36 protein-coding genes are annotated in these 43,674 nt (G+C 52.7%); 14 read left to right on the forward strand and 22 right to left on the reverse strand.

Translation table 11 applies throughout. The features are described from left to right. Nucleotides 1-244 precede the first annotated feature (244 nt). Nucleotides 245-775, reverse strand: a complete 531-nt coding sequence (locus GX147_04115; protein NLN59883.1) for an NYN domain-containing protein — start codon at nucleotides 773-775, stop codon at nucleotides 245-247. A 426-nt stretch (nucleotides 776-1,201) separates the two neighbouring features. Then, entirely contained in the window at nucleotides 1,202-1,807 is a 606-nt protein-coding gene (locus tag GX147_04120) for an outer membrane beta-barrel protein (GenBank protein NLN59884.1), read from the reverse strand. Between the two features lie 532 nt (nucleotides 1,808-2,339). On the opposite strand from GX147_04120, the gene GX147_04125 reads away from it, so the two are divergent. Both GX147_04125 and GX147_04130 read left to right on the forward strand, forming a co-directional pair. Further along, a complete protein-coding gene (locus tag GX147_04125) occupies nucleotides 2,340-3,173 on the forward strand; it encodes a 4Fe-4S binding protein (protein NLN59885.1) in 834 nt (277 codons plus the stop codon). Between the two features lie 121 nt (nucleotides 3,174-3,294). Beyond that, nucleotides 3,295-3,708 carry a PEGA domain-containing protein gene (locus tag GX147_04130; GenBank protein NLN59886.1) on the forward strand — a complete coding sequence of 138 codons (414 nt, stop codon included), beginning with the start codon at nucleotides 3,295-3,297 and terminating at the stop codon, nucleotides 3,706-3,708. On the opposite strand, the gene GX147_04135 is transcribed toward GX147_04130, so the two are convergent. Continuing rightward, nucleotides 3,653-3,880 carry a hypothetical protein gene (locus GX147_04135; protein NLN59887.1) on the reverse strand — a complete coding sequence of 76 codons (228 nt, stop codon included), beginning with the start codon at nucleotides 3,878-3,880 and terminating at the stop codon, nucleotides 3,653-3,655. The two genes, GX147_04130 and GX147_04135, sit on opposite strands and share 56 nt — an antisense overlap. A gap of 27 nt (nucleotides 3,881-3,907) precedes the next feature. Between GX147_04135 and ydiK the strand changes: the two genes are divergently transcribed. From ydiK to GX147_04170, 7 genes are all read left to right on the forward strand, one after another. Next, a complete protein-coding gene (gene ydiK, locus GX147_04140; GenBank protein NLN59888.1) occupies nucleotides 3,908-5,035 on the forward strand; it encodes an AI-2E family transporter YdiK in 1,128 nt (375 codons plus the stop codon). A 110-nt stretch (nucleotides 5,036-5,145) separates the two neighbouring features. Further along, nucleotides 5,146-6,384 (forward strand): beta-ketoacyl-[acyl-carrier-protein] synthase family protein, encoded by a 1,239-nt coding sequence (locus GX147_04145; protein NLN59889.1) that lies wholly within the window; start codon nucleotides 5,146-5,148, stop codon nucleotides 6,382-6,384. Between the two features lies 1 nt (nucleotide 6,385). Then, a complete protein-coding gene (locus tag GX147_04150; protein NLN59890.1) occupies nucleotides 6,386-7,624 on the forward strand; it encodes a beta-ketoacyl-[acyl-carrier-protein] synthase family protein in 1,239 nt (412 codons plus the stop codon). Nucleotides 7,625-7,949: 325 nt separating this feature from the next. Next, on the forward strand, nucleotides 7,950-8,639 hold the full coding sequence (locus tag GX147_04155) for a paraquat-inducible protein A (protein ID NLN59891.1): 690 nt from the start codon (nucleotides 7,950-7,952) through the stop codon (nucleotides 8,637-8,639). After that, nucleotides 8,636-9,280: a paraquat-inducible membrane protein A gene (locus tag GX147_04160; GenBank protein NLN59892.1), complete on the forward strand. Its 645-nt coding sequence runs from the start codon at nucleotides 8,636-8,638 to the stop codon at nucleotides 9,278-9,280. Before GX147_04155 ends, GX147_04160 begins: the two co-directional genes overlap by 4 nt. After that, nucleotides 9,270-10,913 (forward strand): MCE family protein, encoded by a 1,644-nt coding sequence (locus GX147_04165; GenBank protein NLN59893.1) that lies wholly within the window; start codon nucleotides 9,270-9,272, stop codon nucleotides 10,911-10,913. Before GX147_04160 ends, GX147_04165 begins: the two co-directional genes overlap by 11 nt. Next, entirely contained in the window at nucleotides 10,910-11,503 is a 594-nt protein-coding gene (locus tag GX147_04170) for a membrane integrity-associated transporter subunit PqiC (protein ID NLN59894.1), read from the forward strand. Before GX147_04165 ends, GX147_04170 begins: the two co-directional genes overlap by 4 nt. A 64-nt stretch (nucleotides 11,504-11,567) precedes the next feature. On the opposite strand, the gene GX147_04175 is transcribed toward GX147_04170, so the two are convergent. The 9 genes from GX147_04175 to GX147_04215 all read right to left on the reverse strand — a co-directional run bounded on the left by GX147_04175 (nucleotide 11,568) and on the right by GX147_04215 (nucleotide 21,783). Continuing rightward, nucleotides 11,568-13,676 (reverse strand): hypothetical protein, encoded by a 2,109-nt coding sequence (locus GX147_04175; GenBank protein ID NLN59895.1) that lies wholly within the window; start codon nucleotides 13,674-13,676, stop codon nucleotides 11,568-11,570. A gap of 693 nt (nucleotides 13,677-14,369) precedes the next feature. After that, nucleotides 14,370-14,903, reverse strand: coding sequence for an OmpH family outer membrane protein (locus GX147_04180; GenBank protein NLN59896.1), 534 nt, complete (start codon nucleotides 14,901-14,903; stop codon nucleotides 14,370-14,372). A 21-nt stretch (nucleotides 14,904-14,924) separates the two neighbouring features. Next, nucleotides 14,925-15,968 (reverse strand): hypothetical protein, encoded by a 1,044-nt coding sequence (locus tag GX147_04185; protein ID NLN59897.1) that lies wholly within the window; start codon nucleotides 15,966-15,968, stop codon nucleotides 14,925-14,927. Between the two features lie 329 nt (nucleotides 15,969-16,297). Next, nucleotides 16,298-16,849 (reverse strand): hypothetical protein, encoded by a 552-nt coding sequence (locus GX147_04190; GenBank protein ID NLN59898.1) that lies wholly within the window; start codon nucleotides 16,847-16,849, stop codon nucleotides 16,298-16,300. Between the two features lie 168 nt (nucleotides 16,850-17,017). Next, entirely contained in the window at nucleotides 17,018-17,725 is a 708-nt protein-coding gene (locus GX147_04195) for a C39 family peptidase (GenBank protein NLN59899.1), read from the reverse strand. 86 nt (nucleotides 17,726-17,811) lie between these two features. Then, entirely contained in the window at nucleotides 17,812-19,023 is a 1,212-nt protein-coding gene (locus GX147_04200) for a hypothetical protein (GenBank protein ID NLN59900.1), read from the reverse strand. A gap of 28 nt (nucleotides 19,024-19,051) precedes the next feature. Beyond that, entirely contained in the window at nucleotides 19,052-19,654 is a 603-nt protein-coding gene (locus GX147_04205; protein NLN59901.1) for a hypothetical protein, read from the reverse strand. Nucleotides 19,655-19,694: 40 nt separating this feature from the next. Continuing rightward, complete coding sequence (locus GX147_04210) at nucleotides 19,695-20,060, reverse strand: hypothetical protein (GenBank protein NLN59902.1); 366 nt, start codon at nucleotides 20,058-20,060, stop codon at nucleotides 19,695-19,697. A 250-nt stretch (nucleotides 20,061-20,310) separates the two neighbouring features. Continuing rightward, nucleotides 20,311-21,783, reverse strand: coding sequence for a sigma-54-dependent Fis family transcriptional regulator (locus GX147_04215; GenBank protein NLN59903.1), 1,473 nt, complete (start codon nucleotides 21,781-21,783; stop codon nucleotides 20,311-20,313). 1,413 nt (nucleotides 21,784-23,196) lie between these two features. On the opposite strand from GX147_04215, the gene GX147_04220 reads away from it, so the two are divergent. Both GX147_04220 and GX147_04225 read left to right on the forward strand, forming a co-directional pair. Then, nucleotides 23,197-23,529: a multidrug efflux SMR transporter gene (locus GX147_04220; GenBank protein ID NLN59904.1), complete on the forward strand. Its 333-nt coding sequence runs from the start codon at nucleotides 23,197-23,199 to the stop codon at nucleotides 23,527-23,529. Nucleotides 23,530-23,783: 254 nt separating this feature from the next. Continuing rightward, nucleotides 23,784-25,001, forward strand: a complete 1,218-nt coding sequence (locus GX147_04225) for a murein transglycosylase (protein ID NLN59905.1) — start codon at nucleotides 23,784-23,786, stop codon at nucleotides 24,999-25,001. Between the two features lie 156 nt (nucleotides 25,002-25,157). Here GX147_04225 and GX147_04230 read toward each other — a convergent pair whose 3' ends face one another. The 3 genes from GX147_04230 to GX147_04240 are packed head-to-tail and all read right to left on the reverse strand — an operon-like array spanning nucleotide 25,158 to nucleotide 27,245. Then, complete coding sequence (locus GX147_04230; GenBank protein ID NLN59906.1) at nucleotides 25,158-25,733, reverse strand: LemA family protein; 576 nt, start codon at nucleotides 25,731-25,733, stop codon at nucleotides 25,158-25,160. 16 nt (nucleotides 25,734-25,749) lie between these two features. Then, on the reverse strand, nucleotides 25,750-26,490 hold the full coding sequence (locus tag GX147_04235) for a hypothetical protein (protein ID NLN59907.1): 741 nt from the start codon (nucleotides 26,488-26,490) through the stop codon (nucleotides 25,750-25,752). An 11-nt stretch (nucleotides 26,491-26,501) separates the two neighbouring features. Further along, nucleotides 26,502-27,245 (reverse strand): TPM domain-containing protein, encoded by a 744-nt coding sequence (locus GX147_04240; GenBank protein ID NLN59908.1) that lies wholly within the window; start codon nucleotides 27,243-27,245, stop codon nucleotides 26,502-26,504. A gap of 497 nt (nucleotides 27,246-27,742) precedes the next feature. Between GX147_04240 and mfd the strand changes: the two genes are divergently transcribed. The 3 genes from mfd (at nucleotide 27,743) to uvrA (ending at nucleotide 35,234) form a co-directional block, all read left to right on the forward strand. Further along, nucleotides 27,743-31,342 carry a transcription-repair coupling factor gene (mfd, locus tag GX147_04245; protein NLN59909.1) on the forward strand — a complete coding sequence of 1,200 codons (3,600 nt, stop codon included), beginning with the start codon at nucleotides 27,743-27,745 and terminating at the stop codon, nucleotides 31,340-31,342. Then, nucleotides 31,339-32,313 (forward strand): hypothetical protein, encoded by a 975-nt coding sequence (locus GX147_04250; protein ID NLN59910.1) that lies wholly within the window; start codon nucleotides 31,339-31,341, stop codon nucleotides 32,311-32,313. Before mfd ends, GX147_04250 begins: the two co-directional genes overlap by 4 nt. A gap of 107 nt (nucleotides 32,314-32,420) precedes the next feature. After that, nucleotides 32,421-35,234, forward strand: a complete 2,814-nt coding sequence (gene uvrA, locus GX147_04255; protein NLN59911.1) for an excinuclease ABC subunit UvrA — start codon at nucleotides 32,421-32,423, stop codon at nucleotides 35,232-35,234. A gap of 4 nt (nucleotides 35,235-35,238) precedes the next feature. Here the strand turns inward: uvrA and GX147_04260 are convergent, their stop codons facing one another. From GX147_04260 to GX147_04290, 7 genes are all read right to left on the reverse strand, one after another. Beyond that, nucleotides 35,239-36,060 (reverse strand): DUF364 domain-containing protein, encoded by an 822-nt coding sequence (locus GX147_04260; protein NLN59912.1) that lies wholly within the window; start codon nucleotides 36,058-36,060, stop codon nucleotides 35,239-35,241. Between the two features lie 243 nt (nucleotides 36,061-36,303). Beyond that, a complete protein-coding gene (locus GX147_04265) occupies nucleotides 36,304-36,657 on the reverse strand; it encodes a PilZ domain-containing protein (GenBank protein NLN59913.1) in 354 nt (117 codons plus the stop codon). Nucleotides 36,658-36,716: 59 nt separating this feature from the next. Continuing rightward, complete coding sequence (locus GX147_04270; protein ID NLN59914.1) at nucleotides 36,717-37,403, reverse strand: Crp/Fnr family transcriptional regulator; 687 nt, start codon at nucleotides 37,401-37,403, stop codon at nucleotides 36,717-36,719. A gap of 248 nt (nucleotides 37,404-37,651) precedes the next feature. Then, a complete protein-coding gene (locus GX147_04275) occupies nucleotides 37,652-38,020 on the reverse strand; it encodes a hypothetical protein (protein ID NLN59915.1) in 369 nt (122 codons plus the stop codon). Nucleotides 38,021-38,303: 283 nt separating this feature from the next. Next, on the reverse strand, nucleotides 38,304-39,707 hold the full coding sequence (locus GX147_04280) for a response regulator (GenBank protein ID NLN59916.1): 1,404 nt from the start codon (nucleotides 39,705-39,707) through the stop codon (nucleotides 38,304-38,306). Nucleotides 39,708-39,917: 210 nt separating this feature from the next. Beyond that, the gene (locus GX147_04285) at nucleotides 39,918-41,297 is read right to left on the reverse strand and encodes a sigma-54-dependent Fis family transcriptional regulator (GenBank protein ID NLN59917.1); all 1,380 of its coding nucleotides are present in this window, start codon (nucleotides 41,295-41,297) and stop codon (nucleotides 39,918-39,920) included. Between the two features lies 1 nt (nucleotide 41,298). After that, a complete protein-coding gene (locus GX147_04290; protein NLN59918.1) occupies nucleotides 41,299-42,810 on the reverse strand; it encodes a PAS domain-containing sensor histidine kinase in 1,512 nt (503 codons plus the stop codon). Nucleotides 42,811-43,674: the final 864 nt, after the last annotated feature.

Raw genomic sequence — 43,674 nt, forward strand, 5'->3', positions numbered from 1 at the left:
CTCGGATACAAACTGGATGAATACCTGGGAACAGCACCGAATTTCATGTTCGGCCTCTTCTTCCTTGCCCTGTTCACCTCCATCGCAAGACTCTTCAGAGAAGCCTGGATCAAAAAAAAGGACGTCTGAGCACCTTCGAAGGATCAAGCCCCTCTGTTGAAATTCAGGGGGGCTTTTCTGTTCTTTCCCGGTAACGGCCGATCGATCTTTCGGTTCCCGGGGAAAAGGACCCGCAGAAGCGGGCCTAAAGCTTCCTGATTCTTTTTTGGTAATCCCTTGCTCCGCGGGAACTCCTTCGCGCGGGACCTATCTTTTTCGTGCCCTTCCCCGCACGTTCCCGGGTCCCTTCATATGCTTCCGGCTCCGCGGGGAAAGCGGTCCCTTCATAAAATCTCCTCACGGCCCTTTCAAACTCGGGCGAAGAAATCGACGAGGTCCCCTGGCGCACGACATGACGCGAGATATCCCGGTCGGATGTCACCACGACCGTCTCCGTTCCCCTCCGTTTTTCCACCATTTCCTTGATCACGTCATCCGCTTTTCTCCCCCGCCGTGAATACACGATGTCGATGTCCCCCTGACGATCCCGTTCTTCCCGGGGGCTGTCGCCGTCCCAAGCATCAAAGACGATGGTTATGGCATGGCCCCGTCCCCGTTTGTACGGCATCAGAAACTGAATCAGGGCATTTCGTCCGGCCTCCAGGCTCCGACGGTCCGCGGACCTCAGGTGATCGGACTGACGGATCAGGTTGTAGCCGTCGATGATGATATGCATGATCCCTCCGGCCCATGAATTGGCTCTTTCGTTCTCCCGATTATCCTTACCCCTACGGGATTGTCCGACGCAAGAGGGAAAACCACATCCTCCAGACCATGTACAAACCAACGGGCCCCCCGCCAGGGAAACGGCATGAGGTTTACGGCCCCCCGGACTCACAGGACAACCCGCTCACGGATTTCCGACCTGAGCCGGTAGAGGGATCAGCGAATACATGGATCCGCAAATTTTTACCTCACCGGGGGCTTAGGCAAGGCGACCCTTTCGTTACCCCCAACGATCCCTGGATCGAGCTACCCGGAAAACGCACATAAAAAACCCCCCCTTAGGATCACTGATTCAAAAGGGGGGGTGATGAACTTACCGGCGTGCGGCCTGACACGTACCAACCACACGTTTTCTAACTTTTCAAATCATCAGGAATTAGAAGTAGTATTTGATTCCCCAAGTGGCGAAAATACCGTCCATGTCGAGGTCAATATCTGCTACCTTGCCAAGGCCACTCACCCTGATGTCTGAATCTGTATCTACATAATTATAACCCACGTCGAAGTTGAAGGCCACCTCCGGCATGAAGGGCAGGCTGAATTCCGATCCGACCAACGCCCCGATCTCCCAGAAATCGGGATCAAGCTTTACCTTGGTATCACCGACTCGAACCTTGAGGTCTGCTTCACCGTATCCGAATTTCATGCCGACGTAGAAGCGGCTGTTGGGTTTCACGACCAGCGCGTACATGGGCTTGAGTTCAATAAACCACACATCCGCATCGATATTGCCCATACGCCCCATGCTACTCACTCGAACATCGGCGTCAACTTCACCAAAAAAGAAATTCCCTTCCAAACCGAAATTGTCACCGAACCAGCCGCGCACCGATATCCCATTCACATAATCCCCGGAAAGCAGCCCCTGGTAGCCGACGCCAACCCGGTTGGACAGATAGTTCTGGCCTTCCGCCAGTACCGGCCCTGCGGCCAGCATCATCAGCAACACCGTTACCAAACAAACAAAAAAACTCTTCCTCATTTTTTTCCTCCTGTTCTATATTTCCGGATATACTGGATATCCAATAAACAACTGAAATGGTACATCCCCTCGCTGACTGCCGAGGCAATCGAACCTATCGCCTTTTTATCGCTCTTTGTCAAGCATTTATTCTGGCTCGCGATGAACCGTTCACACCCTTTCACATCCCCTTCAGGAGAGTCGGCAGGAGGCGAAAATAGAGAAAATCAGGGTCAGCATACCTCAGACCTCCGAAGAGGGCAGAATTTGCTTTCCTTTTTCATGGGGGGAGTATAGAAACGAAAAGGCCTGCCTCCTTCCCCCGGGACACACCGACGGCGAAGGGGAGCCTCTCCGGCCGATGGACGGCATCAAGGCTCATCTTAACCGATGGGAATGATGGTTCGTGACCCTTCATTCATCATATTCGGGCCATGTCATGACTGAACCATTTCCAGGCCCAAACAATGAGTGGGTATTCCATGTTACCAAAATGTATCGACCTGGCCATGTTTTTGAACCGGGGTGTTACAAGAGAGAAAGGGAAATCACGATGGAGATCAAATCAATCGACTTAATTTACTTTTCTTCAACGCATGCCACAGAAAGGATCGTCAAGACGATCGCCGAAGGAATTCACGCTCAAATCAGGGGAACGTATGATCTGACACCCCCCCGCGCCTCCGAAAAACCCCCACGGGCATCCCATTGCAATCTGGCCATTATCGGCTCTCCTGTTTATGCGGGGCGCCTTCCGGAAACGATGGTTTCCAGATTCCGGATCAGGGGTTCCTCAACGCCTGCGGTTCTCGTCGCGGTTTATGGGAACCGGGCTTATGAAGATGCCCTGCGTGAACTGAACGATTTGGCCATCCTTGCGGGCTTCATCCCCGTTGCCCTCTCCGCCTTTCCCGCCGAGCACTCCTTTTCGACACGGGAATTGCCCATCGCTGCGGGACGGCCGGACTTGCAGGATCTCGTGAAGGCTAAAATGTTTGGAGAAAGGGTGCTTGAGATCATTTCGTCGCTTGACGCCCCTCATGACATGCTTTTGCCGACTCCCCCCGGAAATTTCCCCTATAAAGATGCCCGGATATTTTCGGGTATCACGCCATCCGTCGATGAAAAAAGCTGCACAACATGCCTGACGTGCGTATCGGTATGCCCGACCGCCGCCATTCCTCAGGACAATCCCCTGACAACCGACCCGAACCTGTGCATCCGCTGTTCCGCCTGCATCAAGGCGTGCCCGGAGGGTGCCAGAAGAATGGATCATCCAAAGATGAGGCAAATTGCAGAGTTTTTGCACAAAAACTGTAATGACCGAAAAGAACCCGAATTTTATGTGGGGAGCATCGCCGATCCGAAAATCGAAAAGACACGATAAATCGCCATGACCACGATAAAAGAAAACGAAAAGGTTATTTAAGTTGACGGAAATCAAAAAAACCCTATAAAAAGAGGTGGGAAGCACCAGAACCATCTACCAAATAAAAATAGGAGGGGTTATGAATTCAAGGCTTTCTTTGTTCTGCATTTTGAGTCTTCTTGTTCTTCTTCTTTCTGGTTGTGCGACCATGATCAGAGGGGCATCACAGGAAATCTCAATCGCGAGCAATCCGAGCGGTGCAAGCGTAAAAATTAACGGCATGCCAAAAGGCAGCACCCCAGTCATGATTATGCTTCCGCGTGGTGATAATCAGTTTGTCCGGATCGAATCTCCCGGTTATGAGCCATATGAAATAGTCCTTGAAAACTACTTCAGGCCATACGCCCTGTCCAATCTACTTCTTTTCCCTTTTATGCCGGTCGGGGTGATAATCGACAAGGTGAATCGGGTTGACTATACCTATACGCCCAGCTCAATCAACGCCGTGCTGATGCCGCTCTCGAGGAGAGACGATGTCCCTCCGGTACAATGAAAAGCGTGGCTGTTACGAGATGGATATCCGTAACGGACGAACGGGACCGCGCCTCCAGCGATGACTGGGCCGCGAAGTCACGAAAGAGGAGGCCCAGCAGCTCCACGACAATGCAGAGAGGACCTACAAACGGAACCGAGAACCAAAGCTCGACGATTGATTGATTCAGCATCCTATCCCAGAATAAAGAGAAAACAACATGTCCGCAGGAAAACACAGCTCGCCCGACCTGACCCGTATAACCCTCCAGGTGTTTCTCATTACGGCGCTGATCATCGCAACTTTCTGGATCTTGAGGCCTTTTCTGCCATCGATGATCTGGGCGGCCATGATTGTGGCGTCGACCTGGCCTCTCATGCTGAAGATGGAGGCCCGGCTTTGGCATAAACGGGCTCTGGCCGTGTCGGTCATGACCCTGATGATCCTGCTTTTTTTCATCATACCCTTCTCTCTCGCCATTGCGGTCATCGTTGAAAACGTCGATTATATCACCTCATGGAAGCATGCGTTCAGGCTGGAAACGATGCCCGCCGTGCAAGACTGGCTGACCGGCATTCCCGTTGTCGGGCCAAAGCTGGCGACTGGGTGGCGCGATTTTGTGGGTGGGCCTGAGGGTTTGTCGGCTCGTCTCGCCCCTTATGCCGGGAAAATGCTGACCTGGTTTCTATCCAAAGCGGGAAGTGCCGGCATGATCGCGTTGCAGTTTCTTTTTACCATCATCATGGCCGTCATCTTTTACGCAAAAGGCGAGGTTTTTGCCACAGGATTCATCCGCTTTGCCAGGAAACTCGGGGGGGCTCACGGAGAAGAAGTCGTTCTGCTCGCCATACAAACAATCAGAGGGGTTGCCCTTGGGGTGGTCGGCACGGCCCTGATCCAGTCATTCCTGGCGGGCCTCGGCGTGGCTGTCTGCGGCGTCCCCGCCGCCGCCGTCCTGACAGCCATCATGTTCATGCTGTGCATTGCCCAGCTCGGTCCAAGCCTGGTACTCATACCCGCAATAATTTGGCTCTACTACAGTGGGGAAACGACCTGGGGAACCGTCCTTGTGGCATGGGCCGTATTTGTCAGTACTTTCGATAATTTTGTCCGGCCGTTTCTGATCCGAATGGGCGCCGACTTACCTTTCCTTCTGATATTCCTCGGGGTAATAGGCGGGCTGGTCGGCTTTGGTGTAATCGGTCTCTTTGTCGGGCCCGTCTTGCTTGCCGTCACCTATCGCCTGCTCGCGGCGTGGGTGGACCGCTCAGACGAGAATCCAGGCTCCATGGATACGGAGGAGGACCCCGGAATGCCCCGTAGAGAACCGGAACATCAGAAATTTTAAGGTTCCTTTGCATTTGACATGCCTTATCGACTTGCCTATAGTCCCGTTGGCCCCCAATATGGCGTTACTGCGTATCTGGGTTCGTAGCGAAAAGGGAAACGAGGTAACCGATGCAACGGAAACGGGTCGTCATAACCGGAATGGGAACGGTGAATGCCCTGGGGAAAAACACCGACGAATTTGCCTGTTCTCTAAAAAACGGTAAGTGTGGTATCGCCCCCCTCACCCTCTTCGACACCTCACCGTACCGAACTCAAACGGGAGCGGAAATCAGAGATTTGTCCCCCCTGGGCCTGGTTCCGCCGTCTTTTTCCCGTAAGCGGCTATCGCGGGCCGATACCATGGCCATTGCGGCCACGGTGGAGGCTCTTCAGGATACCGGCCTGTTCCCCTTCCCGGAATCTCTCACGGAGCATACGGGAATCATCCTCGGCGCCGGTTCCGGGGGTAAACTTGAGGCGGAATCTGTTTATGAAACCTACCTCCAGAGCGGCAGCCGCCGAGCTCATTTTTCCAGGTTAGCCGGCTTCTGTCCCGCATCGTCGGCAGACCGTATCGCAACGGCCTTGAGGATTGCGGGACCGAAAACAACTTTCATGACGGCCTGTTCCTCCGGGGCAACCGCCATTGGTTTTGCCCGGGATCTCATCGTTCAGGAGGCCGCATCCGTGATAATCGCCGGAGGAGTGGAACCCTTGAGCCGAACCACGTATGCAACGTTTAACGCCCTTCAGGCCCTTGACCCGCAATACTGTAAACCCTTCGACCGCAAGCGACGTGGGCTCTCCCTCGGTGAAGGAGCCGCATTTTTAATTCTCGAAACGCTCAGCCATGCCCTGGGAAGAAAGGCCCGGATTCACGGCGAAATTTTGGGATACGGTATCAGCTGTGATAGCTACCACATGACGGCGCCTGATCCGACAGGCTCGGGGGCTGTCCGTTCGATGCGGGCTGCTTTACGGGATGCCGGTCTGTCACCCACTTCCGTCGATTACATCAATGCCCACGGGACGGCAACCCCGACCAATGACGCCATGGAAGTGCGGGCCATCCAGGAGGTATTCGGGAAGGATGCCGGTCGGATAGCGATCAGCTCAATCAAGTCCATGACGGGACATACCCTGGGAGCTTCCGGCGCTCTGGCGGCAGTGGCGTCCCTTATAGCGATTCGGGACGGATTTGTCCCGCCGACGATTCATCATGAAACACCTGACCCGGGATGGGATCTTGATTTCGTACCGAACAGGGCACGAACAGCAGGATTGCATACCGTTCTAATCAATGCCTTCGCCTTTGGTGGGAACAACACATCGCTTCTGCTGGCTCGATATACTGAAGAGGGCGTGTAACATGAATAAAACAGGGGGACACAGGCGGGTGGTCGTCACCGGCATAGGCATGGTCACCCCCCTCGGCATCGGGAAGAGACAATTCAGTGAACGCCTTTTCCGAGGCGATTCCGGTATAGAGGCAATTGCCGCTTTTGACACGTCTCGTTTGTCTTCTCATCTCGGCGCGGAAATAAAGACGTTCAACCCCCTTGATTTTCTCTCGGCGAAAAACGCACGTCGCATGGACCGCCTCTCCCGGCTGACTGCCGCCTCGGCCCGTCTCGCTGTGGAAGACGCGCAACTTATCATTCATTCACAGAATCGGGATCGTGTCGGCATCATTTTCGGTACCGCATACGGCCCCACAGATCTCAAGATTCGCTGCACGGAGATTCTTTTGACGGAGGGTCCGTCCCGTGTCAACCCGACTCTGGTACCCAATTCGGTCCTGAACGCCCCTGCCGGGCACGCCTCTTTAGAACTGGGGTTTCGGGGCGTTAACACAACAGTAACCCACCAAGGCGCTTCGGGAGAAACCGCCCTTGTCTATGCCGCCATGGAATTGCATCGGGGCACGATGGACGTCGTCCTTGCCGGTGGTGCTGACATTCTGTCCGATTTTTTCTTCGAGAGTCTGGTTCGATTCAGGGCCGTTTCACCCGTGGACGGCCAGGAAGAAAAAGCGCGCCCCTTCGATGTCCGTCGCAATGGCCCTGTCGCCGGTGAGGGATGCGGGATCCTCTGTCTGGAATCGCTGGAACACGCCATCAAAAGGGGAGCGATCCCCTATTGCGAAATGACCGGTTGGGGGATGAGTTCGTCACCGGCCAGTCCGGTCGGCTGGCCGCAGAATGGGAAAGGAATCGTCCTGGCGATGAAAAGGGCGTTGAGAAGAGCCCGTCTTCGGCCATCGGATATCGATACCATCCAGGGCGCGGGAAACGGTGGAGTCCTTGCCGACGCCATCGAAACAGAGGCACTGATGGACCTGTTCGGACCAACCTCCGGCGGGCCGACCGTATCCTCTGTCAAGGGGGCCCTGGGCGAGAGTTTTTCCTCAGGCGGCGTGCGAGCGGCGGCCCTTGCTTTGTCCATTCAGGCGGGGAAGGTCCCTCCGACATTGGGGCTGGAGAATCCCATCGTGCACTTTCCCTTTACCATGGAACAATTGAAGGAAATGGATATCCGGCACGGGCTGCTGAACACCGTTTCCTCGGGGGGGACGAATGTATCCATCACGATGAGCCGGCTTGAGTGAATTCCCCTGGCATAAAAAAGGGTGCCGACATATTCGCCCCTGTGTTAGGACCTTTAGCAGCTTGGGGATATCGTTATCGACACAACCACCTTGCTACCCTCTCGATGCCGGGGATACCCGCTCCACAAGTTCCCCGTAAACATCCTGTAACGGGCTGAAAGCCCGCAGGGAGAAAGAAAATTCTCGATATAAAGAGATACGGATTCTCATAATGTTTCAGAGAAAACGCGTCCCGCGTTTCCCATCCATAAAATCTTGTTTGTCAGGGCCGAAACCGATGGTAAACTAAAATGAACTCTTTTCTTGGGGGTGTCTGTTTGATATGATGGAATCGGTGAAAGAAAAACCCCTGGATGGAAGCATCATCGCCTGCCCGGATTGCGATCTGCTCCAACGGGTTCCTGTTTTACCGCCGGGGGGGCGCGCACGTTGCTGCCGCTGCCGCCACATACTCATGACCAACAAAGTCTCGTCCATTGAACGAACCCTGGCCCTGTCCATTGCCGCCTTCATCTTTCTTTTGATCGCCAACCTTCAACCTCTGCTGAGCCTTTCCGCATTCGGACGGCACACAAGTACAACGGTCTTCGGGAGCGTCCTGGTGATGTGGGAAAGGGGCTATGAAATCACCGCCGTCCTGATCGGCTTCTGCGGCCTTCTGGCACCGGCCGTTTACATTGTTTTCATGGTGGCAATCAACCTGGCCGCTCTTTACCCGCCGGCTCCCTGGTGGATTGGTATCCTGGTGCACTGGGCCGCCCGGCAGCAAAACTGGTCCATGCTTGAAGTGATGATGCTCGGCATCCTCATTTCCCTGATCAAACTATCCGACATCGCCACGATCATTCCCGGTGTCGGCATGTACGCAGTGGGACTCCTGATCATTTTGCTGACCTTGATAAAGATCAGTTTCGCCCCTGATACGATCTGGCAGAGAATCCGATGGGCCCACCCTTCCCGCCCCCTTGGTCCGGCTCACGCCGAAACCTTCCCATCCACGGGGAGGATCTCATGAGCGTGCTTTCGTTGACTTCTTTGAAAGTCGGACTGGTCCGTTGCGAAACCTGTGGTCTCCTTTCACGGCCTTACAGCCTACAGAACCCGGGTTACTGCCCCCGGTGTGGTTACAAACTCTTTTTACGCCGCCATAAAACGTTTCAATACACATGGGCCTTGATCATTGCCGCCACGATCTGTTACATTCCCGCCATTACCCTGCCGGTGTTGACGAGAATCACCATCACCTACACCAAAGATGATACCATTATTGACGGAATCATCGCCCTGTATGCCGAAGGCTCCTGGCATCTGGCACTGATTGTGCTGATTGCGAGCATCATCATCCCCATCGCCAAATTGATTGCCCTGGGCTATCTGCTGGTCATAGCCAAGTACCATTCCCAGGCGGCCAGCATCGACCGGATCCGGCTCTATCGCCTGATTGACTTCGTGGGACGCTGGTCCATGCTGGATGTTTTCGTTGTAACCTTTGCCGTGGCACTCATCCAGCTCCAACCCTTCCTGACGACCAGGCCGGCCAGGGGTGTTCTGTTCTTCGCCGCCGTCGTTGTTCTGACATTACTGGCGACCAAAACCTTTGATCCTCGCTTGATCTGGGATTCCGACATCGAAAGGAAGGAAGTCCATGACCGATAACACTGATTATTCGCAAATACCAACCGCGACGGCGGAACCAAAAAAACGTGCCATATTCTCCGTTGTCTGGATAATTCCCATTCTGGCTGCGGTTGTTGCCCTCGGCATCGCCATCGAACATTTTCTGAGTGAGGGACCGACCATCACCATTGTATTCAAATCGGCGGAAGGCATCGAGGCAGGCAAGACCTTTATCAAATACAAGGATGTCAACATCGGACAGGTCATCCAGGTCAAACTTTCAGAAAACTACCAGAAGGTTGTCGTAACCGCCAAAATCGATAAAAGCGCCGAGGGTCTTCTGGTGGGCGACGCCAAATTCTGGGTGGTGCGCCCCCGGGTCACTCTAAGCGGCATATCAGGTATGAGCACCCTGTTATCCGGTAACTTCATTGCCTTTGAAGCCGGAAATTCCTCAACACCCCGTTTTGATTTTCAGGCGTTGGATATCCCCCCCCTTGTCATGGAAACGGAACCGGGGCGTCAATTTGTCCTGCGGGCACCAACACTGGGATCTTTGGGTATCGGATCGCCCCTTTATTATCGCCAATTGAACGTGGGACGCGTTATCGCTTACGATCTGGCCGGAGACGGCAAATCGGTCAACATCCGTATTTTTGTGGACAATCCTTATGAGAATTATGTTACGGAACAGACTTGCTTCTGGCAGGCAAGCGGTATTGACGTTTCCCTTGGGGCAAGCGGGCTCAATGTGAAAACCCAGTCCGTCCTTTCTCTTTTGATCGGCGGCATCGCTTTTGAAACGCCTCCGTCTGTCGCATCCGGCCAGCCGGCTGAGGCAAATACCGTCTTCACCCTTTATCAGGACAGAACAACCGCCATGTCCCAGGAGGACCAGATCGTCGTTCATTACACCCTTTATTTTAATGAATCCCTACGGGGTCTGGCAATAACCGCACCCGTTACCCTCCATGGCCTCCCCATCGGTCAAGTCACCGCTGTCGAACTGGAATATCCCCCAGCGGCCACGAACCCCCGACCCCGGGTGGAGATAGCCCTGTTTCCCCGGCGATTCATGAAGCACGCAGACTTGCCCCACCGGGCGGAAGGGCAAAGAAAAAATTGTGACGCTTGCAATGCCTTCCTCCAAAAACTGGTCAACCGGGGGCTTCGTGCTCAGTTACGAAGCGCCAACCTGCTCCTCGGTCATCGCTTCATCGCCCTGGATTTCTTCCCGGGAAGTCCCCCTGCTGACGTTGACTGGCGCCGTGACGCGCCCATTCTTCCTATCGCGGCCAGCGATCTGGTGGATTTTGAAGGGAAGATCAACACGATTTTATCCAAACTGGAAAAAATCCCCTACGCTGAAATCGGTGAAGAAATGAAGGAGACCTTTGCGGTGCTGAACAAAACCGTTGGCAGAGTGGAAAGTGAACTGTTACCGGAAGCACAAAAAGCCATGGGGGATCTGCGTCGAGCCCTTGATGCGGCGGAAAAAATATTGGCAAGCAGCGAACAGCATCTGGTGGGCCGGGATGCCCCGGTGCGGCAGGAACTGCGGGAAGCCCTGCAGGAAATCACCCGAGCCGCCCGGGCCATCGCCATCTTCACCGAATATCTAGAACAAAATCCCGCCGCCCTTATCCGGGGAAAGGCGCCGGAGGTACCATGATGAAGAATCCCGTACTGACATGGCTTTGCTGTCTGCTTTTCTGTCTTTGCGGCTGCTATGCGTCGCAGCCTCCACGTTTTTACACACTGACGGCCACGGCCAAACCGACGGTGCTTACATTCCGCACCCCCATTTCTGTCGGGCCGGTGATTGTTCCGGCCCTTGTCGATCGCCCCCAGATGGTGATGCGCCTTGACCAGAATCAGGTGCGGATAGATGAGTACAACCGTTGGGCGGTTTCCTTGCAGCACGAAATTGCCCGGGTCGTCGCCGAAAACCTTGCGGTCAAGCTCGGATCCCCCGGGGTGACTGTTTTCCCCCAATCAGCACCGGATGCCGCCGCTGTAAGGGTTAAAATCGACATCAAATGCCTTGAAGCCGCGAAGACCGACCGGACTGTCACCCTGGATGCCCACTGGAGCCTACGTATTCCCGGAGAGGAGCGGGTTGTTTCGGGCCGGACATTTCAACAAAAAACCTGGACGACATCCGGTTGTGACGGGCAACTCGCAGCATACAATCGAATCCTGGAACGTTTAAGTGAGGACATTGCGGCAAGCCTCCTCCAGTTGGAGGAAAGCTGGTCTTAAAAAATTCCCCCTGCCGCGACGGCAGGGGGAATTCACAACACTTTTGAAATTCCGAAATACGTGTCTAAAGAGGTTTCTGGATTTTCATCAGATTGGTTTTCTGACGTTTTTTGATCATATCGACCTGCTTCACCGGAAGCAGAAGCGTGCCCCTTTTGAAACTGTTCTGGTCGACGATTTTCTTCTTTTCCACAGCACTGACGAACATCTTCCTTTTTGCGGGTACCATTTGGGTAAAAGCGGCATACTGGACGGCATGTTGCGCCAGGTTAACGGCTTTCCCCTGGGAGAAAACGGTCAGAGCCGTTGGAATTTGTGGTGAGGCGGGTGGTTTCTGCCAGCGGTCCGCTTCAAGGTCCTGCGTGCTTGCCAGTTTCAGGCGCACATTACGCACACCCAGACCCATGCACTGCATGTTGTTGTTCTTCCCGCCCCGATCCACTTCGCACGTTATGAATTCAAGGGCTCCCTCGCCATTGCCGAAGTGCTGCTGACCCCGCGGATTTTTACCGGAGCGGCCATCGATATAGCCGTGGGCCTTGTTCCGGCCGAAACCGAAACGCTTGGCAGCATCTTGCGCCGATGGGGTGGCAATCGTCCCCAACTGCACCCCCTCACCGGCAAAGGCGCAGTATTTCAGGTTTTCTTGCCCCACTCCATAACGGGCCGGCTGATCCAGATCAAAAACCACCGCCTGCGACTGCAGACCCCATCCGGATTCGCCCACCTTGGTGCGAACCTCAACGGGCATCTTGTACCAGTCATTGCGTTTCCACTCGATTTTTGCCACCGAGAGGTCCGCCTTCAGCTGGCGCTGATCCTTTCTGAAGGTCAATTCGGCCACCACGCGACTGCGGTTGCCTGCCGTCTCCGAATCGCCCGCAAAAGGCGTTCCGAAATCCTTCCCTATGAGATCGTTTTTCAGGGCGCTGAAATCACGCAGGACAAGCTCCTGGTAGCAGTCGCTCATGTACCGGTCCGGCATCACGGCGGCCCACTGGGCGGCCAGATTGCGGTGCCGGTCGTAGTATTCCGCCAGATTCCGGCACTGTTCGGTAAACTGCCGGTCACACTGCTGGGCCGCTTTGAGCAGCATATCATATTCCTTCTGCCACATGTCGCGCTGCTGCTGGATATAGGTTTTCCGCTGCGCCTTCACGTTTGTGTTGAGTCCCAAGGCGAACATATTGGCTGTCTGCGGTGTCATGATGAAGCCGGCATCTTTGATGGCCGCTTTCAGTCCCCACAGGGCCACGACCATCATGCCAACGTAATCTTCCTTGGTGTTGCCTTCCAGCGGATTTTCCCAAGGGTAACCCTCCACCATATTGTACGGGGCAACAATCAGCTTGACCATTTTTTCCTGGCCGCTGGTGTTGAAAAAATTTTTGAAATACCCCTCCAGTTCACTGGCTTTCGTCGGGTTGGCCCGGTTGGATCCGGTGCTGTATGTCGACACGGTAATATTTTGGTTGCCGAAAGCCTGTTCCATGGAGCGACCGATGTTCACATTCACATCGGCCTTGGCCCCGACGGCCTCGACGGAAATACCCGTTTCATTGGCAAACTTGCTCCAACTTTTCATATCCTGCTTGGTGACAGAGGCCGTACCGAAAAACTCCCGGCCGTTTCTGATCCCTATCACGAAGGCGTCGCCGCACTGCTGGCTGAACTGTCCTTTCCCTCCCGGTGTGGTGAGCAATTGCAAGGCGGTGGGCTTGAAGCTTACCTGCTCCAGATCAAGGAGATTCGGCACATTGTAGCGATAGGCGCTGGCCAGCAGGGTCTGGCTGTAGGTGCTGGTTTCCGAACCGCCGGTGATGGACGTTTTGTTGCTGGCCCCGTAGGTTCCGGCTCCGGCCAGCACTTTCAGGGCGGCGCTGACGCTCAGGTTGGTCTGGGCGGCGATGGTCGCCGTCGTTTCCGTAAAATCATAGAATGAGTTTTGCTTGGTGTCCCCGGAAGCATAGGTGGCGGAACTGCTGACCTGGAGACAGGGTGAGGTGAACTGCTGTGTGGTCGTGTTGTAGCCCCATCCGTAATACGCCCCCGCGACGGGATCAACTTCCAGCAAGGTAACCGGCATATCAGCCCATGCCGGCAGGACAAAAGAGAAAAGGATAAAAAAAAGGGCAAGTCCCTTACATTTTTTCTTTTTTCTCGGCTCAGTCATTCTCTCCTCCTTCTTTTTTATTATATTGCCAAGATAACCGTGATATCCCAAAAAATACAGTCATCCTGTGCACAACATCACACGTAGAATACCCGATTCCGCCCTTCGAGGAACACGGGCCCTCGGCAAAAAATGGCAGGAGGATGGCGCCCGGCAGAGATTTTCGGGGGAGGAACATAGTGCAAGGAACCGCTGTATGTCAATCCTTATCCTTTTCTTTGTCTCATCTCTGTTCCGTCATAATCGTGCATGATATTGACTGGGGTCGTGTTTTTCCCATTACCGTGATAAACGAGTGATGTGATCATCCGATAATCCCTGGGAGACGGCGCGTCTTAAAAGCAGGGTATATGCGCTTTTCGAACGAGATCATCCCGCACCGGACGGACCAAATGCCCCGGGACAGAGGTACCCCGGGTATCATCGTTCAAAGCCCTGCAATAGACTGGTTTTGCTTTACTTTGGAGGTTGGGACACAAGCCATAGCGTATCTGGAGGCTTGCCTTGATAATCTTCCTTATGGAATCGAGCAATCGGGCACGGATATTCAGATGATCGGGACTGTCCGGGCATTGCACAAGACGCATCCGTGAGGCCGCCAGATCATACCGGGCCTGTTCAAGCGCTTCGCAAAGCTAACCCGGGCCAAGGCTCTCCCGAACCCATCATTCTGCCCGGCATGTCTGTCCTATACTATCTGCCCCCGGACGGATAACGTCTGTCGTATCTTTCAATCACCTCCAGGGTGATGTCGTTTCCCGGGGGAAATACGATGACACCGCTCTGGCCTTTGTCGAACACATAGGTGTAGCCCTTTTCACGCTTCAGGTTATTGCAGATCGTGTAAATTTCCTCGAGAATCCGAGAGGTCAATTCTCGGTCCTTTTTCGTGATTTCGGCCTGATTTTCCGCTCGCAATCGGTTATATTCCTCGACGGCGTCCCGATAATCCCTCTGTTGCTTGGGCAAAGATGCATCCGCGGGATTCTGCGACATCGTCAGATTGATCTGATCCTGCAACTTCCTGAGGCTTTTCTCCCGAGCATCCGCAACCGTGTTCTTCTTTTCCTTGAAGGCCGTCAGTTCCTTCATGGCTGACGAACCGGCGGCGGACTGTTGAATGATTTTATTCACATCCACGAAACCGATCGTTGTTTCTCCCCAGGATGATGGGGTCGACAAAAGAAAAATAAAGGAAAATATCCCCGCCTGGATAACCTTTTTCATCGTCTGTCTCCTTTCGTTCTGTTAGAAGCGAAACGGCAGCCGGATTTCGACGGTCGTATCTGCGGCGTCATCGGTCAGGCCGACACCAACGGAAAGACTGACGCCGACCCGGTCGGTCAAGGCAAAGTAAGATCCCAAATTCAAAGACCCAACATTGTAATCTGTGCCCTTTATTTTCTTACCGCCCTGTTTCGTCTTGAAAAAGAACCGCTGCTGATAGCTGATGTTCGCCGAGAGCCTTTCATTGAGGGCGTAGGCCATGCCGAACATCGCCTCGATGCTGTCTCCGGGTTTGATATCGCCATACTTGCTACCGTTGCTGGCACGTCCGGGATCCCTTTCAAAATTGTAGTAGTAGGCGAGGGTCCCGAACAACACCGCCGGGTCGCTTGTCTTGGCCACGGTCACCCCCGCGGACAGACCGTAGTGGCCACTGCCGGTCGGCAGCTCTGCTGGCACATCTTTTTCCGGGTCCACACCACCTACACGAACTTTTTTCATCTTCAAGCCATAGGGATCCTTACCTGTCCTGGATTTACCCTTAAAATTGATGACCACATCGGGGATCCCCCCTCGTTCATGAACCAGGTGGTAATAAAGGCCCCCCTCGATATCTCCCATGGCGTCGTCCCGGGTTGTGTATTCCGCCGTCCTCTCCTGACCGCCGCTGCTGCTCAGATAAGTCACGCGATCCCGGCGGAAGAGATAGGGAATCTTCAGTTCCATCTGCAGATTATCCGTCAGTCCGTAGCGGATGTTGAGAAAGGACATGATGACGTCTTTTTTGATATCTTCCGATTTTATCGTTCCGAAATGAATCGCCTCCAGAATCGTAAATCCGCTGATGGCCACCCTCGTCCGGTCCGTGTGGGAGTACTGAACACCGGGTTCGATTACCCATCGCCGTTTTTCGACCAGCACGCCGCCCTTTTCCACTTCGATCGCTTCCTGCCGCGCCGTCGGCGCCTTGGTCTTTTCATCCTCTTCAGCATATGCCACCGTCGCCATCATACACACCGCCAGAAACGCTGCACCCAGCTTTTTCGCGAGCCCCATGAATCCCATTGTTCGCTGCCTCCTTTATGATATTTTATTGAATACGGTCACTAACCGTTCGTCTTTATAAAATTGTTGCGACCGGACTACGAAAAAGGCCGCAGCAGACAAAGCGGAATACAAGTCAGAACATGTGCCGAAAGTTCAATTCACACATAAAGAAAACGGGTTGAAGGATTGGGAAGTTAGATAAAAACTTTAACAAACCGCCATGTTCGCGGTTCTCCATAAAGCTTTTTCGAAATGATGTGGTTATGTAGCACATTCATCAGGGCATCACAATAAAAAAATGCCCCATCCCGTCCGGAATGGAGCATTTTCATCACGCCTGGCAACCCCTAGAAAGCTGGCGCCAATAGCCTCAGGCTTTCAAAGACGGCAGGCGCCTGTGATTCACTTACGTTATAGATCGTCAGGTTCAGAATCAGCCCGTTGTGAACGATGTTGTTCGATCCGGGCACCTGGTTTACCTGAAAGAGGCCCTGGCCCCCGTTGAACCCGCCCAGAATCGCCGTGGTCGTAAACTGGGGATTGTCTCCTGTCGTACTGTCGCCGGAGTTTGTTGTTCCCTCCGAAGGCGTGGGGGTATCTCCCGCCGTCAGCGTGATTTGCCCCGACTGACCGTCCTCGCCGATACCGGCTTCATACCCAATATTCGCCCACTGGTTTCCCTGGGTATCCCAGAAACCCGAAAAGGTGATGGAGAAATAGAATCCCAGGTAGCCACCCCTGAGATCCTCCATCTGTGACTCCTCGAGTGCGACCAGATCCTGCTCCCCGAGTCCGGTCCAGTCCACGGCCAAGACCGTCCCGCCGAATCCGAAAAGGGCGGCGACGATGATCAGGGCGGCGGTAATGGATCGTTTCACCATCTTTTGACTGTGAAGCATCGCCGTTCTCCTTTTATATGTTAATTAACCCGCAAAAAAGTATGAACCTGTTTTTTTATGCCCTTCTGAGCTTAAGTGAAACATCTCTTTTTGAAAAATATTCTTCGTCGCTGAACGCTTCTCAGACATGACATGTCCGGGAACTCGATACGGGCAAATTCCGTTGCTTCAAAAATTCTTTATTTCAAAAGGCGCGCTCAACATGGGCGCTCCCACGTATTTATCCTTGATTCGCCATATCTCCTCTTTGGATACGCCAAGGTCCTGCAGTTTCCCGAAATAATCCCCATTTCCAAACTGTTGTTCCTTTCCCAGCACCAGAAGAACGATACCATTCCAGCCGTCGGTAAACTCGCCGGCATTGATGGTGCGACGGCCGATGATGGGGTCGCTGATAAAAACCCGGTCCCCACGAACGCCTCGCAACACCACGAAATGGTTGAATCCTCTCAGGTTCAAGAGAACGATGGACGGCAGTTTCAATTTCTTCAGGCTGTCGAAGGACACGCGATACCCCTCCGCGCGGAACCCGCCCATCCGCTCCGTGTAGCGTTTCAGATCGAGCATGGAAAAGCCTTTCTGGGCGATCTGCTCCCGGTCGCCGTGATTCAGGATGTCCGCAATCACGTCCTCTTCCGAAACATCCTGGCCGTAGTAATACTTCAGCACGGTCGCCAAGGCTGCGGTACCGCAACTGATATCGAGCCTCTGCCGGACGATGCCTTCATAGCGCATCTCCTTCATGCTCTTGACCGGCTTTCGCAGTACCGTTCCCTGAAGACCCGCCTTGAATTCGATCATGCCGGCAACGGCGGCATTTCCTCCGAAAACAAGAACCAGGAAAGCCATCAGGATTCCTTTTGTGACAGAAAACATGGTCTCTCTCCCTGTACGTGAAACAGGGGGGAGGAGGTGGGCATCCACCCCGCTCCCCTTTTTGAAAAGATCATCAAACCAGTGAATTACCGCTCGCCACCGCCGCCGTTACCGCCGTTTTCACCGCCAGGTGTACCGGCAACCGCGGGAACATAGCAGGCTGCGAACGCATTGGCCTGCATGTTGTTGTTGCCTGCGACCACGTTGATCCCGAAGTTACCCGTCAGATTGCTCAGGGTATTCGCGGAAATCGTGGCGTTGTTCACGGTTTTCACGCTGAGCACCGGGAGCAGCACGTCCTGGTATCCGGTAAAGGTAAGATTCAGCTCCGCATCGGGAATCCTCCCCTCGAAGGCAATGCCGCCAATCGGAAGATCTCCTGTTCCTGTTTGATCATCGCGATACGGATTGAGAACAGCACCCTGAATGTTACTATCCATGTCGATATGGCCGGTCGGGTCTCCAGCGGGATGTGTGGCGCCGGTCCAGGTATCCAGATAGAAGTTGTCCACCTGATAGAGGGTAAAATTAGGCGACTCCCCGTCCCCGAAGCTCAAAGCACCGGTCACGTCAAAGCTGCTTTCGAGCCTGGTCGGTTCAAACGTGTAAGTCGGCCCGTTGAAGGTCGCGTTGTTCAGGGACTTCTGCTGCACGTAGGCCAGGGCCATGCCGACATTTGCCGGTGCTACGGCAATGGCTGTCAGGTTGGTCTGGGCGTTGTTGTTGCCCGCGGCCACGTTCATGCCAACATTACCCGTCGCTCCTTCCAGAACGCTTCCCGCGATCGTGGCGTTGTTGGCCGACCCCTCGTTCTTCGTCAGGTTTTCCATGGCCTTCTGGACGCTGAAGATCGTCGCCCGGGTAAGGGACGCATCGGCTTCGCCGGCCGCGTAGGTGGCGATGTTGCTCTGGGTGTTGCTGTTACCAGCGGCCACGTTGACGCCCAAATTTCCCGTAAAATCTTCAAACGAACTGTCCGCGATCGTGGCGTTGTTGTCCGCCTCGTAGTTGAACGTCACGTTCTTCTCGGGGAACTGGTCGTTTTTGGACACGGCTTCGACCAATCCGTAGACCGGCAGAATGCCATTGATAGCCCCCACATCGATATCCACATCGACACTGTAGGTTTCCAGCGCCAGGTTGGCGTAGGCCATCGCCTGCAGCGTCACGTCGATGTTGGCGCTCCACTGGATGTCCTTGTTGTAATCGCCCCGTCCGCCCTGATTGCCGGCCAGAACGGTCATGGGGACGACCACCAGCACCAATACCGCAAATACCACCAATAATTTCCGACTCATCTTTCAATCCTCCTTTTTTTTATTGGTACTACTGAAATTTGTAATTGATCGCCATGCTGTTCGAAACCGCGTTGGCGACCCCTGCCGACTGATTCACCTGGACAATGCCCCGACTGTTCTCGAAGGCATGATCGGAGATGATATCAGCCCTCCAAACCGCACCGTTCTCTCCTTTCAATTCCTGTGACGCGGAACCGACAACTTGTTGCAGTACAGCAGCATCGAGCGGAAGGTCCGCCCCGTACCCGATCCGGACCAGATTGGCCTCCGCCGAACCGGCGCCGGCCGCCTGATTGATGGATACGATCCCGGACGAAGATTGAAAGGCATATGCGCAGATGCAATCCATTGTCTCTCCGGGTACGTCCTCCCAGTTTCCGGTGGACTGGGAAATCACTCCCGGCTGCAGGGTGTTGCCCACATCGATCAGATGCATGTTCACCTGGGCATGGTTATCACCCGCCGCCATGTTGATCCCGATCAAACCCTGGAAATCGGTAACCGCGTTCGTCTCGATCGACGTCAGGTTAGTCAGCACTTCCAGCCCGCTGCCATGGGCCACGTTGCAGAACATCAATCCTGTAACCAGGAACAAAAAGGACAGCCGCTTTACCGTAGTCCCCCACGTCATCCAGTTTCACCTCCTTCCGTTATGACTCGATACCTTTCAACTACTTGCATCGGTTTGCCCGCAGTATTGAATAGGACGCATTGTTGGCTCCTGATCGATCGATATAATCAATATATGGGTTGCAGGTCTTCGCTTCATCCCAAAGGATGATGCGCCCCTTGCTCTGTAGACTCTCGCTTGACGCCAGCGGCACCTGCGGTTTATACCTTCCTCGGATGGCTTCCATCTGCGCGGTGCTGATCGCTTCCAAGCAGAGAACCGGCAGGACGGGTTTTCCTTCCTTCTCGCCATATATGGGGAAGAAATTAATCCCGCACCTCACCGCATTCTCTGCCTGAAGCCGGGGGACACAGAAAACCGCGATGAGAAACATCATGATAATGGCTGTAAACAGTGCTCGTTTCATAGCCCGTATTTCGCAACTGTTATGCCATTTTTTATCTACTTGTAATCAAAGAATATTTACAGAAGGTGTGATGCAGGTGTCCATAATCGTTTACACATCTGTTCACGGAACGGAAGGTCGGGTTTACAGGCTCAACCACTTCAGCAAGCCTGATTAAAACAACCCAACCCGATCGACCCGTACAGACGCTACGGTGCAGCCCTTTTCTGTAGGAGATTGAATGGATGGCTGGCGGGATTATCGGGATTATTCAAATTTGGTATTTCTTCTTCAGCTTATACATCGTGGTTCTGCTGATACGGAGCTCCCGGGCGACGCGGGAAAGATTGCCGCCGCAGGCATGAATCATTTCAATCATTTTGCTTTTCTCGGTGGCGGAACGGATATCCTCTAGCGATTGGCCATTATCCCGCTTCGGAACGAGAATCTGGCCGAGGTCGAGATTCTCCGCGGTTATCTCCTCACCATCGGATATCACGATCCCCTTCCGGATCCTGTTGATCAACTCGCGCACATTCCCCGGCCATTCATAAACGCTGATGGCCACCAGAGCCCCTTCGGAAAATCTTTTTCTCCCGCTTGAAACGGACGACTCCAGTCTGAATTTTTTCAGAAAATACTTGGCGAGAAGGAGTTTATCCTCTCCCCGTTCCCGCAGGGGGGGCAGTCTAATCGGAAAGGCGTTCAGCCGGTAAAACAGATCCTGCCGGAACTGCCCCTCCATGACGTCCCTTTCCAGGTCTCGGTTGGTCGCCGCGATAATGCGAGCATCGACCTTTCTCGACTTCTGGGACCCGATGCGCTCAAAGCTCTTGTCCTCCAAAAAACGTAGCAATTTTGCCTGCAGGGTCGCGGGCATTTCACCGATTTCATCGAGAAACAGGGTTCCCCCGTCAGCCACCTCGAATTTGCCTTTCCGAGTCTGATAGGCCCCGGTGAAGGCGCCTCGCTCATACCCGAAAAGTTCCGCTTCCAAAAGTGTTTCCGGTATGGCGGCACAGTTGAGGATCAGATACTGAGTCGAAGGGCGCATACTTCTTTCATGAACCGCCCTCGCCGCCAGCTCTTTTCCTGTTCCACTTTCTCCAAGGAGAAGAACTGGTATATCCGTAGGCGCGATTTTCCGGATCAGCGAGAAAACCGTCAACATCTGTGGACACGTACCGACATATTCCTCAACCACATGTTCGTCATCGTTTCTGAGGATCTCACGGTCAACGATTTGAAGAAGGTGGAAGTGTTCCTGGTCGGTCATTTCTTTGCTACGCCGGTCCAGACGCTCCAGAAAAGTCCTTCGGGTATGCTTGTCCACATATCCATCTGAAAAATTAAGACTCAGATGACAGCGCCCGCATTCGTCGAGATCTTCCGTGGTGGAACCGCCGCAATAAGGGCAGATTCCCTTCTCGAGTTGACCGATTTCTTTTTTGATTTGCGCCCACAAGGCTTCGACGGCGGCTTTCTCTTCATAGAAAAAAAACAGCCGTGATTTTCCTTCATCCCGCCACAGTACCCGTGCAGGAAATTCCAGATCACTGTGGTCCCCAATGAGCAAAGAAAAGCGGGTCTGTTCGTTTATTCCGTCCATCTCCCCTTCGATTAACGCACCGCCCAGGCCGATATTTGAAACGGTTACAGGACAGCGTTTTTCCTTTCCCGCTGAGGAGGTTGTAATGATTTCCGCCCGGATAGGTATTTTTACTCGCAGGTCTATTCTTGGCATTGCTTTTCCCCATTTTTGTTCGTTCCAAGAGGTACGCCATGAATAAGCCAAAAGACTCCGAAAAACTGACCCGCAGACCCAACAGCAGATTGGGTGACCTTCTTGGTAGGATTTTAATGAATCAATTTCTTCCGCTTTCTCACGCAAAAGAACCATACCGACAAGCCCGAACAAGCGGGAAATAATTCGCTAGTAACTACAATGTGTTCAGCGATCCGAAAAACCGGCATGGTCGGTTATCAAGGATTTTTGCTGCATCTACGCCAAGAGACCCCTATCCATTTTAACCGTAAGACGATTTCATTGCAAATGCAATACGGATTTTTTACTAGATAAATAACAGATTAATACTGGTGATATGCGTACTCCCTCCTCAATGCATATGGACGGGTGATCGAGGTCTCTCCGATTCTTATCCTTTTTACTTTTTACCGGAAAACAAACAGGGTGCACTCCATCACGCAACATGATCTCAGCTTCGCCAAGTCCCTATCTTCCGACGCTCTGATGAAACCGTACATTGCCGGAAAAGCAAAGCGGCTACTATCTTCTGTAATCACAGGAGCTTGCCCATTTTTTTCAATGTTGCGCCCTGATGAGGATTTTCTCTGAAATATCTTGGGAAGGCCGATGCATGGATTACGCCCCCGGCAAAACTCAAAGGCATGGATCGCACTCCCGACAGCATTTGGAGTGGCGCACGTTTCCAAAATGGCCAAAGGCCCAGATCATACCGGATGGCCCATCGGCGTCTCATGTTTTATGGAACAATCCGATGTTCTGAGCGAAGGCGATCTATGAGAAAAAAACAAAATCGTTCCCGCCGAATATGCCGCCGATTCAGGAAAATTCCTACAGAGGGGTCGGATCAAGGGGCTGCATCGCTGTCAGCGAAAATTTTCTTTTTGACTCCGAGAAGACCTGCATTGAGTTTCATCCCTTGCTTCCCCGTAAAGGGTGCTTGTGCACGGAACAGCGCATTTGCCGCAAACGGGGTAATTTATTTGCTTCTTCCATCAATTCACTTATCCCTTGACGCAAGAAAATTACGCTCCTATACTCCCAGCCGCCAAAACATAGCCGTATTTACGGTTACCGGACGGGTCCCGGGGCGCCGCCATGGCCGCAAGCCCTGCTTGTCGTAATTTTGTGTGGACCCGACGTTCCGGACTCCCTTGAAACCGTTTTCCGGGGGGGTACGGGTTTGTGAGTCCTGGAAAGGTCGCCCGGAAGAAAGAACGAAGGGGACACACCGGCGGCCGGCAAGGGCGGGCATCTCCAACGGAACCCGTATCTTTTACTTTATCGACGCCGACGATTCATTGAAGAGCCAAGGACCTGTCGAGACGGGCGGCCTGAAATAACCAACCGAACACACAGGAATTTCAACACGTGGCCGAACAAGGGGGGAAAATGAGGGAATGGTTTTTTTTGATTACGGCAATTGTTTTCGAGGTATTTGCCACCTCCACACTCAAATCCACAGAGGGGTTCTCCCGCCTGTGGCCGACTGCCTGTGTCGTAACCGGGTACACGTTGTCGTTTTATTTTTTGTCCCGCTGCCTGGAAATCATTCCGGTGGGCGTCGCTTACGCGATCTGGTCCGGCCTGGGTACGATCCTCATCGTTCTCGCTGCCTGGCTTTTTCTGGGGCAGCGTCTGGACACGGCCGCCGTTTCCGGTATTTTTCTGATCGTCGCAGGGGTCCTCGTCTTAAACCTGTTCTCTGAATCTATTGTGCATTGACGGGCACAGGGTCGGGCGCAGAGGAAATTCACCGAACGCAGCGATTCCTCCTGTTATCCCTTTTCAGTTTATGATATCAGGACATGCACTGTGAACCGCGTTTTGTCCTTTCTGCCGCACATGAAGTCCCGGATCCTTTCAGACAAGGGCTTTCCCCGCACAAAGCGACACAAACCGATCCGCAGCCTCTTCCTGTCCATGGGCAGGTTGATTTGGCGTGCCACAAAAGATTCAGAAAGGACATCAGTATCTGCATGAAAACAAGAAAAATCATTTTCATCTTTCTGGTTTGGGGGATATTTCTCAGCGGCTGCCACAGAGGTCCCATCCTGATGGAGAATATACCGAAGATACCCCAGCCCGAGCAGGCGGATTACTCAAAACCCCTTCCCCCGGGCGAACTTGCCCTACGGAAAATCACCGATCCGGCTGAAATACCGGATTTTACCGACGCCTGCCATGACCTGGCGAACTTGAAGAACTCAATCAGTAACAGTCTCAATTACCTGAAGAAACCTTCAAGCAGACGGCATTATCCCTATGGAAAGATTAGCCACCAACAAGTGGTGGAAAGCCTGGAGGCTTTCAGAGACATGATCAATGCCGGGTACGGGGAGGCCGAACTCAATTCGCTCATTCGCGAACGATTCGACGTTTACACATCTGTAGGCTGCGATGACAGGGGAACGGTGCTTTTCACCGGCTACTATACCCCGGAATTCGAAGGTTCGCGCCATGCGGATGAGCGTTTTAAATACCCCCTTTACAGTCAGCCCGATGACCTGGTGAAAGATGACGAAGGCAATACGCTTGGCCGTCGTACCGTTGACGGGCTTGTTCCTTATCCGTCCAGAGGTGAAATGGAAAACGCCGGCATGCTGAAGGGAAAAGAGATCATGTGGCTCGCCGATCCCTTTGAGGTCTACCTTGTGCAGGTACAGGGGTCGGCCAAAATCCGCCAACCCGACGGTTCCCGCGTGGGAATCGCCTATGCGGCCAGCAACGGCCATGAATACCGAAGCATCGGGCAGTTAATGATCAGGGATAGCAAGATCGCAAAAGAGAGGGTGAGCCTTTCCACCATCAGAGATTATTTCCGGTCAAATCCGGAAGAATTGCCTCATTACATCAATCAGAATCCGCGTTTCATTTTCTTCAGAATGGAGGACGGAGAGCCACGGGGCAGTATAAACGAACCGGTGATTGCTCTTCGTTCCATCGCAACGGACAAGTCGGTTTATCCACGAGCGGCCCTCGCCTTTCTCGACACCGTTTTGCCGAAAGCGCAAGGAGACAATGTGGTCCAGGCACTTTACACGGGTTTCGCTCTTGACCAGGATACAGGCGGGGCGATCAGGGCGCCGGGACGATGCGATGTCTACATGGGAGAAGGCGAGACAGCGGGCAGACTGGCCGGACAAGCGTACCGCGAGGGAAGACTGTATTATCTGTTCCTGAAATCCGAATATTGAACGTCCCTGACCGTGATCTCTTTTGAGAACCCGTCGGGGAAGAGGCGCCCTCCCTTACTTATTGCATGGCCAAGGCGGGGTATTAAAACCCCGCCTTGGCAACCCCTTCCCTTCCCCCCGTCCACGAGAGGTTGAGGGAACGCGGACAAAGGCTGGCTAAAATTTCACCTGAGGCGTCGCCTTTGTCACGTCAGGGGCCTCAAAAAAGGTGGCAGGGGCAAAATTGAAGACGCCTGCCAGAATGTTGGCCGGAAAGCTTTTGACGGCGATGTTGTAGGTTCGCACGGCATCATTGTAACGTTTGCGTTCAACCGCAATCCGGTTTTCGGTCCCCGCCAGTTCATCCTGGAGATGCATGAAATTCTGGTTGGATTTCAAATCGGGATACCGTTCCACCACCAGAAGGAGTCGACTCAACGCGGAGGTCAGCTCGTTGTTGGCACTGATCTTGTCGGAGACGCTGCCTGCACCGCCGACCTTCGACCGGGCGGTGGTCACCTCGATAAAAACATCCCTTTCCTGTTTGGCATAACCCTTTCCCGTTTCCACGAGATTGGGAATCAGGTCATAACGGCGCTGTAGCTGGTTCTCGACCTGTGACCATGCGTTTTTCACCGTCTCATCGAGAGTGATAAAATGATTATAACCAGTTTTTACAAATGAATATCCGGAAAAAATCAGAACCAGGGCAATCACTCCGGCCACAATCCAGCCCGTTTTTCCTTTCGCCATACGCCACCTCCTTTGATCAGTTTATGTCATGTTCCCATTGATCGATAAAGCGATCGAGCTTTTCGATTTCTTCAAGATACCGAGCGAAAAGGGATACCATCTCCTTTTTATCATATTTCACGGTTCCCTTCTTTACCGCGAAAGAGCGGTCAAACACATCGCCGACAATCCCAGCCAGTTCGCAGGCCTCACGTATCACCTGCTGCCGGTTGGAGGGCAATGGTTTCCCTTTTGAATAAATGATTGCCGTAAACAGGGAAAGAATCGCCACCAGGGAATTGCTCATCAACTCCTCAAATTTTCTCGGACGCCCTTCCGGTTCCACATACCCTTGCCTCAGATGAAGCAACTTTCCCTTGATCTCGCGTTCCAGTTGAAGCCTCATGCAGGTGCGGCCAAAAGAAAGGGGGGACAGGATGTCCTCGCCATAAACCAGAACATGATGTGTCTGTATGGTCAGAAACTCTATCGGATAAACGTCGAGGGCGCTTTCGAGAAACGGTTTCGTCATGATAAGGGGCGTTGCGATCCCTCTTTTTCTCCATCGACGGATCATGTCATGGAGGCCGTCCAACCTCTTCATTCCCTCGGCGGCGATGATCACCAGAAAATCGAGATCCGTCTTGCCAGGTATGTAGCCGTCGGCCGCTCCACTGCCATACAGCAGTATGGCGATCAGGTCCTCTCCAAAAATCTGCTTAAGATGAACGGTCATTTCCGGAAAAACATCTTCCGGCTTCTTGGGTATTTTTGACATGCCTTTTTCCCTTAAAAACCGCGGCCGGCACCACCGCCGCCACTCGCTCCACCACCGAAACCACCGTAGCCCCCGCCGAAGCCGCCAAATCCCCCGCCCCCTCCTCTTCGTCCGCCGCTGAGCAAGAGAATCATCAGGTAAGGCAGCATCGCCCGGCCCTGCCTTGTTCCCAGAAGGGCGATGATAAGGAGAAACAAAATGATCGGGGGTAAAATATTCCCCCGTGCACTATGACTGCCGGGAGACATCGTCTTGGCCGACGGGTTTCCTGTGAGGGTCACACCCGCATCCCTGGCCACCACCCGCGCAATAACTGAAACGGCATTCTCCATTCCTGTTCCGTAATCTCCTTCTTTCAAGGCGGGAATCACGAAGCGATCCAGGATTTTTCCGACCAGGCCGTCCGGCAAAATGCCCTCCACGCCGTAACCCGTTTCGATCCGGATTTGTCTTTCCTGAACGGCAAGAAGAATCAGGATCCCCTTGTCTTCGCCTTTTTTCCCGATCCCCCATGCCTGATAGAGTTCATTGGCGTACATGGCGGGTTCATTGTCTCCCGTGTCCTCGACCGTTGCTACCACTATGGCCGTTCCGGTCTTCTCGAGCACTTCCTGTGACAAACGGTTCATTCGTTCCTCCGAATCCGCCGGGATGATGCCGGCAAAGTCATTAACCGGACCCACGGCGGCAGGAAACGAGGGAAGCGCCTCGCAACAGGAAGAGGAAATCAAAGAAAAAAGGACCATAACAGTCACAAGCGGACTTATCGTCCCTCTGAAACGAAATCCGCAATGTTTGAATTGGTTCATCGTCCGCCTCATGATGGTGAACAACCGCAATTCCTTTCCTCCGAAAAAGAAAAACTCCCCCTGTTGGACGGATATTCTATACAATGAGGGGTAGGCGGCGGCAAGGGAAACCTTGATCCCTTCGACAACGATGACGATTTAGATCTTGAATTTATTTCGTTTGTATTATAGCAACCTCGCAGAATCATCTTAACCGAAAAGCCAAGAAGATTTATCCCCTGGCAAAACAAGACCATATTGTGATTCCAATGATATCTCCAATTCGCAAAACCATGAAGAACAGATCTCTTGCAGGCATCCATCCAGTCCTCAGCAAAACGGAATCCGTCGTCATCGGGGTGGAGGGGGCCAAAACAGACCGAAACGGCCTTCATAACGAAAAGGATTCCTTTTTACAACATACCGGAAAAATATCCCGTACCGGGTTGCAGTCGGTGTGATTTGTGAGAAAGATCGTCAAACAAAGACCGTTTCCGACACATTCCGTTCTCGGGATTCTTCACGAACGTCTGCGATCTCAATCTGAAATCATTTTGACGGGACTCCAAGGCGCATCCTCCAGCCTGCTCGCTTCTATCCTTCTTGCATCGCAGAACGAAACCGTCATCGCCGTTTTACCGACGGAAAGGGAAGCCCGGAACTTTTACCGCGACTGCCAGGCATTCTCCAACGAAACAGACGTTCTGCCATACCCGGCCTGGAATATTCTGGCGGCCGATTTCTTCACCATTCAAAGGGACATCGAATTATCACGCGCCCATACCCTCTCAGCCTTGCTGACTGAACAGCCATACCTGGTGATCACGTGTCTGTCCGCCCTGATGCAAAAGATCATCCCCCGAAACGTTTTCACAGACTATACCAGGGTCCTTTCCCTTGGTGACATGCTGGACAGAGACCACCTGAGCCGGCATCTCGCCAAGGGGGGATACACGAAACGAACCCTCGTCGAGACCAAGGGTGAATTCAGCGCCAGGGGAAATATCATCGATGTTTATCCTCCCAACGCGGCTCATCCGTTCCGCATTGAATTGATGGGGGACGAAGTGGAATCCATCCGTCCATTTGACCCGGCCTCACAGCGTTCCTCCCATGAAGTGATGGATCTGCAGATCATTCCCGCACGCGAACTGGTTTTGAATGACCGGAGAAAACGAGAGGCTATCCGCAATATCCGCATCCGTGCAAACACCCTCGAACTGCCCAGACAGATCAGGGATAATTTAACCGAAACAGTCGAACAAGATATGCTTTCGTCCCTGAATCCGATGTACCTCTCTCTTTTTTACGCTACGAAAGACAATCCTGCGGAGCCTGACGAGTCCGGACATCCTCTGGATACCTTCTTCGATTACTGTTCCGGGCGCGAACTTTTTTTTATCGACCATGCATCATCACTGGAACGATCCTTCAGGGAAATTGAGAACACGGTCAACCGCCTTGTTTTCCAGGCACGCCAGGAAAACAAGTTTTTTGTCGAAGCGGAATCCTTCTATCTTGCACCGCCAGACCTGATAAAATTGATGTCTTCTTTCCGACAGATACGGCACGAAACACTGCGTATCGATACGGGTCCGTTTTCCGCAACAGACCCGGGCACATCTTCCCATCTGCTGTTTCAAACGGAAAAAACGGGGCTTCTGAAGAAAGACGGCCCTTTTGCGGCGGAAGGTCTGCTTGCTCCACTCGTAGAGATTATCCGGGAAAACCTCGGAGACGGTTATCTGGTCGTATTTTTGTGCCCGGGAAAAGAAGAGTTGGCCCGGATGGCCCATCTGGTGGAAGGGTACGGTCTCATCCCCGAGGCGAAAGATCCGGCAATCCCCTTTCTTGATCTGGTTATGAACCATCGTCCCCCCGGACGACTGGTCCTGATGGAGGGAAAGGCGTCCGGGGGCTTCCTTTTTCCGGAACTGCATCTGGTCGTCATATCGGAGGAGGATATTTTCGGCCGCAAGCAAGCCAAACGCTTGGCCAGACCGTCCAGAGAAGGCTATTTTCTCAGGTCATTCGGCGAACTCACGGAAGGGGATTTCATCGTACACAAAGAACATGGTATCGGTATCTACCGGGGACTGCAGAAAATGTCCGTCGCGGAAATTGAGAACGACTTTCTCCTGATTGAATACGCTGAACAAGACCGGCTCTATATTCCAGTCGACCGCCTGGATCAGATCCAGCGCTATATCGGTCCGGACGGATATACGCCCAGGCTGGAACGTCTGGGTGGTGCCTCCTGGGAAACAGTCAAGGAGCGGGTCAGGAAATCAATCCGGGATATCGCGGAAGAACTTGTCTCCATCTATGCCGCCCGCGAGGTGGTAGAGAGACCATCGTTTTCTCCACCAGACCGGCTTTACGAGGAATTTTGCGCCGCCTTCGAATACGAGGAAACACCTGACCAGATCCGGGCCATAGAAGATATCCACGGTGATATGGCCCAGGAGAAACCGATGGACCGCCTGATTTGCGGCGATGCGGGTTTCGGCAAAACGGAAGTGGCTCTTCGGGCCTCTTTCCGGGCGGCCATGGACGGACGCCAGGTCGCCGTTCTCGTACCAACCACCATCCTTGCCGAACAGCATTACCAGACTTTTATCCGCCGGCTCAAGGATTATCCCCTGCGTGTCGAAGTCCTGAACCGCCTGAAAACCAGGAAAGAACAGGAGGCCATCGTCAAGGCGGTCAACCGGGGCACCGTGGATATCATCATCGGCACACATCGAATTCTTCAAAAAGACCTGACGTTTCGGGATCTTGGCCTGGTTATCGTTGATGAAGAACAGCGTTTTGGCGTCACCCACAAGGAACGGCTAAAAAAAATACGCACCCTTGTGGATGTTCTGACCCTGTCGGCCACGCCGATTCCACGGACACTGCACCTTTCCCTGGTTGGTATTCGTGACCTGAGCATCATCAACAGCCCACCTGAAAACCGCCAGCCCATTCGAACCCATGTCCTTGAGTTCAATGAGGATACGATACGAGAAGCCATAGGCCAGGAACTGAACCGCCGGGGCCAGGTTTTTTTCCTTCACGACCGGATCCGGTCGATCTTCAGCATGGCCCGGTTTCTGGAAAATCTGGTGCCTGAAGCGAACATCGGTGTTGTCCACGGCCGGATGAAACCCGGGGAAATTGAAAAAACCATGGCAACTTTTATCAAAGGAGATCTGGACATTCTCGTGTGCACGACCATTGTGGCCTCCGGCGTCGATATCCCCTCAGCCAACACGATGATCATCAACCGGGCGGATCGTCTGGGCCTCTCCCAGCTCTACCAAATCCGGGGCCGGGTCGGGCGTTCCGGAGAGGAATCCTACGCCTACCTGCTCATCCCACGGGGAGCCATGCTTTCACGGGAGGCGCAGAAACGTCTCCAGACACTTATGGATTTTTCCGAACCCGGTTCAGGATTCCGTATCGCCTCTAACGACCTTGAGATCCGGGGAACCGGTAATCTGCTGGGCACCTCCCAGTCGGGTCACGTCTCCGCCGTCGGCTACGAACTCTATACGGAGCTCATGGAAAAAACGATTCGCGAACTGAAGGGTGAACAATTCCCCCAAGAAGAGATCCGGGTGGAAATCCACCTGGGTGTTCCTGCCTATATTCCCGAGGATTACATGGAAGACGAACACCGTCGCCTGCTTACTTATAAACGTATATCTCTTGCCCGGACTCAGGAAGAAATCCGCGAAATCCGTGATGAACTTACAGACTGCTATGGCTTTATTCCACCGGAACTGGACAATCTCCTCCGGACAATACCCCTGCGCTATCGGCTGGAAACCCTGAAGAGTCATAAAATGACCTGTGGTGATCATTACATGACCGTTCAGTTCAGCCCCGATAGTCCCGTGGATCCGGCTCGGATTCTTTTACTTTCCCAGACAAAAATAAAAGGAACGAAGTTGACGCCGGAGCTGAAATTGTATATTCCATTACCCAGGTCGGAAGATGGGGATCGCATCCGGTTCGCCGAAACGGTGCTGGATGTTCTTATTCCGCAACCAGGTTCTGCAACCAAGGAGGAAAAATGAAACCGACAAGATTTCGGGCAGGGTTTTTAACCATCCTGACGCTTTCGTTGCTCGGATGGCCCGTTCAGGCTGTGATCGTCGACCGCATCGTCGCCATTGTCAACGACACCCTCATCACCCAGTCGGATGTCAATGCCGCATTCGATCCGATACGCAAAAAAATCGAGGAGCAAATGACCGGCCTGGAAAAAGACGCTATGTTGGAAAAGGCCCGGCAAAACCTTCTCAACCGAATGATCGATGATATCCTGATCGAACAGGAGGCGGCCAAACTGGACATCGACATATCGGATGAGGAGGTGATGGGGACGATTGAGAGCATCCTCTCCAAGAGGGATCTCACGATATACGCATTTGAAAGGGTTCTTGAAAAAGAGGGGTTATCCCTGGAAGGATATAAGCAGGATATCAGGCAGCAGATGATACGTTCCCGCGTTGTGCGCCGGGCCTTAAGAACGGCAATATCCGTAACGGACGAAGAAATAGGCCAGTACTATGCCCGGCATCGCTCGGAATATGAGGGGGAAGAAGCCGTCCGAATCAAGCAAATAGTCCTTTTGTTCCCTGAAGAGCCCGGTGGCGACACGAAGAAGGAAATGCAAGCGGAAATGAGTGCAATTCTCGAACGTTTGAAAGCCGGAGAATCCTTTGACAAAATGGCGGCACAATTCTCTCATGGGCCGACAGCCAAACAGGGTGGCGATATCGGATTTGTCGGCAAGGGTATCATGACGCCGGAACTGGAACAGGCCGCCTTTTCTCTGGAACCGGGCCAGGTGAGCGATGTCATCGAATCGCCGACAGGCCTTGCGATCATTACCGTAACGGATAAACGGGGCAATGGAGCCATAATGGGTGAATCCCTTCGTGATGAGATCAAGAACAGAATCATGGAAACGAAGATGGATAAAAAAATCGATGAATGGATCGCTGATCTGCGAAAAAAAGCTCACATTTCCATTAAAGATTAGTACGGGTGCCGTCAATCGACCCGTTTCGCCCGACATCGCTTTTCTCAGGACAAACCCGATGCCCCGCTATTTCCCCGGGGCATCCCTTTTTATAGTGATTTTTCATCATGAACTGTATTCGCATCAAAGGGGCCGCACAGCACAATCTGAAACATTTGAACCTGGAAATCCCCAAGGATAAATTGGTGATCATTACCGGACTGAGTGGCTCCGGGAAATCATCTCTCGCTTTCGATACGCTATATGCAGAAGGACAGAGGCGCTATGTCGAATCTCTGTCCACCTACGCCAGGCAATTCATCGGCCAGATGGACAAGGCCGAGTTCGACTCCATTGAGGGTTTGTCGCCAGCCATTGCCATCGAACAGAGATCGGCCAGCCAGAATCCCCGCTCCACCGTGGGCACGGTAACGGAAATTTACGACTATCTGCGTCTTCTTTACGCCCGCATCGGCGTTCCCCACTGTTATCAGTGCGGACGAGAAATTCAGTCCCAGACGATCGATATGATGGTGGAAACAATCCTGAGCTTACCGGAGAAAAGCAGACTGACGATTTTTTCTCCGATAATTCAAGGGAAAAAAGGTGAGTTTCAGAAGGAATTCAAAAAGCTCCTGAAAGATGGTTTTGTCCGGGTCCGTGTCGATGGTGAAGTCCGGGAACTGGCCGATGGTATCGCCTTGGAAAAGCAGAATCGCCATGATGTTGATGTGGTCATCGATCGGCTGGTTATGAGGGAGGGCATTCGGCAACGACTGAGGGACTCCCTGGAAACGGCCTCCAGGCTTTCCGACGGCCTGGTTCGCATCGACCTCGCTGAAGGCGAGGAATTGCTGTTCAGTGAACGTTACGCCTGCCCGACCTGTGGAACCAGTATGCCCGAACTCGCTCCCCGCATGTTTTCCTTCAACAGTCCTTACGGCGCCTGTCCCGAATGCGGCGGGCTGGGAACACAGATTTTTTTTGACGAAGACCGCATCGTGCCCGATCCCGATCTTTCGCTTCGTGAAGGTGCAATCGCTCCCTGGGCCGGGCGCAACTCCATGCCTCACCACCAAATGCTCGAGGCTTTGACCCGTCATTACGATTTTGACATCAACATGGCCTTCGGCCAATTGCCGGAAGGTATCAGGGAAGTACTCTTGAGGGGATCCGGCAGGGATAAAATCCAGTTTTATCTGGACCGCCGGGGACGACGCCTCTTCTACGAGAAACCTTTTGAAGGCGTCATCGCCGAACTGAACCGGCGCTACCGGGAAACCACGTCCAGTGCCGTTCGAATGGACCTTAACCGTTATATCAATTCAAGGGACTGTTCCCTCTGCCGGGGAGCAAGACTGAAGAAAGAGAGTCTGGCTGTGACGGTAGGGGGTAAAAACCTCTTCGATCTGTGCAGCCTTTCCATTCGTGAGGTCGCCCGTTTTCTGAAGACGATTCGCCTTTCCGCGCAGGAACAGCTCATTACGGAAAAGATTTTGAAAGAAATCGGGGAACGGCTCCATTTTCTCATCGACGTGGGAGTGGATTACCTGAATCTGGCGCGGTCCGCCGGAACCCTGTCGGGAGGCGAAATGCAGCGGTTACGACTGGCCTCTCAAATAGGCTCCGGCCTTGTCGGAGTCCTCTACATACTGGACGAACCGACGATTGGCCTGCATCAACGGGATACGGAGCGTCTTATTCTCAGTTTGAAAAAATTGCGCGATATGGGCAATACGGTGCTGGTCGTTGAACATGACCGGGACATGATGATTGCCTCGAATCAGATCATCGACATGGGACCCGGTGCGGGCCTGCAAGGGGGCCATGTCGTATTCCAGGGTACCCCGGAGGAGATTCTCCATTGTTCGGATTCCCTGACAGGGCTCTACCTGTCAGGGGAAAAAGGCATTGCGGTGCCGGCCAAGCGGCGGACAGCCGGAGAGAAACGCATTCTCATCGAGGGTGCCCGGGAAAACAACCTTAAGAATATCGACATCTCCATCCCCGCTGGTCTGTTTACCGCGGTAACGGGTGTCTCCGGTTCGGGCAAGAGCACCTTGATCATCGAAACCCTCTACAAAGTTATGGCCCGCCGTTTGGCCGGGGAAAGAGGGGGGGGGATAAAAATCAGGCATCTTGCCGACCTGGGTGGTGTCGAGCGGGTCATCCTCATCAACCAGCAACCGATCGGCAGAACGCCACGCTCCAACCCGATTACCTATACGGGCATCTTTTCCCATATCCGGGATCTTTTTGGCCGGCTACCCGAATCTCGGGTTCGGGGCTACAAACCGGGGCGCTTCAGCTTTAACGTCAAGGGCGGCCGTTGCGAAGCCTGCGAGGGCAACGGCCTAATCAAGATTGAAATGCATTTTCTGCCCGATGTGTACGTCCTCTGCGAAACCTGCCGGGGAAAGCGTTTCAACGAGGATACAATGGAGATACGCTACAAGGATAAAAATATTGCCGATATTCTCGATATGACCGTTAGCCAGGCCATCCCTTTTTTTGAAAACATCCCCGTCATCCGAACGAAACTTCAGTTCCTCTTCGACGTCGGCCTGGGTTATATCCGCCTGGGGCAATCGGCCACGACACTCTCCGGTGGAGAGGCCCAGCGGATCAAGTTGTCCCGCGAACTGGGTAAGCGTATCAACAGCAACACCCTATATATCCTGGATGAACCCACCATCGGCCTCCATTTCGCCGATATCCAGAAGCTTTTGGATATCCTCATGCGCCTCGTCGATATGGGCAACACGGTGGTTGTCATCGAACACAATCTCGATGTAATCAAATGCGCCGACCATATCATTGAATTGGGTCCCGAGGGAGGACCCGGGGGTGGCGAAATAATCGCCACGGGCACACCCGAAGAAATCGCCCGTCAATCCACATGTCCCACCAGCCGTTTTCTCCGGGACATACTGGGTCTTTAACGGTTCACTTCCGAACCAAGACAATCCGTTCCGCCAGATCATCGAAAATGTGATATCCCGATCCCCCCGCAGCCAGCACGTCAAGCAGTTCATCCGGACGCCTCACCCAAATCCCTCCGATCACCCGGACACCCCTGGAAAAGAGCGGCCCCGGGAGCATTCCCGCCGTGGGTCCCATGACACAGATATCCGCTTCTTTCCTCGCTTTCCGGAGAATGCCTTCCAGGGTGTGATTGAACAGAGTAACACCGGTGACGACCAGAACATCAGCACCACTTATGACCTCGTCGGCCTGTGAAGCCGGCACAAAATGGTCCATTTCCTCCTCGCGCAAGGTCCGGGGATCCTGCTCGACGACCCACCATGTTCCCCCCCGCCTTTTCAACTTCTGCATAACCGGCACCAAGGCGCCGATGACCGCCACCTTTTGATCCGGCTTCATCTCGATCAGATCCTGGGCATCCGTATTTCTTATTATTTCATAATCGTCCGGCACATTCCGGCTCCAGTACTCGGCCGACAGGGCATTCAGCGCCGCAATGCCCATCGCCCGACGCAGGGGCTCCCGGGAATCCAGGTCATCCAGAAGACTTAACACCCCGGTACCCTGGATTTTTCTGGGATCACGGATTCTGCCAGCGGAACTCGGACAACATACGGCCTCAGGCACCTCCTTCACCGGGGTGAAACAAAGCCCTCCTGCACCGGTCGAAAGTTTTATCCCCGTAAAGAAAACCCCAACTGCAACCCTCTCCACAATCGCCTCTTCCGCGATAAGGCCCAAACCCGCCAGGATCTCCTGCCTTGCTTCGAACAGAATACCCATAATCACGCCTCCTTTTGCGTTTTTTTGAATCATGACATGGTTCAGCATGCAAATGCATTGACTTAAGTCAAACGGCCCCACGTATCCAAAACAGACAGGGGAGACAGGACGGGGTGCATGCAAGGGAATGTAATGTTTCGACCGGGAAAAACCAATGGGTGGGGCTGACAGATCTGGCTATGTTTTTGTTTGAATCCCGCACGCCGAAGAGGGGCACTCCGAATGCCCGTCCCGAGGCTCCCTTTACTTAAATGCGGGGGTGACGATCTCCTGACCAATGTGTTCGGCATCGTTTGTGTTAAATTCCATGATGCGTTTGAGGTGAAAAAAGCTTTCCTCGTCCATGGAGGTAAAACTGATTGCCGTTTCTTCTTCACCTACCCTCAAGATCTTGCCGGCAAGGCTGATTTGGACGTCCTCGCTCAACTTGATATCGACCGTGCAGAAAGCGTTTTGTTGAAAAAAAGATGCGGTGACGCATAGAACGCCTGTTAGGCTGAGATTGATCATGTCCACCCGATGCTCCGCCTTATCGCATCGGACCCTCATTTCAAACTGGACCGGAACTCGGGTGCGTTTTCTTCTCTCGCTGCTCATGGTCCTTCCCCGGCATCATGGTTTTGTTCGGTAACTTTCGCATGGTTGACGGCACATTTTCAGGATACCCTGATCTCTCCGTCGGCAATTTTCTGTAGAGCGGATTTGTCCAGAATCCTGACACGGGATCCTTCACTTTTCAAAATCCCCAGACGGGTCATCCTCGTCAGGATTCTGGATAATGTTTCCGGTATCGTCCCCAGCAGGGCCGCCAATTGCCCTTTGCTGACCTCCAATACCAGCTCTTCCTGATCAGGAGACTTTTGACTATGCAAGAGCAGGTACGTCGATAGCCGTCCGGGAACTTCTTTCAGAGACAGGTCTTCGATCAAAAGGGTGAACCGCTTCAGGCGCAAGGACAACACGGCCAGCATATTCAGGGCAAGGGCGGGATCCTTCCTGATGATCCCTATGAAGGCGTCCCGGGGAATAAACAAACAAGTCGTGTCCATATTGGCCTTGGCATTTGCCGGGAAACCCTGTCCCGTAAAAACGGAGGCTTCGCCGAACACTTCGCCGGAACCAAACAAATGAAGAATCTGTTCTTTTCCTTCAGCGGAAACCTTATAGACCCTTACCTGACCCGCTTTAACGATATAAAAGCCGCGTCCCTCATCACCCTCCAGAAAAATGACCTCACCACGACGGTATAAGCGCTGTTGCACAATATTCGCGATGTTAAAAAGTTGACTGCGTTCCAGCCCCTCAAAAAGGGGGATCGTCTTGATGTCTCCCAAATCGTCCATGATTTTCAGAATAGGGGCTTTAACACCGTCTGTCAAAGAGTATTTGCCAGTACGGTATTTCGCGGATTGCCGCCTCTGATTCATTGTCCCATGAAGGAGCGAACATCGGCCTTCCCCGTCCCTGCCCCTACTTCACGGCCTCAAACAGCATATGGCACATCCTCCGTTCGGCAATCACCACCTGATTTTGAAAACCGTCCCCCTGACATCCGCGAATGGAGGAGCTGACTTCAGTTCCACACGATGATTTATGATATCGCGGATTTGAAGAGCTGACTGATATGGGGGATGACGATATTGATCATCAGCCCCAGGGAACAGAGCTTGGTGTCCACGGCCATACCCCACTGATAGTCGCCGAAGTATAACACGACAACAGCCTTGTCCCCTTCCAGTTCAAGAATGTAATACTTACCCATCTCAGGCAGACCACTTTCTTTCATCGTATTGATGATGTACTGCGTGATCTGATTGAACATGGCCGAGGCGACGGGGTTGGAGTTGAACGATGCGATCGACTGACCGTCACGGGTTGTGTAAATGTCGCTGGTAAAAGCGCCACCGTTGGAATATTCCTTTAGTTCTTCCATGGCCTGATTGAGTTTGCTGATATCCATAGTATGCTCCTTCAAAAAATTTGATTTTTTTTTCTTCCTGGCACTGGAAGTAAAAATTTTAAAGATGTTCATATGTCTTCCCGAACCGCCTTTCCCCGGTCTTCATGTTGCCCCCTTCAAAACGGCAACAAACAGCCCATGCAACGTCATCATTGTTCACCAAAACACCCTTCGATGACGGGGAAATAAAACCACATGGCATGCCGGTCCATTTCCTCAGTTTTTCCTGCAAACCGTTTCGCTCAAAAAATACCTGCATATCCGACGCGACGAAACCGTCATCTCAACTCGCCAGAGCATCGGCAAAGATTGCCTTGGCCTTGGGTAGCGCGACGTTGAGCAAAATACCCAGAGAGGTCTTTTTCGTGTCAATGAGGATACCCCACTGATACTCATCCATAACCAGCACAACCACCATTTTGTCGCCGGCCAGATCGATCATGTACGTGTTGCCCATGGACGGGAAACCCGCTTCCTTGATGCTGTTGAGCATGTACTGGGTGATCTGGTTGGACATGGCGCAATATGTTTCGTTCCCGTTGTAACTCATAATGGATTGACCGTCGCGACTCGTGTAAACATCGCACGAGATCAATCCGGCCCCTGCCGACTCTTTTAAGGTATTTATTGCTTCGTTCAGTTTCTTGATGTTCACGGCATTCTCCTTTCCTTCCGTAAATTGGGTTAAAGTTTCCCCCTCCCTCGGTAAATCGGGAGGACATTTTTCGTCTTCAACAGGTCCGTCTTCCGTATCGACCATGTCCTCAATCGCGGACGGGGCCCTGTCTCCGGACAAATCATTTTCACTCTCCACGGTTTCCCCCGGACCAAATTCATCAACCGGCGCGGTAGAAAACGAACCCTCCTCTGCCTGGTCGTCAGGTGGAGGGGTATCCATCGTTACCGCGGGAGCGGCCTCTGAGGAAACCGTTTGGCTGACCTCCTCCCCGATATTAAAAATATCGTCGAGTTCCGTATCGTAGGAACTCACCGGCGAAGGTCGTGCGGATTCGGATACAGGGCGGGACCGACGACGGCTCTCAAGAACCATGGAGATGAAGGCCAAATCATGCTGAACATTTTTTTCCACGGAAAAGGATTTTGAACTGACCTGGATCTCCGGGTGCTCCCAGTCAAGCATTTCCATCACGGCGGTTTCTCCGTAGCTGTTGGTCGCCGTCGCGTGAATCAAAACGCCTTTCCTCAAAAACATTTTTCCCGTCTGGCTATGATTGCGGATCGTCAGGATACACGTTTTCTTTTCGAGCTGGATCAACTTAAGAAAAGAAATCAGTTGAATACCGGACACCTTAACGTCATCGGATGCCTTGACGATGTTGTAAATATTGTCGACCAGAAGGTTGAAGTCCAGGGGCTTCTCCAGGTAACGAACCGCCCCCAGATGTGAGATACTGCTTTCAACGGACGGGGTACCGTAGGCCGTCATCACGATGACAGGAATTCTTGGATGGTGGGAACTCATGTAAGCCAGCAGCTCGAAACCGTCCATGACGGGCATTTTCAGATCGGTTATGATCAAATCGACGCTTTCCTCTTGCAGGACCTGCGTCGCTATTTTCCCATTCGCGGCCGTTTTGATCTCAAATTCCCGATCATGGGCCTTGAGCCCTTCGGCCAAACTTAGAAGGAACGTTTTATCGTCATCGACAATTAAAATTATCGCCACAATGAACCTCGCATGTATTAATCACCCGGAAAATCCGTGTGACTTCCCGCCCCGCAAACCCGGACAACATTTGATAAGCATCAAGCGTGCCGTAAAATGGAATTGTTGGATAAACCCCATGGTGACTGGGTTCACAGCCTTGGTGATTTTGGGAATGGGGCCGTAATGGCCACGGTGGTTCAAAACAGGCGGGTCATTATGATTCACTGACTAGTCAATTTGACCGGTATCTGGAGATTGGAAACGTCTCACCTTTCTTTTGAGCGTGGACAATGAAATGCCAAGGGCTCTGGCGGTCTGGGTCAGGTTGCCTCCCTTCTTTTTGAGAGCCTCCATGATATGGTTTCGTTCCATCTCTTCCAGGGGGATAGGGTCATCGCTAAAATCTGCCGCCACCGCGGCATCGTCTGTCTTTGTTTCTTCCGCAACAAACAGCAGTTCCGATGGACGAAGCCGTTGTTTGTGAAGAATGAATGAACGCTCCAGAACATTCCGCAACTCTCTGACATTCCCCGGCCAACCATATTTCAGCAAAAGGCGGATCTCCTTATCATCCAGATCCAGTGCTGGATTCCCACCGAAAAGAGCAATAAAATGGCGACAAAGCAGGGGGATGTCTTCGGCTCTCTCCCGGAGGGGCGGGATATGGATGCATAAAACGCTGAGACGGTAGTACAGATCCTTACGGAACTGGTTGTTTTGAATGGCTGTCTCCAGATCGATGTTGGTGGCTGCAATGATGCGGACATTGACCTGAACCTGAGATTCTCCGCCCAAACGCCGAATCGAGCTGTTATCCAGAACGCCCAGCAATTTAGCCTGGAGATGAAGGGGCATGGTGGAAATTTCGTCAAGAAACAGCGTTCCCCCTTCGGCCAGTTCGAAAACACCTTTGCGACTGGTTTCGGCGCCGGTAAACGCTCCTTTTTCATAACCGAATAATTCAGATTCAATCAGGCTTTCCGGCAGAGTCGCACAATTGATAAAGACAAAGGGTGCGTCATGCCAGGGGCTGGCATAATGGATATGACGCGCCAGCAAGGTTTTACCCGTTCCCGTATCTCCTGTAATCAATACAGGTGATCGAACCTCCGTCGCCCGTCTGACCATCTCAGACAACCTTCCTCGCTGGCCGAGTGTCCCGATGAGCATGGAGTTTTTCTGATCTTTCGCAGCTTTATAAGATTGGAGCAGTTTGGCGCGTTCGAATGCACTCATCTGCAGTGCCCGTTTGATGGATAACCTCAATTCCTCGAGTTCAAACGGTTTGAGCAAATAATCATGGGCCCCCGAGCGAATGGCCTGAATGGCATGTTCAAAAGAGGGGTGGGCCGTGATGAACAAAATTTTACATTCCTCGTTGCTCTCGAGAATCTCCGGGCAAATAGCGTGTCCCCGCCTGTCCGGCAACTTTTCGTCCAGAAGAACGACATCGATATTGTGCATGCGGCAAACGCGTAATCCGTCGTTAGCGGAATACGCCGTATGAACGTCAAAGAAGGGGCCGTGAAATTCTTCCTTGACCGTTTCGCAAAAGATTCGATCATCGTCGATAATCAATAAATTCCTCTTTATCGTTCCGTCATTCATTTCAGGCTGTCCCCAATGTCAACCGGACAAGCGTCCCTTCGCCCACTTTGCTTTCGATTGCTATATTCCCGCCAATTTGCATCATCAACTTTTTGACGATAACCAGGCCTAAACCGGTGCCATGGGGTTTGGAAGTAAAGAATGGTTTGAACAGGTTGTCCAACTGATATTGAGACATGCCGACCCCGTTGTCCCGGACGGTCAATTCCAGCGTTTTTCCTCTTTTATACAGGCCGATCACCACTTGGGCCCGAACTTCGGACTCCAGGAAGGCGTCTGCGGCGTTGCTGAACAGATTAAGCATGACCTGCTGCAGTGCCCGGGAGTCAGCAAGAGCCATGTCATCCTGGGTGGTGAGATCCGTTTCAATCATGATGCCACGGCCTTCGAAATCCTCTTTTACAAGGAGGAGAAAGTTGTCGATAAAAGACAGCAGGGAAATGTCTTTCAAGACCAGGTTTTCGTACATGTTAAAGTTTTTTAGTGATGTCAGTAAGTATTCCACACGATTAATTTCGTTCAATACCCTGTCGGTATATTCGAGGATTTTATCAGGGGAATAATTGCCGATGTTGTTCTTCAGCACACTCAGGGTCATTTTCATGGAATTGATCGGATTTCCGATTTCGTGACGGATACCCGAAAAGATGTATCCAAGATTGCTCATCATCTGAACGGATTCGGCGATGTTTTCCAAGCGGGTCCTCTCCGTGATATCGCGACTGATGACGAGCATTTCATCATTACCGAGAGGCATGAAACTGGCGTCGAAAAGCAAATTTCCCCGAGGGGCCGGAAGCTGATACTGGATTTTGGTGATCATCTTCTCCCGAAAGGACTGATTCATGGCATCAATGAACTGACCGACCACGGAAATAGGGAAAATATAATGAACAAAATGGCCCTTTTCCAGCCGCAGGGGAAACGTTTCATCCTCCATTAGCCTGGACGCCCAGTCGACGATCATCCCCTGTCTGGTCAATCGCAGGAAGATATGTGGAATAACATGATAAAACATGTCCAGTTCCGTCCTGGAAAGACGGAGTTCTTCCTTCACATCGTTGACATGACCGATGTCTGTCACGACAAGAACGGCGAAGAATTCGAGAGATGACGGTTCTTGATCCCGAGTTGCAGGGATGGGATGGAAGACGAGGCTCAGTTCCAGATCCTCTTGGAAATCGCGAATGGTGCACTCGTGGGACTGTTTTTGCCCCACCTTCCTTCGTGCTTCGCGCCATACGGACATCAAATGGCAATCCTGATCATGGCAGTGAGGATGAAAGAACGTGTGTAACGGCATGCCGATAATGCTGTCCAATCGGGACAATGACCACTGTTCGACATTGGTGCTGCATCGACGGATGGCGCCGTCATCGTCCACCAGCAGGATGAGATGAGGGAAGGCGTTTCCCGTGTCTTCTCGGGTATGACCGTCCGTATGATCAACCGGCGCAGAGGGGCCCTCCGAGGCGGACCACAAACCGGGTAGTTTCAGTGAACGTTTGTCCATATTCTTCCCCGAATCGTAACAATGGAGACATGAGAAAAATCATTTTCCGGATCGGGGCATTTTCCCGAACCGTCTGCCCGGATCCCCATGATTTCGGAAACGTGTTGCCAGCGAACGAAAACAACACGTAATTACAAATAAATCCCTTTTTTGCAATGAATATGTTGGCGACACCAACTGTCCTGGTCAGAACACATGACAGGCATAGTCCTTTTTATCGGAATAAATCCCGCCTGTTGACCTGAAGAGATCCATAAAGAAGACAAAGGGATTTCGATGCGTTTTCTTAAAAACTTTCACCCCGCCCCTCGGGATGATCTTGAGAAGCCCCCCAATACTGAAAAATGACCGTTGAAGCGGGGTTCGGGCTAAAGCGATTTTAACCCCGCGGGGCTCTGTGCCCGGAAAAGCATGGGAACACCCGCGATTCTACCGTTACTGAATAAAAAAGTGAAGCCCATTCTGCAGGCATCTTCATGGGTTCTCTATCGGCAGCGATAGATCTCCGGGTATTCAGGCGCCCGGAACAGGGATAGTTGTGATGCGGGCCCCATTCGTTGTTCCTTTGAGAGGTGAATACTCCCACACGAGCCATGAAGTTCAGGTTTTTGGGTGCTTTTTTCGTGTTTTTTTGGTTGCAAGAGCCGGTTTTTTGTGGCATACTCCCCGCCGATTTGGTTTGGTTCATTTCCTTTCCTTGGGAATTGTGGGCTGGTTCCCGGGGCAGGTCGTTGGCGTTACAGAGGAAGGGGATTTCAAGCGAGTCCTCCCAAATAGCGGGGAAAGGCCATGTTGCAGCGACGTCAGGAGCTGCTTACCCAAAATAATTTCGCATCGAAAGGAGAAAGTGATGATGAAAAAACC

Source organism: Deltaproteobacteria bacterium, assembly GCA_012522415.1.
In the GTDB taxonomy this organism is placed as follows: Bacteria; Desulfobacterota; Syntrophia; order Syntrophales; family JAAYKM01; genus JAAYKM01.

Coding starts and splice junctions, on each gene's coding strand:
- GX147_04115 (NLN59883.1), bottom strand. CDS start 775: ATGCATATCATCATCGACGGCTACAACCTGATCCGTCAGTCCGATCAC.
- GX147_04120 (NLN59884.1), bottom strand. CDS start 1,807: ATGAGGAAGAGTTTTTTTGTTTGTTTGGTAACGGTGTTGCTGATGATG.
- GX147_04125 (NLN59885.1), top strand. CDS start 2,340: ATGGAGATCAAATCAATCGACTTAATTTACTTTTCTTCAACGCATGCC.
- GX147_04130 (NLN59886.1), top strand. CDS start 3,295: ATGAATTCAAGGCTTTCTTTGTTCTGCATTTTGAGTCTTCTTGTTCTT.
- GX147_04135 (NLN59887.1), bottom strand. CDS start 3,880: ATGCTGAATCAATCAATCGTCGAGCTTTGGTTCTCGGTTCCGTTTGTA.
- ydiK (NLN59888.1), top strand. CDS start 3,908: ATGTCCGCAGGAAAACACAGCTCGCCCGACCTGACCCGTATAACCCTC.
- GX147_04145 (NLN59889.1), top strand. CDS start 5,146: ATGCAACGGAAACGGGTCGTCATAACCGGAATGGGAACGGTGAATGCC.
- GX147_04150 (NLN59890.1), top strand. CDS start 6,386: ATGAATAAAACAGGGGGACACAGGCGGGTGGTCGTCACCGGCATAGGC.
- GX147_04155 (NLN59891.1), top strand. CDS start 7,950: ATGGAATCGGTGAAAGAAAAACCCCTGGATGGAAGCATCATCGCCTGC.
- GX147_04160 (NLN59892.1), top strand. CDS start 8,636: ATGAGCGTGCTTTCGTTGACTTCTTTGAAAGTCGGACTGGTCCGTTGC.
- GX147_04165 (NLN59893.1), top strand. CDS start 9,270: ATGACCGATAACACTGATTATTCGCAAATACCAACCGCGACGGCGGAA.
- GX147_04170 (NLN59894.1), top strand. CDS start 10,910: ATGATGAAGAATCCCGTACTGACATGGCTTTGCTGTCTGCTTTTCTGT.
- GX147_04175 (NLN59895.1), bottom strand. CDS start 13,676: ATGACTGAGCCGAGAAAAAAGAAAAAATGTAAGGGACTTGCCCTTTTT.
- GX147_04180 (NLN59896.1), bottom strand. CDS start 14,903: ATGAAAAAGGTTATCCAGGCGGGGATATTTTCCTTTATTTTTCTTTTG.
- GX147_04185 (NLN59897.1), bottom strand. CDS start 15,968: ATGGGATTCATGGGGCTCGCGAAAAAGCTGGGTGCAGCGTTTCTGGCG.
- GX147_04190 (NLN59898.1), bottom strand. CDS start 16,849: ATGCTTCACAGTCAAAAGATGGTGAAACGATCCATTACCGCCGCCCTG.
- GX147_04195 (NLN59899.1), bottom strand. CDS start 17,725: ATGTTTTCTGTCACAAAAGGAATCCTGATGGCTTTCCTGGTTCTTGTT.
- GX147_04200 (NLN59900.1), bottom strand. CDS start 19,023: ATGAGTCGGAAATTATTGGTGGTATTTGCGGTATTGGTGCTGGTGGTC.
- GX147_04205 (NLN59901.1), bottom strand. CDS start 19,654: ATGACGTGGGGGACTACGGTAAAGCGGCTGTCCTTTTTGTTCCTGGTT.
- GX147_04210 (NLN59902.1), bottom strand. CDS start 20,060: ATGAAACGAGCACTGTTTACAGCCATTATCATGATGTTTCTCATCGCG.
- GX147_04215 (NLN59903.1), bottom strand. CDS start 21,783: ATGCCAAGAATAGACCTGCGAGTAAAAATACCTATCCGGGCGGAAATC.
- GX147_04220 (NLN59904.1), top strand. CDS start 23,197: ATGAGGGAATGGTTTTTTTTGATTACGGCAATTGTTTTCGAGGTATTT.
- GX147_04225 (NLN59905.1), top strand. CDS start 23,784: ATGAAAACAAGAAAAATCATTTTCATCTTTCTGGTTTGGGGGATATTT.
- GX147_04230 (NLN59906.1), bottom strand. CDS start 25,733: ATGGCGAAAGGAAAAACGGGCTGGATTGTGGCCGGAGTGATTGCCCTG.
- GX147_04235 (NLN59907.1), bottom strand. CDS start 26,490: ATGTCAAAAATACCCAAGAAGCCGGAAGATGTTTTTCCGGAAATGACC.
- GX147_04250 (NLN59910.1), top strand. CDS start 31,339: ATGAAACCGACAAGATTTCGGGCAGGGTTTTTAACCATCCTGACGCTT.
- uvrA (NLN59911.1), top strand. CDS start 32,421: ATGAACTGTATTCGCATCAAAGGGGCCGCACAGCACAATCTGAAACAT.
- GX147_04260 (NLN59912.1), bottom strand. CDS start 36,060: ATGGGTATTCTGTTCGAAGCAAGGCAGGAGATCCTGGCGGGTTTGGGC.
- GX147_04265 (NLN59913.1), bottom strand. CDS start 36,657: ATGAGCAGCGAGAGAAGAAAACGCACCCGAGTTCCGGTCCAGTTTGAA.
- GX147_04270 (NLN59914.1), bottom strand. CDS start 37,403: ATGGACGATTTGGGAGACATCAAGACGATCCCCCTTTTTGAGGGGCTG.
- GX147_04275 (NLN59915.1), bottom strand. CDS start 38,020: ATGGATATCAGCAAACTCAATCAGGCCATGGAAGAACTAAAGGAATAT.
- GX147_04285 (NLN59917.1), bottom strand. CDS start 41,297: ATGAATGACGGAACGATAAAGAGGAATTTATTGATTATCGACGATGAT.
- GX147_04290 (NLN59918.1), bottom strand. CDS start 42,810: ATGGACAAACGTTCACTGAAACTACCCGGTTTGTGGTCCGCCTCGGAG.